General features: G+C 60.9%; 45 protein-coding genes and 1 pseudogene. 34 read left to right on the top strand and 12 right to left on the bottom strand.

The genetic code is table 11. The features are described 5' to 3' along the window. Positions 1-472 precede the first annotated feature (472 nt). The 4 genes from VGI36_19750 (at position 473) to gmd (ending at position 4,438) form a co-directional block, all read left to right on the top strand. Complete coding sequence (locus tag VGI36_19750) at positions 473-2,326, top strand: hypothetical protein (protein HEY2487384.1); 1,854 nt, start codon at positions 473-475, stop codon at positions 2,324-2,326. Positions 2,327-2,430: 104 nt separating this feature from the next. Next, complete coding sequence (locus VGI36_19745) at positions 2,431-2,946, top strand: transcription termination/antitermination NusG family protein (GenBank protein HEY2487383.1); 516 nt, start codon at positions 2,431-2,433, stop codon at positions 2,944-2,946. 73 nt (positions 2,947-3,019) lie between these two features. After that, complete coding sequence (locus VGI36_19740; protein HEY2487382.1) at positions 3,020-3,382, top strand: cupin domain-containing protein; 363 nt, start codon at positions 3,020-3,022, stop codon at positions 3,380-3,382. 39 nt (positions 3,383-3,421) lie between these two features. Next, on the top strand, positions 3,422-4,438 hold the full coding sequence (gmd, locus tag VGI36_19735; GenBank protein HEY2487381.1) for a GDP-mannose 4,6-dehydratase: 1,017 nt from the start codon (positions 3,422-3,424) through the stop codon (positions 4,436-4,438). A 99-nt stretch (positions 4,439-4,537) separates the two neighbouring features. Here gmd and metH read toward each other — a convergent pair whose 3' ends face one another. After that, positions 4,538-8,050 carry a methionine synthase gene (metH, locus tag VGI36_19730; GenBank protein HEY2487380.1) on the bottom strand — a complete coding sequence of 1,171 codons (3,513 nt, stop codon included), beginning with the start codon at positions 8,048-8,050 and terminating at the stop codon, positions 4,538-4,540. 145 nt (positions 8,051-8,195) lie between these two features. Between metH and VGI36_19725 the strand changes: the two genes are divergently transcribed. Continuing rightward, positions 8,196-8,993, top strand: coding sequence for a methyltransferase domain-containing protein (locus tag VGI36_19725; GenBank protein HEY2487379.1), 798 nt, complete (start codon positions 8,196-8,198; stop codon positions 8,991-8,993). A gap of 21 nt (positions 8,994-9,014) precedes the next feature. After that, positions 9,015-9,743, top strand: a complete 729-nt coding sequence (locus VGI36_19720; GenBank protein ID HEY2487378.1) for a DUF1499 domain-containing protein — start codon at positions 9,015-9,017, stop codon at positions 9,741-9,743. Here VGI36_19720 and VGI36_19715 read toward each other — a convergent pair whose 3' ends face one another. The 3 genes from VGI36_19715 to VGI36_19705 form a co-directional block, all read right to left on the bottom strand. Beyond that, the gene (locus tag VGI36_19715; protein HEY2487377.1) at positions 9,744-10,283 is read right to left on the bottom strand and encodes a GNAT family N-acetyltransferase; all 540 of its coding nucleotides are present in this window, start codon (positions 10,281-10,283) and stop codon (positions 9,744-9,746) included. Between the two features lie 23 nt (positions 10,284-10,306). Next, positions 10,307-10,537, bottom strand: a complete 231-nt coding sequence (locus VGI36_19710; GenBank protein ID HEY2487376.1) for a cupin domain-containing protein — start codon at positions 10,535-10,537, stop codon at positions 10,307-10,309. A 663-nt stretch (positions 10,538-11,200) separates the two neighbouring features. Next, entirely contained in the window at positions 11,201-12,142 is a 942-nt protein-coding gene (locus VGI36_19705) for an LLM class flavin-dependent oxidoreductase (GenBank protein HEY2487375.1), read from the bottom strand. A gap of 189 nt (positions 12,143-12,331) precedes the next feature. Here VGI36_19705 and VGI36_19700 point away from each other — a divergent pair, with 189 nt between their 5' ends. Continuing rightward, positions 12,332-12,748 carry a hypothetical protein gene (locus VGI36_19700; protein HEY2487374.1) on the top strand — a complete coding sequence of 139 codons (417 nt, stop codon included), beginning with the start codon at positions 12,332-12,334 and terminating at the stop codon, positions 12,746-12,748. Between the two features lie 40 nt (positions 12,749-12,788). Here VGI36_19700 and VGI36_19695 read toward each other — a convergent pair whose 3' ends face one another. Together VGI36_19695 and VGI36_19690 are read right to left on the bottom strand one after the other, a co-directional pair. After that, positions 12,789-14,117 carry a sigma-54 dependent transcriptional regulator gene (locus tag VGI36_19695; protein ID HEY2487373.1) on the bottom strand — a complete coding sequence of 443 codons (1,329 nt, stop codon included), beginning with the start codon at positions 14,115-14,117 and terminating at the stop codon, positions 12,789-12,791. Further along, a complete protein-coding gene (locus VGI36_19690) occupies positions 14,110-15,450 on the bottom strand; it encodes an ATP-binding protein (protein ID HEY2487372.1) in 1,341 nt (446 codons plus the stop codon). Before VGI36_19690 ends, VGI36_19695 begins: the two co-directional genes overlap by 8 nt. Positions 15,451-15,632: 182 nt before the next feature. Between VGI36_19690 and VGI36_19685 the strand changes: the two genes are divergently transcribed. From VGI36_19685 to VGI36_19645, 9 genes are all read left to right on the top strand, one after another. Next, positions 15,633-17,681 (top strand): APC family permease, encoded by a 2,049-nt coding sequence (locus tag VGI36_19685; protein ID HEY2487371.1) that lies wholly within the window; start codon positions 15,633-15,635, stop codon positions 17,679-17,681. A gap of 278 nt (positions 17,682-17,959) precedes the next feature. Then, positions 17,960-18,583 carry an imidazole glycerol phosphate synthase subunit HisH gene (hisH, locus tag VGI36_19680; protein ID HEY2487370.1) on the top strand — a complete coding sequence of 208 codons (624 nt, stop codon included), beginning with the start codon at positions 17,960-17,962 and terminating at the stop codon, positions 18,581-18,583. A 13-nt stretch (positions 18,584-18,596) separates the two neighbouring features. Continuing rightward, positions 18,597-19,397 (top strand): imidazole glycerol phosphate synthase subunit HisF, encoded by an 801-nt coding sequence (hisF, locus tag VGI36_19675; protein HEY2487369.1) that lies wholly within the window; start codon positions 18,597-18,599, stop codon positions 19,395-19,397. Next, positions 19,394-19,807: a 6,7-dimethyl-8-ribityllumazine synthase gene (gene ribH / locus VGI36_19670; protein HEY2487368.1), complete on the top strand. Its 414-nt coding sequence runs from the start codon at positions 19,394-19,396 to the stop codon at positions 19,805-19,807. The genes hisF and ribH overlap by 4 nt, the downstream gene beginning before the upstream one ends. A 497-nt stretch (positions 19,808-20,304) precedes the next feature. Continuing rightward, positions 20,305-23,106, top strand: a complete 2,802-nt coding sequence (locus VGI36_19665; protein HEY2487367.1) for a glycosyl hydrolase — start codon at positions 20,305-20,307, stop codon at positions 23,104-23,106. A gap of 66 nt (positions 23,107-23,172) precedes the next feature. Then, a complete protein-coding gene (locus VGI36_19660; protein HEY2487366.1) occupies positions 23,173-23,667 on the top strand; it encodes a hypothetical protein in 495 nt (164 codons plus the stop codon). A gap of 96 nt (positions 23,668-23,763) precedes the next feature. Continuing rightward, positions 23,764-24,036, top strand: a complete 273-nt coding sequence (locus VGI36_19655) for a hypothetical protein (protein ID HEY2487365.1) — start codon at positions 23,764-23,766, stop codon at positions 24,034-24,036. Positions 24,037-24,045: 9 nt separating this feature from the next. Beyond that, on the top strand, positions 24,046-24,363 hold the full coding sequence (locus VGI36_19650; GenBank protein HEY2487364.1) for a hypothetical protein: 318 nt from the start codon (positions 24,046-24,048) through the stop codon (positions 24,361-24,363). Positions 24,364-24,594: 231 nt separating this feature from the next. Then, positions 24,595-25,416 carry a tetratricopeptide repeat protein gene (locus VGI36_19645; protein HEY2487363.1) on the top strand — a complete coding sequence of 274 codons (822 nt, stop codon included), beginning with the start codon at positions 24,595-24,597 and terminating at the stop codon, positions 25,414-25,416. Between the two features lie 75 nt (positions 25,417-25,491). On the opposite strand, the gene VGI36_19640 is transcribed toward VGI36_19645, so the two are convergent. Further along, a complete protein-coding gene (locus tag VGI36_19640) occupies positions 25,492-26,727 on the bottom strand; it encodes an MFS transporter (GenBank protein HEY2487362.1) in 1,236 nt (411 codons plus the stop codon). Between the two features lie 112 nt (positions 26,728-26,839). Between VGI36_19640 and VGI36_19635 the strand changes: the two genes are divergently transcribed. The 3 genes from VGI36_19635 to ilvA are packed head-to-tail and all read left to right on the top strand — an operon-like array spanning position 26,840 to position 28,756. Beyond that, on the top strand, positions 26,840-27,178 hold the full coding sequence (locus tag VGI36_19635) for a hypothetical protein (protein HEY2487361.1): 339 nt from the start codon (positions 26,840-26,842) through the stop codon (positions 27,176-27,178). A 3-nt stretch (positions 27,179-27,181) separates the two neighbouring features. Continuing rightward, positions 27,182-27,535, top strand: coding sequence for a hypothetical protein (locus tag VGI36_19630; protein HEY2487360.1), 354 nt, complete (start codon positions 27,182-27,184; stop codon positions 27,533-27,535). A gap of 9 nt (positions 27,536-27,544) precedes the next feature. Continuing rightward, positions 27,545-28,756 (top strand): threonine ammonia-lyase, encoded by a 1,212-nt coding sequence (gene ilvA / locus VGI36_19625; protein ID HEY2487359.1) that lies wholly within the window; start codon positions 27,545-27,547, stop codon positions 28,754-28,756. 88 nt (positions 28,757-28,844) lie between these two features. On the opposite strand, the gene VGI36_19620 is transcribed toward ilvA, so the two are convergent. After that, complete coding sequence (locus VGI36_19620) at positions 28,845-29,672, bottom strand: 4Fe-4S dicluster domain-containing protein (GenBank protein ID HEY2487358.1); 828 nt, start codon at positions 29,670-29,672, stop codon at positions 28,845-28,847. 165 nt (positions 29,673-29,837) lie between these two features. Here VGI36_19620 and VGI36_19615 point away from each other — a divergent pair, with 165 nt between their 5' ends. The 5 genes from VGI36_19615 (at position 29,838) to VGI36_19595 (ending at position 34,441) form a co-directional block, all read left to right on the top strand. Further along, positions 29,838-31,025 carry an acyl-CoA dehydrogenase family protein gene (locus VGI36_19615; GenBank protein HEY2487357.1) on the top strand — a complete coding sequence of 396 codons (1,188 nt, stop codon included), beginning with the start codon at positions 29,838-29,840 and terminating at the stop codon, positions 31,023-31,025. Between the two features lie 4 nt (positions 31,026-31,029). Next, the gene (locus VGI36_19610; protein ID HEY2487356.1) at positions 31,030-32,106 is read left to right on the top strand and encodes an acyl-CoA dehydrogenase family protein; all 1,077 of its coding nucleotides are present in this window, start codon (positions 31,030-31,032) and stop codon (positions 32,104-32,106) included. An 8-nt stretch (positions 32,107-32,114) separates the two neighbouring features. Further along, on the top strand, positions 32,115-33,161 hold the full coding sequence (locus VGI36_19605) for an LLM class flavin-dependent oxidoreductase (protein HEY2487355.1): 1,047 nt from the start codon (positions 32,115-32,117) through the stop codon (positions 33,159-33,161). A 1-nt stretch (position 33,162) separates the two neighbouring features. Further along, complete coding sequence (locus VGI36_19600; GenBank protein ID HEY2487354.1) at positions 33,163-33,549, top strand: PPOX class F420-dependent oxidoreductase; 387 nt, start codon at positions 33,163-33,165, stop codon at positions 33,547-33,549. 115 nt (positions 33,550-33,664) lie between these two features. Beyond that, positions 33,665-34,441 (top strand): acetoacetate decarboxylase family protein, encoded by a 777-nt coding sequence (locus tag VGI36_19595; GenBank protein ID HEY2487353.1) that lies wholly within the window; start codon positions 33,665-33,667, stop codon positions 34,439-34,441. A 43-nt stretch (positions 34,442-34,484) separates the two neighbouring features. On the opposite strand, the gene VGI36_19590 is transcribed toward VGI36_19595, so the two are convergent. Further along, positions 34,485-36,251 (bottom strand): chloride channel protein, encoded by a 1,767-nt coding sequence (locus VGI36_19590; GenBank protein ID HEY2487352.1) that lies wholly within the window; start codon positions 36,249-36,251, stop codon positions 34,485-34,487. A 379-nt stretch (positions 36,252-36,630) separates the two neighbouring features. On the opposite strand from VGI36_19590, the gene VGI36_19585 reads away from it, so the two are divergent. Further along, positions 36,631-37,089 carry a response regulator gene (locus VGI36_19585; protein HEY2487351.1) on the top strand — a complete coding sequence of 153 codons (459 nt, stop codon included), beginning with the start codon at positions 36,631-36,633 and terminating at the stop codon, positions 37,087-37,089. Between the two features lie 113 nt (positions 37,090-37,202). Further along, complete coding sequence (locus VGI36_19580; GenBank protein ID HEY2487350.1) at positions 37,203-38,441, top strand: aminotransferase class III-fold pyridoxal phosphate-dependent enzyme; 1,239 nt, start codon at positions 37,203-37,205, stop codon at positions 38,439-38,441. Positions 38,442-38,490: 49 nt separating this feature from the next. On the opposite strand, the gene VGI36_19575 is transcribed toward VGI36_19580, so the two are convergent. Next, positions 38,491-39,900: an amidase gene (locus VGI36_19575; protein ID HEY2487349.1), complete on the bottom strand. Its 1,410-nt coding sequence runs from the start codon at positions 39,898-39,900 to the stop codon at positions 38,491-38,493. Between the two features lie 137 nt (positions 39,901-40,037). Here VGI36_19575 and VGI36_19570 point away from each other — a divergent pair, with 137 nt between their 5' ends. The 5 genes and pseudogenes from VGI36_19570 to VGI36_19550 all read left to right on the top strand — a co-directional run bounded on the left by VGI36_19570 (position 40,038) and on the right by VGI36_19550 (position 43,197). Continuing rightward, on the top strand, positions 40,038-40,709 hold the full coding sequence (locus VGI36_19570; protein HEY2487348.1) for a TetR family transcriptional regulator: 672 nt from the start codon (positions 40,038-40,040) through the stop codon (positions 40,707-40,709). 32 nt (positions 40,710-40,741) lie between these two features. Beyond that, entirely contained in the window at positions 40,742-41,935 is a 1,194-nt protein-coding gene (locus tag VGI36_19565; GenBank protein HEY2487347.1) for an LLM class flavin-dependent oxidoreductase, read from the top strand. A gap of 107 nt (positions 41,936-42,042) precedes the next feature. Next, positions 42,043-42,396 carry a hypothetical protein gene (locus VGI36_19560; GenBank protein HEY2487346.1) on the top strand — a complete coding sequence of 118 codons (354 nt, stop codon included), beginning with the start codon at positions 42,043-42,045 and terminating at the stop codon, positions 42,394-42,396. 12 nt (positions 42,397-42,408) lie between these two features. Beyond that, positions 42,409-42,681: pseudogene (locus tag VGI36_19555) on the top strand (redoxin domain-containing protein). Beyond that, positions 42,664-43,197 (top strand): protein-disulfide reductase DsbD domain-containing protein, encoded by a 534-nt coding sequence (locus VGI36_19550; protein ID HEY2487345.1) that lies wholly within the window; start codon positions 42,664-42,666, stop codon positions 43,195-43,197. The pseudogene VGI36_19555 and the gene VGI36_19550 overlap by 18 nt, the downstream one beginning before the upstream one ends. A 232-nt stretch (positions 43,198-43,429) precedes the next feature. Here VGI36_19550 and VGI36_19545 read toward each other — a convergent pair whose 3' ends face one another. After that, complete coding sequence (locus VGI36_19545; GenBank protein HEY2487344.1) at positions 43,430-44,629, bottom strand: amidohydrolase family protein; 1,200 nt, start codon at positions 44,627-44,629, stop codon at positions 43,430-43,432. A gap of 53 nt (positions 44,630-44,682) precedes the next feature. Further along, positions 44,683-45,609: a cyclase family protein gene (locus tag VGI36_19540; protein ID HEY2487343.1), complete on the bottom strand. Its 927-nt coding sequence runs from the start codon at positions 45,607-45,609 to the stop codon at positions 44,683-44,685. Between the two features lie 574 nt (positions 45,610-46,183). Here VGI36_19540 and VGI36_19535 point away from each other — a divergent pair. The 3 genes from VGI36_19535 to VGI36_19525 form a co-directional block, all read left to right on the top strand. Continuing rightward, on the top strand, positions 46,184-46,522 hold the full coding sequence (locus tag VGI36_19535; protein ID HEY2487342.1) for a P-II family nitrogen regulator: 339 nt from the start codon (positions 46,184-46,186) through the stop codon (positions 46,520-46,522). Positions 46,523-46,807: 285 nt separating this feature from the next. After that, positions 46,808-48,466: an APC family permease gene (locus VGI36_19530; protein HEY2487341.1), complete on the top strand. Its 1,659-nt coding sequence runs from the start codon at positions 46,808-46,810 to the stop codon at positions 48,464-48,466. Between the two features lie 158 nt (positions 48,467-48,624). Further along, positions 48,625-48,821: protein phosphatase 2C domain-containing protein (locus tag VGI36_19525; protein ID HEY2487340.1), on the top strand; the 197-nt coding region annotated here is incomplete at its 3' end.

Here is a 48,821-nt window from a genome sequence, read left to right as displayed (position 1 = left end):
ATTCAAGCAGGCCGTAACGCCTGCGTAATTTGCCGATGGACCCTAGCAGATAGCAATTACTTATCTCCGCGATTAGTCGAGAGCAGACCAGTTCTCACCAGGTTGAGGCGACCCGCAAATTAATGCGGACGGCTGGCCACCCCGGCGCCAGACGGAGATCGCCGACAGCCTCGGGATCGAGGCCTGGCGGAAAAAATGCCTCCTGGTTAATTTCGCGGAACACTTGGTCGCTGAAGTTACGGTCATGTTTGGGAAGTCTTACTTTAGCGTGGCGCCCTGCTTGACATTGGTGAACGGCGGGTGTTAGTTAACCCGCGTTCGTAGTTTGCTAGCGAGCGGACCGGAAAAGTGTCGTTCGGGCCTCGCTAGTGGGGATAGGGTTTGACCAACCACGAGGGCTCCAACTGGCTTGGGGGTGTCTATGCTGAACGGGAAATCGGCAAGTGGTCGAAGCATGCGGTGGAGCATGCTAGTGGCCGTGGTGGCATCGGTCGCCACACTGTGGTCGACGGCGGCGCGAGCGACCATCACGCAGGGTGACTTCTCGGTATTTGGGTTCTTCGAATCCCGCACGGAGGGACGCTGGGGTCAGGGCAGCAGCGCGAACAACGGAACCCCTACCACCTTCACCCATCCGACCCCGACCACGACGGTCGCGAATGTGGGACTCGCCTCCTCTAAGACAGGCGGGACCTGGGACTTCAATCACTGGGACCTCGACGAGATGCGGTTTTTGGGCGACATCCGGCCCGACTACCACGTGGTCAAGAACTACAAGTTCATGGGACGTTTCGACACACTGATCCTGAAAGACGCCGACTTCTTCGCGTTCTACCGTCCCTGGTACGACACGGTCGGAACCTTGAAGGATCGCGGCCGAGCCATTACCAACAACAATTGGTTTACCTACACGCAATCCCAGTTGCAGCAGCAGTATTTGCGCAACGACCTGCACGAGTACTACGGGCAGCTGAACTTCACCGACAACTTCTCGATGCGCGTCGGCAAGCAGCAGGTCATCTGGTCGGAAGCGGATGCGCTCTCCGGTACCGAAGTGACCAACCCGGTCGACGCGACCTTCCACGGGTTCATCCCGTTCGAGGCCGCGGAAGACTTGCGCAAGAACGTGCGGATGGTGAAGTTCAACTACATCCTGCCTGACTTCGAAAAGACGGCCAACAACGAACTCGAGGCGTTCTGGATACCGGGCGACTTCCAGGGCAACACCGTCGACCTTGGGTGGACGGTCCACGACGCACGCAACCCGTGGGCTGTCCCGGCGGCGAGGGGGCCGGGTAATGGATCAGGCGCAGTTGGGGACGTGCCGGCGCGCTTCAACAACAATGGTATTAATTTTCAAGGCCAACCGATCCAGATCCGCAGCTTCCTTCAGACAGCTGCGAAACCGTTAATCAACGTCAGTCAGGGCTTCGGCGTATTCAATGTTACGGGCCCCCATAACGACCCTTCCAACTCGCTTGAGAATAGTGAGTTTGGCGCGCGCGCATCGAGCCTGCTGCCGATCGGTAATGGACTTCAGGCCAGCTTCATCTATCTCTATGAGTGGCGGAATTGCCCTGTCACCCAGAACTTCGCGCAGTTTGGTGGGCCCTTCGGCTTCGTAGGGGGTGCAGCTACACTACCCGGGCAATTCTTCTATGGTATTCCAGGAGGGAGGTCGTTCCACAGAGTCAACCCGGCTCCGGGTGTTCCTGTATTTGGCACAATCTGGGCGCCGCTCGTTACCCGCTACCGCCGTAATTCATTCTTCGGGTTGACCGGTACCTATTACGACAAGGAGTGGACCGATATCGTTTACCGGTATGACAGCCTGTACACGCCCAACTTTGGCGTGAACTCGGTAACTAATCAGGTAACGGGTGGGACCCATGCCGAGTGGGCGGAGAATGCGCGGTTCATCCTTGCCGGCGACCGTCCGACCTACATTCCGTGGCTGTCCAAGCAGCACACCTTTTTCACGGCGCAGTACGTCAATACCTGGTTTCCTGACCGTCCCACCGATGCTGTCCCCAGTATCGCCAACACCATCGGCAAGGTGCGCGAGGACAGCAACTTCTTCTTCGTGTCGGCAGTCGACTGGATACTCAACGGCCAGTTGGTTACCACTAACGTGTGGACGTGGGATATCGACGACGCGGTGGGCGCCCTGTCGTCAACCAACACCTACCGCTATTCGCGCAGCGTTCTGTTCGGAGTGAACGCGTTCATGGCGATCGGGAAGAGCGGGCGTTACACCGATCCGTTCCTGTACAGCGCGCAGCAGCGCACCAACGAGCTTGAGTTCACCATGACCTACGAAATCTAACCTCGTCTGGACTGCTAAGGCGGCTGTGGCGTATGCTACAGCCGCCTTTTTATTTCGGGTCCCGGAAGCAAAGCGTATCTGCCAAGTCAGTCTCAGAGCAGGTTATGGAATTAAATGACGGCACCGCCTGGTATCTGATTCGTACCAAAACCGGCAAGGAGCGATGGGTAAAAGACCAGCTCCAGACTACGGTGCCGGAAGTGTTCCTGCCGCTGCTGCGGGGGAAGGCCCCGCGCTGGGGCCGGATGGCGATGTCGGTGGGGCCGTTGTTCCCTTGCTACGTGTTTGCGCGCTTCGATCTTCAGCGCAGTTACTTCGAAGTCAAGTATATGCCCGGGGTGCGGGGTATCGTCTCCGCAGGCAGCGACCCTCTGGCGGTGCCTACCACGATCGTGACTGAAATCCGTCGGCGCGGCGTCGACGATGTGGTCGAAATCCCGGAAAAGCCGCTCGGCAACGGGGACCGGGTGTTAGTGGTGGAAGGACCGTTCCGCGGGTTTGAAGCGATCTTCGAGCGCTATCTCTCGGGGGCGGAGCGGGTGGCGATTCTGCTCAGCGCTATCGAGGCCGGCGGACTCAGGGTGCTTCTGCCCGCATCGGCGGTCGCGAAATATCCCTGACAGTCGCTTCGCGCCGCGTCGCTGATTTCGTGCCCCGCCCAATCGGTGTAATCTTCTGATTCCCGGACCTGTGATGAGCCGCATACGTAAACCGGTACACATTGAGCCTAAAGGCTGGGGTCGCGAAGTATGGATCGCGAATAACGATCGCTACTGCGGCAAGATTCTCGAAATCAGGCAGGGCAAACGCTGCTCGCTGCACTACCACAAGCTCAAGACCGAAACCTTCTATCTGCGCACGGGTAAGCTCAAAGTGCGGGTGAAGGAATCAGCCACGGCGGAGACCCTGGAGGAATTTATTCTGGGTCCAGGGGACTGCATGGATGTGCCGGTGGGAATGGTGCATCAGATGGAAGCGCTGGAAGACTCGGAGCTGCTCGAGTTTTCCACTCAGCACTTCGAGACTGACTCTCATCGCCTGGTCAAAGGAGATTAAAGCGGAAGCAGAATCCACGGCGCTCCGCGCTTAACCGGCATGGCAAAAATCGCACTTATCACCGGAGTCACCGGCCAGGACGGATCGTATCTCGCCGAGTTATTGCTGAAGAAAGGCTACGAAGTGCACGGCATGGTCCGGCGCACTTCCAGCTTCGCGACCGGTCGCATCGATCATCTGCGCTCCGGGTATGGGACCGGCGCGCAGGGGCTTCAACTTCACTACGGCGACCTCGGCGATGGTACTGGCATCCGCCGGATCATCGAGCAGGTTCGCCCGGACGAGGTTTACAACCTGGCCGCGCAGTCGCACGTCCGCATCTCGTTCGACCAACCGGAATACACGGCGGATGTAGTCGGGCTCGGCACCTTGCGCCTGCTGGAGGCGCTTCGCGACCACGATACCCGCCGCAATCGCGTCACCCGCTTCTACCAGGCGGGGTCCTCCGAGATGTTCGGCAAGGTCACGGAAACACCACAGCGCGAAAGCACCCCGTTTCATCCCCGCAGCCCCTATGCATGCGCGAAGGTTTACGGGCACATGCAGACCCGAAACCATCGCGAGGCCTACGGGTTGTTCGCCTGCAACGGCATTCTTTTTAACCACGAGTCACCGCGGCGGGGCGAGAATTTCGTTACCCGTAAGATCACGCGAAGTGTCACCCGCATCAAGCTCGGCCTCCAGGACAAACTGGCGCTCGGTAATCTTGATGCGCGCCGCGACTGGGGCTACGCCGGCGACTACGTCGAGGCGATGTGGATGATGCTGCAGCAGGATCAGCCGGACGACTACGTTATCGCCACGGGCGAAGAGCATTCGGTGCAGGAATTTCTCGAACGAGCGTTTGACCAACTGAAACTGGAATGGAGTAAATACGTCGAGATTGACAAGCGCTTCTTCCGTCCTGCCGAGGTCGAGCGTTTGATCGGCGATGCGAGCAAGGCGCGCAAGGTGCTCGGGTGGCGTCCGCAGGTGAACTTCGACGCGCTGGTCACGATGATGGTCGAGTCCGACCTTGAACTGGCGCAAAGCGAGCTGCGCAGCAAGGGCCAGTAGCGCGGGGACTCCCTTTGATCCGAGGCGCAACGTGGGCTGGCACGTCGGCCAACTGCAATAATTTTTTAGGTCCGCCCGCGTACCGGCGTTAAACTTTGGTTACGGCTGGGGGAATTGGGCTTCTAGGCGCTCGACGTCGCTCTGTGACAGGCTGAAGTATTTGCATTCCGGATGGTGCAGGACAAATGCGCTGACTGAGCTTTCGGGATCCATCATGTAACCTTCCGTCAGTTGGACCCCGATAGCGTGGCGCTCGACCTCCAGTAAGGAGAACAGCGCGGTCTGGTCCTCCAGGCGCGGACAGGCCGGATACCCGAACGAGTAACGCTTGCCGCGGTAGCGTGCCTGAATCAGGTCTTTCAAGGTCAGGTCCGGGGGGTCGCCGATTCCCCACATCGCGCGCACCCGTTGGTGCAACAACTCTGCGAAGCCTTCCGCACCCTCGACTGCCAGCGCCTGCAGAATATGCGAGCGCAGATAGTCACCCTTGCGCTTCCATTCCTCGGCCAGCGTCCTAACCGACCCGGTGATGGTTACGACGAACATGCACAGGTAATCGACGCGGCCCGAGTCCTGCGCAGCGACGTAGTCGGCCAGGCACAAGTTCGGTGGTTCGCTTTGACGGCCGAAGCGGAAACTCGCGATGACGTTCTTGCCCTCCGGCCCGTAAACCTGCAGCGTGCGATCCCCGTCGGATTGGGCGCGAAAGAAGCGGAACACGGCGTTGGCAGCGATGTCGCCGCGAGCGAAGACAATGTCCTGGACCTGTTCGATCACGGTTTTCAGTTCCAGGGCTTTGGCTTCGCCCGCGCGCAGCGCCTGATCGGCATTGCGCAGGCCGAGATGCTTGGAATACAGCATCGCGGGATTGATGAAGCCGAAAATCTCCCCGAGGTCATAACCCCTCAGCACGTGGGTCTTCAGATCAGGCGGCGTCGGAATCGCCACGTCCCGGCGTACCGCGGAACCTGGCGGGGTGGCGACGGAAGCTATATCGGCCGCTTTTGGAACATTCGCCAGGAGGCGGCGCGTTTCCTCGCCGAGGGCGCGTTGGAGGGTTGCGCGCCGCTCCGGGTCCATGACGCGATTGGCGAGGTCCAAACCGGCCATCGCGTCGTTGGCGTAAGCGACCATGCCCCCGTACTCTGGTGCGATCTTCATGCGCGTGAAGCGATTGGACAATGCGGCGCCGCCGACCAGGATCGGGCAATCGACGCCGGCGGTTTTCAGATCCTGTGCGGTTACGACCATCATCTGCGCCGACTTGACCAGCAGCCCCGAGAGACCGATGACATCGGGCTCATGCTGCCGAAACGCCTTGATCAGTTCCTCGGGCGGAACCTTGATGCCGAGATTCACAACCCGGTAGCCATTGTTGGATAGGATGATCTCGACCAGGTTCTTGCCGATGTCGTGAACGTCGCCCTTGACCGTGGCCAGAATGATCTTCCCCTTGTCGGCCGAGTCGGTCTTTTCCATGTGCGGCTCGAGATGCGCGACCGCGGCCTTCATCGCCTCGGCCGATTGCAGCACCTCCGCCACGATCATCTGGTTGGCGTTGAAGAGCCGGCCCACCTCATCCATGCCCTTCATGAGCGGGCCGTTGATGATCTCGAGCGCTCCCAGGGATTGGAGCGCTTCCTCGAGGTCCTCGATCAGACCATCCTTGGATCCCTCGAGTATGTAGCGCGGCAGCCGCTCCAGGAGCGGAAGATCTTTGCGGGTGTCTTCTACGACCCGGCCTTTCTTGGCCCGGAAATGCGCCGCAAAAGCGGCGATCGGATCGGCGCCGCGCCACCAGATCAGATCCTCGGCCAGACGTCGTTCTTCTTCAGGGATGGACGGATAACGCTCGAGCTTTTCCGCGTTCACGATCGCGAGGTCGAGTCCGGCCTGCACGCAGTGATAGAGCATCACCGAGTTCAGCACCTCGCGGCCGGAGTCCGGCAATCCGAATGATACGTTGGAGATGCCCAGGCTTGCCTTGGCCCGGGGCAGCTTGCGCTTGATGAGCCGGATGCCTTCGATGGTCTCGACTCCGGCCCCGATGTAGTTCCGGTCGCCGGTTCCGACCGGGAAGACCAGCGGGTCGAAGATGATGTCCTCCGGCTCGATGCGGTATTTCTCGGTCAGCAGCTGATAGGAGCGCTCGGCGATGGCAAGTTTGCGCTGGCGGGTGATGGCCTGGGCTTGCTGCTTGTCTTCATCGATGCACATGACGATGAGCGCGGCGCCGTAGCGCTTGGCCTGGCTGACCACCGACTGGAAGCGCTCCGAATCTTCGCCATCTTCCAGGTTGATCGAGTTGATGATCGACTTACCTTGGATGCGTTTGAGTGCCTCTTCGACTACCCGATGATCGGTCGAATCGATCATCAGTGGGGACTTGATCTTCTTTACTTCGATTTCCAGGAAGCGGGTGACGTCCGCCAGCTCGTCGCGGTCGGGATCCTGCAGATTGACGTCGATCACCTGCGCGCCGCGGCGCACTTGGGCCCGTCCGATCTCGGACGCTTCCTCGAATTTGCCCTCGGCGATGAGGCGCTTGAACTTGCGGCTGCCGAGCACGTTGGTGCGCTCGCCCACGATGACCGGGCGGGTTTCGTCGTTGATGAGCACCGTCTCGATGCCCGAGATCGCGGAGCGCTTCACGCTGGACGGGGTGCGGGGTTTGACGCCCGCGACCGCCCGGACGAGTAGCCGGATATGGTCCGCGGTGGTCCCACAGCATCCGCCGGTCAGGTTGAGCCACCCGTTGCGCGCGAACCGTCCAATCTTTTCCGCCAGCATCTCGGCGGTTTCGTTGTAGCGTCCTTCTTCGTCGGGCAGGCCGGCGTTCGGCACGCAGGCGACATTAAACCGCGCAAGTCCCGCCAAGGTGCGCAGATGGTCGGTCATGAAGTCGGGGCCGGTTGCGCAGTTGAGCCCCATCCAGAGCAGGTCACGATGCGCCAGCGAGGTGTAGAACGCCTCAACATCCTGACCGGCCAGCAGTGTACCCATCGTCTCGATGGTTCCAGACACGGCCAGCGCAGGCGCGCGGCCCGATTCCTCTATCGCGCGGTCGATGCCGATGAGCGCAGCCTTGCAATTGAGCGTGTCCTGCACGGTCTCGATGAGCAGAACGTCCACCCCACCTTCGATGAGCCCCAGTGCCTGCTCGCGGTAGGCTTCGGCCAGCGCGTCGAAGCTTATCCCGCCGGTGACCGAGATGCTTTTGGTGGTGGGGCCCATCGAGCCCACCACAAAGCGGGGCTTGGCTCGCGTGCTATAGCGCTCCGCTTCCTCGCGCGCGATGGTCGCGGCCATCCGGTTCAGCTCCAGCGTGTGTGCCTCCAGGCCATACTCGGCGAGTACGACCCGCGTCGAGCCGAAGCTGGCGGTCTCGATCAGATCGGCTCCCGCCTCCAGAAACCCGGCGTGCATTTCCCTGATCAAATCGGGGCGGGTGCGAACGACGTTCTCGTTGCATCCCTCCAGGCTCGCGCCGCCGTAGTCGGCGGCCGAGAGAGAATGGCCCAAGATGAAGGTGCCGAACGCACCGTCGAGCACCAGGATGCGTTCGGCGAGCAACTCCTTGAGCAGTTTTATGCGGTTTGCATCGGCAGGCATTGGAGAGCCAGGATCGCGACCGGGTGAACTTTCACCTTATAGTAGCGATGATCTTCATTCAATTTTCTTGTTGCCGACGCCACCCTCAGAGACACGGTCCTTTTAATATCGGTCCATCTGCGCTAACCGTCTGCGGGGTATTTTCATGACCGAGGCCTACTACAAGCAGCACTGGATAGAGATCGAACCCGAGCGACACGCGGCCTACGACCAGATTCTCGCCTTCCATCCCGCGATGGACCCGTTGATCCGCCCCCTCGAATTGCGGCCCGGCCAGCGAGTGCTGGACGTCGGTTCCGGACCGGGCCACACCACTTTCGAGCTCGCCCGCCGGGTCAGCCCCGGCGGAAAAGTAACTGGAGTTGACATCAACGCGGAATTCATCGCGCGATCGAAGGCACGCGCGCGCGAGCACGCCGTGACCATCGAATTTGTTCACGCGGGCTTTCCCCCGTTGCCATTTCCCGACGCATCCTTTGACCGGGTCTTCTGCAAAAACGTGCTTGAGTATGTGGATTCCGCGGTCGATACTGTCGCGGAAATGGCCCGCGTCGCCGCGTCCGGCGCAACGGTAGTTGCGACCGACAGCGATTGGGACATGATGGCGCTCGACATCGGCGAGGAAGGGCGCGAACTGAGCGATCGGGTGCTGACCGCCGCCAAATCGATAGCGATCAAGGAGCCCAGGATCGGACGACGCTTGCGCGGAATCTTCGGCGCGGTGGGTCTGGCCGAGGTGAAGACCGAGGTCCTGGCGGGCGCCGACGTGGTGGGGCGATCGCTGCCCATGCTAACGGCGAGCCTGGCGCGCTATGCACGCGATTCGGGACTGGTTGGCGCCGACGAGACGGCGCGCTGGCTTAAGATGGTCGAGGCCGCGATTGGCGCCAGAACCTTTCTGTTCGTACTACCGCAGTTTGTCGTGCGCGGAATGAAGAAATGAGTCCCTGAGAGGGGGTTGGAAATGATCGCGGCATGGCTGGCTTTCTTTGACGGCATGCTCGCCGTCACACTGGTGGCGGTGGGAGTAATCGCAGCGCACTTTTATCTGACCCCGGCGTTTTTTGGCTTTCAGCTGTTCATCTTCGGCTTTCTGCTGAGCCTGCTCGGTTTTGTTCTGGGCATCATCGGGCTGCTGATGACCAGGACCGGGCCGCGCCGCGTAGCGCGGCCACGAGCGCTAATCGGCACTTTGCTTAGCCTGGCGGTGGCGCTCCCGGTCTTCGCGGTGCTTACTGCTCACTCCAAGTATCCGGCCATCAATGACATTACGACCGACTTCGCCAATCCGCCGGAATACGTCCACGCGGCGGAACTCGCGGCCAATCAGGGTCGCGACATGAAATATAACCGCGACAAATACATGGCCGCCCAACAGAAGGGATATCCTCCGCTTGCCCCGGGCAGTGTCACGGGCGACCCCGCGGCTGTGTTCGATCGCGTGAAAACCCTGGTCGCGAGCATGCCGGATTGGCAGATCACCTATGTAGACCCGAAGACCAAAACGCTGGAGGGGGTCTCTACCAGCCAGCTGTTCCATTTCCAGGACGACTTCGTAATCCAGGTGCGGCCCGGGCCGAACGGCGGGAGTCTGGTAGAGATGCGATCCAAATCGCGCGACGGAGTCGGCGACCTCGGAGTGAATTACAATCGCATAGTGATGTTTCTCGGCAAGCTGCAGTCCGTGGGCTGATTACCTCACGGTGCCAAGCTCCTTATACATCAGCGTGGTGCCGTCCAGTTCCGGCGAATTCGCGCGGCGCGAATAGCGCGGAATTACACCAGCCCGCACATAACCGATTGACAGGTACAGCGGCTCAGCAAAACCGCCGGTGGTCGTATCGAGCGTCATCAGGCTGCGCCCTGCCGCGCGTGCGTAACCCTCGAGCTCGTTCATGAGCCTTCTCGCTATCCCGCGGCGGCGCACTTGCGGATGCACGAGCAGCTTGCGGACTTCGGCCCGATGGCTCTGATTGTGCGGTGTGTCGAGATCGAGTTGTACGGTGCCCACTATGCGCTGCGCGCTGCGAGCGACCAGGACGCAGCAGAGTCCGGTGCGCACCGCGGAGAGAACCTGGTTCTGCCAGAATGCACTCGCATCATCAATTGAGAAAGGAAGCACAAAGCTGACGCTGGCACCGGCGTGAACGCACTCGTGCAGAACCTCGGCAAGCATCTTGATGTCCTTAGCCAGGGTTCGACGAGTTCGGACGCCAGCGCTCGCGAATCTCATCGATCCTGTTCATCGGGTTGCCGTCACGGATGCACCAGGGCTACCAGGTACCGGGCCGACCGCTTGCTCCGGCATTCGAAGCGGGAAGAGCCGCAGAGCACATAACGTACGCAGTCGCCTTTCTCGACCCGAAAGGAGGTTCCCTCTATTTCGATAGCGACACTCCCTTCGAGCATCCAAAGGTGATGCTCCAGGCCGGGCACCGGTGAAGCATCGTAAGAGACCGACGCGCCGGCCGGCAGCGATACTTCCACCAGCTCTCCCCTGAGATTTGGGTGAGGCGGCGAGATGATGCCGCTCAAGGACCTTAACACCGAACTCGCGACCGCAATCCTGCAGCAGTATCCGACCGCGCGAGCTTTTGGCGGAGTCTCGCGCAAGCGCCTGGCGAGACTCAGCTACGACGGCCGTCCGCAGATAGCCGCTTGCAGGGTCCTTCCAGGTGACCTGTCCTGGCCTCCGGACCACGGACGGTGGACCGCTCTCGGCGTCGGCCATCAATCGCGCGAGTGTCCATCCATACTGGGTGCACAGAGCGCCCAGCATCGAAGCGGTAGGGCTCAGTTCGCCAGGTTCCAGTCGCGACAAGCTGGCGCGACTGATTCCGGTCCGCGCGGCCAACGCGTCCAGCGACCATCCGCGCTGGGCGCGCAGCAGCGCAAGCCGCCGGGCGATGCGCACGTTGAGCGAGAAGTAACTCGGTTCTCCTGTCCGCCTCCTCGGCGATTCTCTACCCCAAGGTTTGCTCGCACAGAAATCTGTTTTAGGGCCGTCTCTCTATCTAGAGAGGGCCAAAAAGTAACAAGCGCCGCGTACGAGATTCGGCAGCCGCAAAGCCCGCCGACCGCGTGCAGGACGCCGCCCATCTCCTCGCGCCACCCGCACGCCTGCGGAGAATGGGCGCTCAAGCGGAAAGACTAGAAATTCGTCAGTGCCGTGATGGTTCGTCGGACCGCCCTGTTGCGGTCTTCATTTACCGGATTGGTGAACACGATCACGGTGCCAACTCCGGGCGCGACCAGCTCCTTAAGCCGCTCGCGGACGCGCGACTCGGGTCCTACCAGCAGGGTGGAATCGATCATGTTCTCGCTGACGGCCCGCATCGCCGCCTCGGCATCACGTCCGGCGGCGCGAATCCCGGCGATTTCACTTTCAAAGCCCGCGCGCGCAATCATATTGCCGTAGAAGCGCAGCGCACCGTAGCGCGAAAGCAACTTGCGCGCGGGACGGCGCGCGGCCTCCAAATCATCCGAAATGAATGCGGTCGCAAAGAGCGTCGGCTCGACCTGTTGCGGGTCGCGGCCGGCCGCGCGCGCACCCTCCGCCAATTCGCCGATGGCTTCTTTCACACGCCGCGGCGGATAGAAGTTGAAAATCACGCCGTCGCCGATTTCGCCAGCCAGTTTCACCATTGGTTTGGAAACCCCGGCCAGGTAGATTGGCAGCTTTTTCGTGACCCGTGGCCCGGTGCTTCCACCCTCCAATGGCTTTCGGATCGCGGCCACGACCTCGCGCATTTTGGCCATGGGATCACCCATGTCGATCTTCAGGGTCGTGTTCATTTCACGATGGCCCGTGCCCAGTCCAAGGATGAAGCGGCCGCCGGTGAACTCCTGCACCGCTGCCGCTTCGTTAGCGAGTAGCAGCGGATGGCGGAAGTAGATGTTGGTGATCGCGGTGCCCAGAGTGACGCGCTTGGTTTGCAGGCCGAGCGCCAGAGCGCAGGCCAACGAATCATTGCCTGCCTCGGTCATGAATACCCCGGCAAACCCGGCATCCTCAGCGGTTTTTGCCCAATCGACCAGCGTTGCCGGGGGAGAATCGGGAAGGGTAGAGAAGGCGAGCGCGACTTTAGCCATGGCGATGGATCCTTTCGCTTAAGAGATGGCACAGTTCCATCACCGCGGCCGCCCGTCAAGGCGTCGGGCAGGCGTGTTGGGAACCGGCGGTGGACCAAGGAGGGCCCAATCAGATATTGCTTCTCCTTCTGCGCCGGGGGGCTGCTGCTCCCGGTTGGTAGAAAGGCCGAAAAAGGGGGGCAGAACACGATGAAGCGCCTGGCATTGGGGATTCTTTCGGGGATACTGCTTATCAGCCTGGCCCGGCTCGCCTCGGCCAAAGACCTGACGAGTGCCGGCCTCGAGGAAGCATTTATCGATGGAGTTGCGGATTGTGGCCCTTCCAGCTCGATGGCGGGGGCTCTGGGCAAGAGCAAAGACCCGGGCGTGCAAGCCGCGCTTCGCAACGCCTTGATCGTTGAGGGCGCAGGCGATGCCGCCGGGGTCGGCGGAGGCTCGAAGGAGCATTCCGATTGCATCCAGAAGGAACTCAGCGGGCGCGGCTACACATCGCAACTCAGCGCTCTGCCCTATTGCGTGAAGAACGACTGGCCGACGCCCTTTACCAGTCTGGGCGTCTGCGTGGCGAGCCACGCTAAGTTGGAAGCTGGGCTCAACAAGAAGTAAGCGCCCGCGGTTTAGACCGGTGCAGGCGTGTGCCAGGACTTTATTCCAGCCCGTATTTGCGCCGCTTGCGCCATAGCGTCGCGACGTTGATGCCCAGCATATCGGCGGCTTCCTCGAGCGTCACCGCCTGCTCCAGCACCAGTTCGATATGGCGCCGCTCGATTTCCTCCAGGGTCTGACTCTGATCCAGACTTCGTGTACCTGCCAGCAGGCGATCGGGAAGATCGCTCAACGCTATGCTGTCGCCGCGGCTTAGGACCACCGCCCGCTCAACCACGTTCTTCAGTTCGCGGACGTTGCCAGGCCAGGAATATGCAGTCAGCGCCTTTTGCGCCTCGGGCGAGAGCGGGAGCGGGTTCTTCTTGTGGCGCAGCGCCGCCCGCTCGATGAAATGGACGGCCAGCCGCGGAATTTCCGCGGGTCGTTCGCGCAGCGCCGGCACTTGTATCTCGATGACGTTAAGGCGGTAGTAAAGATCTTCGCGAAAGCGCTTCTGCTGGACCAGCTGTTCCAGATTCTGATTGGTCGCGGCGACGATGCGAACATCCACCTTGATGGTCGCGGTGCCGCCGACTCGCTCGAAGGTTTTCTCCTGCAGGAAGTACAACAGTTTCGATTGAACCACGGGCGAGAGGTCGCCGATTTCATCGAGCAGCACCGTGCCGCCCGCGGCTGCTTCGAGGCGGCCGGGCTTGTCCTTGATAGCGCCCGTGAACGCGCCACGCACATGTCCGAACAACTCACTCTCGAGCAGATGCTCGCTCAACGTTGTGCACGTAACCTGGACGAAGGGTCCGTCCTTGCGCGGGCTTTTGCTGTGAATGTAGGAGGACAGCATGCTCTTGCCGGTGCCGCTCTCTCCGGTCAGCAAGATCGTGGCGTCGCTCACCGCCACCTGCGCGGCCGTCTCGGCCAGCTTGCGGCTGGCGCCGCTGGCGGTAAGAAAAACCTCCCGTTCGGAGAGGAGCTCGACTTCGGCCTTCAGCCGACGATTCTCGGCGCGCAGTTCCTTGACCTCGAGCGCACGGGCCACCACCCGTCGAATGTGTTCCGCGCTGAACGGCTTGGGCAAATAATCGTAGGCACCAAACCGCATCGCCTCGACCGCGTCCGGGATAGAACCGTACGCGGTCATCATGATGACCTGCACCGCGGGGCCTTTGTGCTTCAGCGCCTTCAGCAGTCCAAAGCCGTCCATTCCCGCCATCCGGATATCGCTAAGTACGACATCGGTGTCGCCCGGCGCGACTAGTTCCAGGGCGCGTTCGGCGCTGTCGGCTTCGGTAACGCGGTGTCCCGCCCCCTCCAGGGTGGCTGCGAGCATCCGGCGTATGTTGCGGTCGTCGTCAACGACCAAAATCTTAGCCAAGCAATTCCTCCCGAATGGGAATGTCGATAGTAAATGTAGTGCCCTCGCCAGGCGAGCTCTCTGCAAAGATACGCCCGTTGTGGGCCTCGACAATCTCCTTGGCGATATACAGGCCGAGTCCGGCGGAGCCCATTTCAGCCGAGCTGTCGGGAGCTTGCGCGTATGGCTCGAAGATGCGTGGCATCATCTCCGGGGCGATGCCGGTGCCGCTGTCCTGTACGACGGTACGCGCGATTTTTCCTTCGCGGCGAAGCTCAATGGTAATTCGCCCGCCTGACGGCGTGTAGCGCAGCGAATTGCCGACCAGGTTGCTGATCACCCACGGCAATTTGATTGGATCGCCCCAGATTGCCAGCGGTCGCCCGCCGTCGGCGATCACCTCGAGATGGATTTTCTTTTCCGCTGCCTGGAGCGCCAGCGGACGGCACGCATCACGCACGATGCGATCGAGTTGGATGGCGCGCCGCTCTACTCCTATTCGTGCCACCGTGGTCCGGGAAGCATCGAGCAGGTTGCCGGCGATGGCGGTCATGCGCCCGATATCGTCATGAATCGTTTCGAGAAGCTCGCACTGTTTATCTGTCATCGCACCTCGCATCGACTCTTCCATCAGTTCCGCACCCATCGCCAGCGAGGTGAGTGGAGTTTTGAGCTCGTGCGAAAGCGTCGCGATGAGATTGGTCCGCTGGCGCTCCTGGTCACGAATGAAGGTTACATCCTGGAGCAACAGAATCGTTCCGAGCGGCTGGCCGCCGGGCCCCGTCCACGGCAACTCGCGGCTGACGTAAGTGTGGTCGCGTCCGCGCAGAAAGATCTTGAACTCGGCGGGGGCGCTTTCATTGCTGGCCCGGCGCGCGGCTATCAGGCGCGCGACGTGCGGATTCTGCTTCGCCAACGATTCAAGCACGGTTTCGGTGGCGGGCCGCGCTTCGAGGGCGAGAATCGCGCAAGCCACCTCGTTGATGTGCACGATGGCGCGCGACTGGTCGAGCACGATGAGCCCGTCTTCGACGCTTTCCACGATCGCATCGATCTTCGACCGCTCGTGGTCGAGCTCCACCAGCCGGGCCGCGTAGTGCTGCTCAAGCCGCTCGGCGGCACCCGAGGGCGCCCCATTGCCCGCCCTCGGGGGACCCTCGGCGGGGTCCTCGTCTCTGCGGTGGCCAAGGATCCGGAAACGGGAGCGGCTGCGGAATCCAAAACCCGCCAGGGCTCCAAGGACGAGCGCGCCAAGAATTAGTAGTGCGACTTCCAAACGGTGATGGCCGTTCGATCCCTTCGGACTCGAGATTCCATCAGTGAAGCATTCTATTGCCTGCGGGTAACGAATCATCAAGGCGTGCCCGAGCGTTCATTGCAAATTGCAATACAAATGATTTAGCCGCTCTTTGCTGAATGCAATTGCGTCACTCAGATGGAGCCGTTTTGCTTGACGATCTTTCGGGAGTGCAACTTGCACTTCAATGAAGAAGGCAGGGCAGCAGTGCGCCCAAGCCGTGGGGAGGTTCACTTACCTTGGCTGCGATCGGAAAACTCGCGACCGCGGATCGGGTCGCGGGAACGGGCGAAGCTCTTATCGGTCGAAAACACACCCGCGCCATCGTCGTTACCACCGGGATGCTGGCGTTCATTTCTTTCTGGCGGGCATCGGCAATCGTGCTGTGCGACATGGCATCGACCGTCTACTACATCGGCGGGATCGTCGAGGCAGCGGTAGGCAAATCGGCTCCCTATTTCATCCTGGCGGTGATGCTCTTCTCGTATGCGGTGCGCGCCGTGTACGTGGAGTCCTGCTCGATGTTCACGCGCGGCGGTGTGTACCGCGTGGTGAAGGAAGCGATGGGCTCGACGCTGGCCAAGCTCTCGGTTTCGGCACTGATGTTCGACTACATCCTGACCGGACCCATCAGCGGCGTGTCAGCTGGACAGTATCTGGTCGGGTTGATCAACGAACTGTTCAAGATGGCGCATCTGGGCGTGGTGCTGCCGGCCGACCTTGCAGCGGCGACATTTGCGATTCTGGTCACCGGGTACTTCTGGTGGCAGAACATCCTGGGCATCGAGGAATCGAGTGGCAAGGCGATGCGCATCATGCAGATCACCACCGTGATGGGAGTGTTGATGATCGCGTGGTGCGCAATCACGCTGTACGCGCGTGGGTTCCACATGCCGCCGCTGCACATTGAATTGCCCGACAGCTCGCTGGGCTGGCTGGTTCATCTGCCTTCGGCGCGTGCCATCGGTGCGTTTGGAGTCCTCATCGCGTTCGGGCACTCCATCCTCGCGATGTCGGGCGAGGAATCGCTGGCGCAGGTCAATCGCGAGATCGAAGCGCCCAAGCTGAAGAATTTGCTCCGCACCGGACTCGTGATTTTCATTTACTCGCTGCTGCTGACCTCGCTGATTTCGTTCTTCGCCGTGATGATCATTCCGGACAACGTGCGGATGGCGCAGTACAGCGACAATCTGATCGGCGGTCTGGCGATGTACGTGGTGGGGCCCCTGTGGCTTAGAACCGCGCTGCGCGCTTTCGTCGTGTTTGTGGGGTTTCTGATTCTCGCCGGCGCGGTCAATACCGCGATCGTCGGCTCGACCGGAGTTCTTACCCGCGTCGCGGAGGACGGCGTCTTGCTCGATTGGTTCCGCAATCCGCATCGCCGCTACGGCACGAACTATCGCATCGTCAACCTCGTCGCGATTCTGCAGATTGCAACCATCGTGCTTTCGCGCGGCGACATGTACGCGCTCGGGGAAGCTTACGCCTTCGGCGTGGTCTGGAGCTTCGTCTTCAAAACCCTGTCAGTGTTGGTGTTGCGCTACAAGAAGAGTTATGCGCGCTTGTGGCGGATGCCGCTCAACCTTAAATGGTTCCGCCCGGGCGGAGAGGACTTTCCGCTCGGATTGGCGCTCACGTTCGTGATTCTGTTCTGTACCGCAATGGTCAATCTTTTCACCAAGCAGGTCGCAACCATCTGGGGAATCGGGTTTACCATCGCTCTGTTCCTCATCTTCGAGGTTTCTCAGAAGATCAACGGGCAGGCAGAGCACGCTTACGGCGAGGAGCCGGAAAAGTTCAACCTGGAAATGGTGGAGGAAGAAGGACTGCATCCGGCGCGGCTCAACCTAAACGATGATGCGAAGCGGATTATCGCGATCCGTGATCCGCACAACCTCGCTCACCTTCATCGCTATCTCTCGGAGCGGGACTCCTCGGAACTGATCGCACTGACCGTGCGAACCGAAAAGGGTCTCGCCTCAAGTGAAGGAGCGCAAGTGTTCACCGACTCTGAGCAGAGGTTATTCAGCAAGGTCGTCAAGGTATGCGAAGACCACGGCCGGGCGGTTACGCCGCTAGTCGCGATGTCGAATGATCAGGTTTACGCCATCGCTCGCATCGCCTACGTACTTGGCGCCGAGGAAGTCGTGATGGGGGTGTCGGAGCGATTCAACTCCGATGTCCAACTGGAGAACTTCGCGATGCACTGGGGGTCGCTCGCCTCCAACGACCACCACGTGAAGGTGCGGGTTCTCTCGGAGACTCAGGACATTCGCGCCGAGCTCTGATTTGCGCGCCGGCTCCTGAATTCGCTCGCTTCCTTCAGCGGGAGGTAACTGGAGGACACGCGCTCGTCAATACCGCCTTAAGCTTCACTCATCAGCACGATGACCGGTGCGTGTGTGCCCACCTCCCCTCGCTCGGCGGTTGTACGCTCAACCCCGATGCCCGCGCTCAAGAAATACGCCTACCCGAAACCAATTTCGGGAGCGGGGGGGAAGATGTGTCGGCCCGGTCCAAGGAAAGCTTGGGTGGGGTTTGGAATGCCGCTAGAATCGGTCGTTCCATGATCGCGATTGTCGACTACCGGGCCGGGAATCTTACCAGCGTGAAGCGCGCGCTGGAGCATCTCGGGCATCGCGACTGCGAGATTACCGACAACCCGGATAAGATCCGTGCTGCCGAGCGAGTTATTCTTCCCGGGGTCGGCGCGGCCGGCGCGACGATGGAAAACCTGCACGCCTTGGGACTGGCCGAGGTTTTGCGGCGCGACGTCGCGGCCGCGGGCAAACCGTTTTTGGGTATCTGTATCGGAATCCAGGTGCTGTTCGATCGCAGCGAGGAAGACTCCACCGCGTGCCTTGGCATCCTATCCGGTGTAGTTCGCCGCTACCCGAATTCGATGGATGGACGGCCGCTCAAAGTCCCGCAAATCGGCTGGAATCGAGTTCGCCAGGTGCGCGGGCATCCGATCTTCGCGGGCGTTCCGGACGGAGCGCATTGTTACTTCGTTAATTCCTATTACCCGGTGCCATCAGAACCATCGATCGCGATCGCGGAGTGCGAGTATGGCGTGCCTTTCGCAGCGGCGGTCGCGCACAACAACGTGATTGCCACGCAGTTCCACCTCGAGAAGAGCGGCGCGGCCGGCCTCAAGCTGCTCGACAACTTCTGCCGGCTGAAGCTTTAAGGGCGGCGCGCCGATGCTGGCCAAGCGCATCATTCCCTGCCTCGACGTGCGGGCGGGCAAAGTCACCAAGGGTATCAAGTTTCTCGAGAACGTTGACGTCGGCGATCCGGTGGCGATGGCCCGTTACTACTACGAGCAGGGTGCCGACGAGCTGGTGTTCTACGATATCACCGCGTCCAATGAGCGGCGCGGGATCATGCTCGAAGTGGTTGACGCGGTCGCCCGCGAGATTTTCATCCCGTTCAGCGTTGGTGGCGGCTTGCGCACGCTGGAGGATATGCGGGCGGTCCTGCTTGCGGGCGCCGAAAAGGTATCCATCGATTCCGGAGCGGTACGTGACCCCGCAATTATCTCGGCGGGAGCTCGCGCGTTCGGGAGCCAATGTATCGTGCTCTCGATGCAGGTGAAGCTGACCGGCGCGCGCACGCAGGTGCCTTCCGGATATGAAGTAGTGATCGACGGGGGTCGCGTGTTCACCGGCCGCGATGCCATCGAGTGGGCGCACCAGGGCGAACGGCTTGGCGCAGGTGAGCTGGTGATTAACTCGATCGATCGCGACGGCACCAAAAGCGGCTACGATCTCGAGATAACCCGCCGCATCAGCGAATCAGTGTCGATTCCGGTGGTTGCCTCGGGCGGCGCGGGCCGCCCGGAGCACCTGCGCGACGCGTTCACGCGCGGCGCCGCCGATGCAGCTATCGTGGCCTCGATCGTCCACTACGGCGAGCATCCCATTCCCGAACTGAAGCGATACCTGCGCGGCGCGGGAGTTGAGGTGCGCGACGCAATCACGCTGGAGGGGGAGCAGCGATGAGAATCGCGATCGTGGTTTCCGAGTTTAATTTCGACGTCACCGCGCTGATGCTGGAGCGGGCCAAACATCAGCTCGAGCGCCACCAGGCCGAACTCGTCGCAGAAATCCACGTCCCGGGCGTATTCGACATGGGTCCGGCCATCAAGGGACTGCTCCGGCGCAAGGATGTCGATGGGGTGGTTATTCTCGGCGCGGCGATCAGGGGCGAGACGCTGCACGACGAGCTCATCACGCATGCGACCGCGCAGACCGCGGCGCGCTTGGCGGTCAAATATGAAAAGCCGGTCGGGTTGGGGATTACCGGTCCGGGCATGACCCACGCGCAGGCGATGGAGCGACTCGACAACGCAAAGAATGCAGTCGACGCGGTGGTGAAGATGCTCGCCGTGCTGAAAGAAATCGACCAGTAGCCTACATTTTCGATCGGAGCGCGCAAGACTCGCCCGCACCTGGCTCGCGGGCGCTTATTCTTAGCGCGCGCGTAAAGGTCATTGTTCCGACCCCTCCGGGAGCGGCTAAGTGGGCAAGTGAGCCGCGACAGTGAAACCAATCGTTCGATGCAACTGCCGCGCATTGTGTCTTGAAGTAATCCGGAGTTAACGGCAAGCTGCTACAAAATTTGCCACCAACGAACGAGTAACCAAGGTTAGATTTTCGTTCTGGGCGCCTCCGTCAAAGCCAACCTCACGATAGGAATTCCCGGAGGCGGAGAAGCTGAAGTCTCGAAGCTTCAAAATGTTGTCGGTGTCTGAAGTGCCCGAGCGGTCTTGCGCGATTTTTTGTGCCGGCGACGCTTTGGCATTGGTCACAAAAGGGTGGACTGACAAATAATGGGAAAACAAAAATCTGACTGGCGGGGTTGATTGCCTCCGCGGGTCGGGCATGGGTTCGACTAACCGCGGCCCTTATGGCCGCAGTGGTCCCGATGGCCGGCTGGCCGAATCCTGGCGCAGCCCAGACCTCGATGGTGGTGGCCAATCCCCCGGCCAACAAGGCGCAAGGTTCGGTGGCTATCCTTCCGGACGGCGGGTTCGACGTTACCAAATTCAACTTCCAGCCCTATATCGTTCCCGGTCAAGCGGACGGCCGCGCCATTTATCAATGCTTCGGGCCGAATCCTCTTTATTTTGAGGGCGACCCTTTCGTGGTCAGTTATGCCAATCCCAGCAAGCAGCCAGTCCAGAGCAGCGATTGGTGGACCTCGCTCGGTTTCCAGTTGGATATCTGGGTGAGTGCACGCGGCGGCATGCGTCTACCTCCAAATCAGTGCATTCCGCCAACGGACGCCGTCGCGTTCACGGCAACCCTCTATACCGAACCGTTTCAATTGCAGTTTGTGGATTTCGTCCAGCTCTTCCCGAAGGACTTCCCGCCACCCGCGGGTCTCCAACTCTGGAACATGAACAATTTCCAGGTCGCCGCGAATACTCAGCTGTTCGATTTCACAAAGAAACCGCCGCAATTGCTTGGCTACAATTCGAACCTGGATTCGGTGAGCTGGGGATACCCAAGCCCGCCCAATGAGGCTCGGATAACGGTCGGACTCGAGGGTGTGCACCCCCTGCGTGCCGACGAATTCCCGACCGCCGGTCCGACGTCGCCGCCATGGACCAATATTCTTGTGGAGAGCTATTCCGACTGGGGCGTAATCGCTTCGGTGCACGACAAATCCAACACCAATCAACTGACCATCACGGCTGCCAACGGAAGTCCTTTTGTATGGTTTGAGAGAACTAAGGGCACTCCTGAAACTTCACCATTTGAGGTTTGGGTCGGTGGGACGGCCCAATTGGGACAAGGGCAGGGCGACTTCACCTCGATCGACTACTCCGGTCCCGTGCTGATCGTCAAAGTCGAAAGCTACTTTGCGGGCCAATACAACCCTCCCGGAAGCACTCCGATTGCCGCGCAATCCTACTATGCAATCGAGGCAGACAAGGGCAAATGGAACAAGGTGGCGGGGTTCAATGGGCAGAGCGCCGTGTTCATGAACAGTTCTGCTTCTTCCTTCATTGTGACGGCTCTGCCCCACAATACCAAAGCCACACCGACCCAAGGCCAGATCGGGCCGATGATGGCGTGGAAGACTCTGGAGCCCTACGCGTGCCTGAAGACGGTGGACACCAAGCTGCTGCTTCCCACGCCGGCCGCGAGTGTCACGGTAGATAATCAGTCGGTAACGCTCGGATACGATCCCAATAACGCCACCGTCACAGGGGAACTTCAAATCTCGACGCAGGTAGTGCAGGGTTTTGCGGGTAAGTGTCCGCAAACCGAGCCTTTCCAGTTGGTGTTCCCACACCATCGCCAGGAGCTAATCAAGGCGCAGCAGAGCCAGATATTCACCAAGCAACCGATGCCGCTCTGGAACAGCGTGATGGGTCCGGTGATGGGCTATGTCGGCGACACGATGTTTCTGCAGAATCAGACGCGGGGGATCATGTCGATGCTGCCCAGCGTGGCGATTGACGATCCCCAAGTCACCAATCCTAATAACCCCAACCAGACCGCCGCCGAAGACATCTACGATACTTTGAAGACCTGGTATTTCATCCAGGAGCCGACTACCAACGACCAGCAGATAGGATCATTCACGCGCCAGCCCGGAAGCTATATGGGCGTCGGCGCCAATACCTACCTCAACGCTTCCAACACCCCGCGCGAACTGCTGGTGGTGGCCGATCAGCTGGCTCAGACCAGCAACCCGAAAATCAAAGGCGTGCTCGATCCGCAATTGGGGGAAACCAAGGATCAGGCGGCAGCCGAGATGCGCGATTTCATCCTGCACAGCCTGGAAGAACAGGTCGGACAGTGGTTCGACGTCTACACCGCGAATCTTCTCGAATTCAACACGCAGTTCAACGCGATCGTGGGCTATCCGAGCGGGTTTGGTGCGATCCAAAATCTCAATGACCACAACCTGCAGTACGGCTATTTCCTGAGGGCGGCCGCAACCATAGGAAGGTACGACCCGCTGTGGCTGGCGACCTACGGACCGATCATTCAAGAGATGCTGCTCGATGTCGCCGCTTTCGACAACGGCGCGAGCGGGTACCCGCAGCTGCGCAATTTCAATCCCTACTATGGCCACAGTTGGGCCGCCGGTGCCGCATACGGAGGGACCAACCAGGAATCGAGCAGCGAAGCGATCAACTTCGAAGTCGGAATGATCGAGCTTGGAGAGGAACTCGGGAACCCGCAATGGCGCGACCTCGGACTATACCTGTACGAACAGGAAATCCTCGCGACCGAACAGTACTGGTTCAACCAGGATGCTGACCTGAGCGATACCGAGACCGACCCCGCTGCGGCCTGCCCCGCCAAAGCGCCATATACGGAAATAAAATCTACACCACCAATTTGTTACAACGTAACTGGCCGCGCGACTTCGTCACCTACCGCAGCGGCGTCGACAAGCACATACAGCATCATACTTTCGTCTCGCGGCTGCAAAATCAGGACATCGATCGGACCACCTTCTTCGACGACAGTCCCATCGCGGCCTATACCATTCAGTGGATACCAGCGGCCCCGTCGCTGGCTTATCTCGAACGCAACTTGTCCTGGCTGCAGGCAACCTGGAATCAGTTCATCACGGATGATGCATTGTATCAGAGCCAGAGCGCGCTCAAGCCCAGCGGCCTCAACGTCTACCAGGACGTGGCTGCGAGCGTGCAGGGAACGTTACCCGCATCGGGCAGCGACATGACTGGAACCGGGCTCGCCGCAGCACTCGCACGGATCAACAATCCCCATCCGTTCTTCCTTTGCGGCCATGAATACCGAGGCCAAATACATTGCCTACACCTACTCGGTTCTCGGTCAGCTCGACGCCAGCGTTTCAGTTACGTCTCCAGATGCAGCGGCTTTCAAGTCCGGCGGAACCAAATCCTTCGTGGCCTACAATCCAACCGCTTCGCCCATCAGCGTCAGCTTTATAGGCGGGTCGGGCGGTGGCCCGTTCACCCTTGCACCATTCACCCTGGACAGCTTTGTCGGCGGAAGCACTTCCTCGACCTTCAAGCCGGGAGGCCTCTTAGCGCCGTCCAATCGCCTCTATTTCCGTAACGATGCCACTTGTACTCCGGCGGCTCCCTGCTCGCTCAGTCAAACCCCGGGCGCCGGCCTAGTTCCCGCTAGCGGCACCTACCCGTTCCCCACCGGACCCGATCTCATTTCCACCACGCTGGCGGTGATTCCGCCACGGAGCGGCAAAAAGAATGAGCAGTTTCCAGCTCCGCCGGATGGAATACTCTCCTGGGTAGGCTAGTTCAGCGGTTCCTTGGTCGGCGCACCCGCGAGCTCTTGCACAAAACTGGATCCGAACGGACCGACGGTCTGCGATCCCACGCAAGGGCTTCAGTCGGTGGACCGCTTCGAACTCTACGCCAACGATTGCTTGACGCCGGGCTTTCAGAGTTGCACTCCCAGTCAATCTGCGGGCAACACCTACAACATGCAGGTCTTGTATTTCTTCGACACCAAGAACCTGTGCGATCCGATCAAGGGCGATCCCAACGGAAAACCGTGCAACGCGGATCGAGTCGAGCTGTACACCTTAACTACTGGCGCAGTTAACACCTGGACCCTGCAGAACAAGGGCAACGAATACTATTTTTCGGGGGTCAACCTGGGTTAGCCGGAGGAGTTGAAGACCAGCGGCTTTAACGGCAGCTTCGGCCTCAACCTTGGCCTTAGCGCGGCATCCTGCACCGGGCAACCGGAGAACGGTATTCGCGTCCCCGTGATTGATACCTTCACGGCCTCTCTGCCCGGAACCTGCACCAACACCGCGGGACCGCCGCCCGCGGGGATGTTTTGGCAGAACGTTACGAATGGCGCGGTTCAGGTAAACCTGTGGGGAGGAGCGTTTGCTCCTAACACCAAAGAGCCGCCAACTCCCGTATCGGTCGAGGTAGCGCCGGCCAGCAACCGCGCCTCCTGGTTCCAGCCCCCTTATCAATGAGGTGATGAAATCGCGGGGGAGGGTGGGCGCGAGGTGCACCGATTGACGTCGGGGACCTACTAGGGGAGAGTGTCGACCGGATGAACCGAAGGGTGGCGGTGGAGCGAGGTCGACGATCGCGATGCAGAACTCAAGCGGCTGTCGAATCCAACCGGGCGTTGTTAAGAAAGTACCCGAATGGCGTTGAGGTGACTCCTCCTAGTTTCTATACTCGGTGCGGTGGCCGGGAAGATGGGCGAGGTGGTAGAAGGGGGTAGTACATTCTCGACGCGCGCGGCCGCGAGAATTCTCGCGGTTTCCCCCGACAGAATTCGCTATTGGGTCAAGCGGCGGCTGATAAATCCCGCTGCTTCGCCCGGGCGCAAGTATCGCTTTGCATTCAACGATCTGCTCGTCATGCGGCTGGCGAAGGATCTGCTGCGCGAGCGCCGACATCTGGAACCACTGCAGCGCTGCCTTAGGCGGATGATTGACCTGGTCGACCCCGGCCGCTCGGTTACCTCGCTCAAATTGGTCAACGACGAAGGCCGCATAGTAGTCAGCGACAACGGCGTACTGATCGAAGCCGAAACCGGCCAGCTCCTGTTCGATTTTCGCTCCGAGCGCCCAAGCGGAAAGGTCGAAGAGAGCTTTGGCCCCGCCCGCGTCCGCGAACGGTTCGAAGAGGCGCGGCGCATTGCCGAACGGGACCCGCTGAAGGCGCTCACGATCTACAGCGATTTGGTCGGGCGCGAGCCGGGTAATTTCGAGGCGCACATGCGCCTCTCCACTTTGCTCGAGCGCGAGGGCGATCTGCAGGGCTCGCTACGCCATCTGCTCGGTGCAGCTGCGATCGTTCCCGCCAGCGCCGAGGTCCACCTGCGGCTCGGACTGCTGTACCGCAAGCGCGAGGAGCACCAGCCGTCGCTTCGTAGTTTTCTGCGCGCGCTCGATTGCGACCCCACCTCCGTTGAGGCGCATCGCAATGCCGCCGAGCTCTATGAAGCGTTGGGCCGCAAGCGCGAGGCGCAAAAGCATCTCAACGCGATCCATCGGTTGATCAAAGGCGAGTAGCCCAAGCCGCGTGCTCGATCCCGCGGTTTTTACAGAGCCGAGGATCCCATGCGGACGAGAGCGCCACATAAAAACTCATTCCATCTCATCCGTGGGTCGTATCGCCCGAAATTGCGAGAGCAGCAGCACGTCGTAGGTGATCTTTAGTAGTCCGGCGCACACCAGCGGCCATCCGAAGGTCGAATAGTCGAGAAGCGCACCCGAGGGTAGCGGCGCAAGCGCAGTAGCAAGACTGCGGGGCACGTTGGTGACACTCGCAGCCGCCGCACGCTCCTCCGGCGGCACCACCGCCATCACGAACGACTGCCGCGCGGGCACGTCCATCGACGAGAGCGCGAACCGCAAAAGAAGAAACAGCAGCGTGAGGTGAAGATTTGGCATGAGCGCCGCGATAACCAGGAACACGTTGGCGGGAATGTGGGTAAAGACCATCGTGTTAATCCTTCCGATGCGCGCGGCAAGCCACGAGGAAGCCAGTTGCGAGGCGGCGCCGAGCAGCCCCGCAACAAAGAAGAAAGACCCCGCGGCAGCGATCGACATGTTGAATCGACGGAACAGCCACAGCGCCAGGAGCGACTGCACGACAAAGCCGCCACCGAATGAATCGAGACTGAACAGCGCGGAGAGGTGGAGAACTATCCTGCGTGCTTTCGCGAGCGGAGCGGCGGCTTGAGCGGGCGGCGAAGTTTCCACCGCAATAGTCAGCGTGCGATACACCAGTGCTGCGGCAATCGCGATTAACGAATATGCGACGAAGCCCAGGCGTAAGGTGGCCGCGCGATCAAGATTGAAGCGCCCAGCGAGCAGTGCCGGGAGGCCGCTCGCCAGGGCGCCCAGCGCCCCCGCAGACGCTCCCGCCACGTTATAGCGGGAGAAAATCGCGGTCAGATCGCGAGTCTTCACGGTCTCCGCCAGTGCGGACTGCTCTACCGGCAGGAACAGGCTCACGTCGCCTGCCGACGGGTTAAGGGTGCCTACGAACGCGACCACAAAGAGCGGCCAGAAGGAGGTTACCAGAGTAAATCCCGCCCCGGTCGCGAACATCAGCGCACACGCAGCCAGCAGCACGTGCCGCCGACCGATGCGATTTGCCGCGAATCCGATCCACAGCGTCAGTGCCGCGGACCCAGTCAAGGTTGCGAAGATGATGGCGGCAATCTGGAAGGAGCTGAACCCGAGCGCGCTCAGATAGCCGGGCAGCAGCACGCTGACCGCGCCGTCCGCAAATCCGCGCAGCCCGCGCGTGAGGAGCAGGCGCTTGCTGTCGGCGCTGGCACTGGGTGGTAACCAAAATTCCGAAACGGCGTTCATCGAATGGAAATGTCATAAGCGGACCAAGAACCTGGCGCAATCAATCCGGTGCCGCAGTCGGAGGCACCCGAGGGTTGGATCGCTGCGAGAGGCGGCGATAAGCTCCTTGTCGATGCCACGTGAAACCCTCAAACGTATCGACATTCTGCGCCACGAACTCAAGGCCCTGCGCTATATCCTCGACCACTATCACGGCGGCAAGCTCCCTGCCGAACTGGTTCCGCCCCGCGAGGATTTTCAATCGGAGCAAGGGCGCGTCATCTATGATCTCATCCGCGGCGCCGCCTCGCGCGACGACGCCGACAAGGCGATTTCCCAACTGGAGCTCGAAGACGTCGACGTCGAATCGTTCCTGCGCCTTGGCGGTGAGCACTACCACACGTATCCGGCGCTGGTCCGCGAGCGCGCGGCTGCCATCCGCACGGGTGCGCTGAAAGTGGAAAGCGCTTGAATCGTGACCGACCCCAAGGAACTTCATTTCCTGCTTGATTCCACCGGCGCGCTGATCGTCTTTCAGGAAACCGGCTCCCCGTGGGCAAATGTGCTGGCCTTTTCCACCGAAAACCGGGCCCGCGAGTTCATCCGTCAAAGCAAGCTCGAGGTCGCCGAGATCGCGGCCATTGCGGCCAGTGACGGCGGCGAGATCGCGAAGCTGATTCGCAGCGTCAAGCCCCGCGCGGTGCGAAACCTGCTTCTCGATCTCGACTACGCCAGCGGCGACTGCCGCGCGGTCGAGTTCGAAGGCGATGCGCTCGGGATCGCGCGTGACTTTCGACTGAGCCCCGGTGCGCATGCGCGCAAAGCTTGAGCACCCTCCATGACCGTCACCCTCGATGACCTGGAACTTGCGCGCCGGCGTCTCTCCGGAATCGCCGAACCAACACCGCTAATCCGAAGCGAAACTCTCAGCCACTTGATCGGCGGGGAGGTATTCATCAAGCCGGAGAACTTGCAGAAGACCGGCTCGTTCAAGATTCGTGGTGCTTACAATCGCATCGCGGCGCTTTCGCCGGAGGATAAGCGCCGCGGTGTGATCGCCGCATCAGCCGGCAATCACGGGCAGGCACTCGCTTACGCGGCCTCGCGTGCGGGCGTCAAAGCCACCGTCGTGATGCCGACCACGGCCGCGATCGCGAAAATCCTCGCGACCCGCAGCTACGGCCCGACGCTGGTGCTGGAAGGCAGCGACTATCAGGAAGCGCGCCGCGTGGCGCAAAGAATCTGTACTGAATCAGGAGCAATCTTTGTCGATGCATTCGACGACCCGCACGTCATCGCGGGGCAGGGAACGATCGGGCTCGAAATTGCCGAGAGGCTGAAACCCGATGTGGTGTTTGTGCCGACCGGAGGCGGCGGGCTGCTGGCAGGTATCGCGGTTGCGGCCACGGCGGAGATGCCTGAAACGCGCGTAATCGGGGTCGAGGCCGCGGGATCGGCACAACTGAGCGCCAGCCTCTCCACCGATGCGCCCGCATCAGTCGGCCAGCCAGTCGATACGATTGCCGACGGGCTCGCCACCGGGAAAATTGGTGCCATTCCTTTTCAATTGATTCGCGGGCGCGTGAAACGGGTGGTAACCGTCGATGATTTCGAAATCGGTGAGGCGCTGCTCCTGATGCTAGAACGGATGAAGCTGCTGGCGGAGGGCGCGGGCGCGGCGGCGCTGGCGGGCGCGATCAAGATCGCTGAGGAGCTTCGCGGCCAACGAATCGTAGTGGTCATAAGCGGAGGCAATATCGATATCACTTTGCTCGACCGGGTCATCGGGCACGGTCTGACGAAAGTTGGGCGCCTCTATCGGATCGCAATCAATCTGCGCGACCGGCCAGGAGAGCTGGGCAGGCTTGCGGACGCGATCGGCAATACCGGGGCGAACGTGCGCTCGATCGATCACAATCGCACTCGTCGCGACGTCCCGATCGGCAAGGCGCACGTGGTGCTGGAGCTGGAAACGCGCGGTCCCGGCCACATCGCGGAGATCCACGCGCATCTTCGCCGCAGCGGCTACGAAATCACCGAAGAGAACTGAGCACCACCCCACCTTTGTCCGGTTGTTTCGGCGGAGGGTGCGGTGCGTCGACCACACCAAAACGAAAGTGTCGGGCCCGCGTCCGCTCTTAGCTGAACATGGAGGCGATGCCCTTGGGGCGAACCATCTTGCCCGCGGGCTTTAGCTCGTTACCCAGCTCCTGAAGACGTTTCTTGAATGCTTCCATCTCCGCGGCTTGCTTGGTCTCGAGCGCATTCTGGTCGCGCCGTTGACGCTTTTCCAGCGACTCGCGCTCCGCGCGTCGCCGTCCGTAGAAGTTCTCGAACGTCTCGCGAACCACCCGCACCATCGTGCTCTTTGGCACGTAGGAACCGGAGCATGATGGACAATAGAAAACCACTCCCGCCTGGAAATGGCGGTATGGAATCGTAAATGGCTCGTTGCAGTCTTTACACACCACCGGAACTTCCCACGCGATCGGATCGTATTCCCCATCCGCGGCGGCGGCCGTGGGCGCGGGCGGTGCGGCTTTGACTGCCGGGGCGGGAGCCAGTGATGGTGCGGGCGCGACCGCAGCGCCGTTGGCTTCCGCAGTGGGAGCAGCCGCTGGCGCAGCGCCGCCCTCTTTGAGAAATCGCGAAGGCGCGTCGTCGGGAATGCTCAATTCGGGGTGCAGGGTGCGTGCGCGCGCCAGGAGTACTCCTTGGGTCTCGGGGTTGGCCGGGTCTGGAACACAACAGTCGACCGGGCACACCGCCGCGCACGCTTCGTGGTCGTGAAAGCCAACGCATTCGGTGCACTTGGAAGGAACGATGTAGTAGATGTCCTGAGCGATGGCAGGGCTTTTCTGACCATTGAGTTCCCATTCAACCCCGCCCGCATAAATCGCGGTGTTCGGGCACTCGGGCTCGCACGCACCGCAGTTGATGCACTCGCTCGTGATGGTTGTCGACATTAGAAATCGCGGCCTCGGTAAGCCAAGAAATGAGTCACCCAGTTTTCCAACTCTAGCAGCCCGATCCAGGCCATCAAAGGGTTCTCGGCGGCGGGTTTTCCGACGCGAGCGCTTTTCGACTATGCTGACGCGGATGCCACGGAACTCGTGCCGTAGGAGTTTCACATGGATTTGAATTTCACGCCTGAAGAAGATGAATTCCGGATCAAGGTCAGGCGCTTCCTCGAGGAAAACATACCCAAGAGCGGACTCGGCGACGGTCGCGAGGGGCGCGAGGACAAGGCCTGGTTGGCCCGCGCCAAGGAGTGGCAACGCAAACTCTACGAGGCCGGATACGTCGCGATGGCCTGGCCGAAGGAATTTGGCGGGCAGGCGCTGGAACCGGTCCGCCAGTCGATCGTTAACGACGAGGTGGTGCGCGCGAAGGCGCCCTACTTGATAGGCGGTTCCGGCCTCGGCATGCTGGGACCCACGCTGATCTCATGGGGAACTGAGGAGCAGAAAAAACGCTACCTGCCGAAGATCCTGACCGCCGAAGAGATCTGGTGCCAGGGCTATTCCGAGCCGGGGTCCGGTTCGGATCTCGCATCGCTGCGAACCCGGGCCGAGATTGTCGGCGACGAATTCGTCGTCAACGGTCAGAAAGTCTGGACCTCCGGTGCGCAATACTCCGACATGATGTTCTGCTTGGTGCGCACCGACCCCGAAGCCCCCAAACACCGGGGCATCTCCTACATTCTTATAGACATGCACTCGCCTGGTCTGACGGTGCGCCCGCTCGTACAGATGACGGGTGATCGCGGCTTTAACGAGGTCTTCTTCGACAACGTTCGCGTGCCGCGCAAGAACCTGGTCGGCAAGCTTAACGAGGGCTGGATCGTCGCCAACGCGACGCTGTTTCACGAGCGCAACATGCTCGGTTCGGCCAGCGGCAGCGAGCAGCGCTTCAATCGCCTGCGGGCGCTGGCTAAATCGATCCAGCGCAACGGGCACCCGCTCAGCGAAGATCCGGTCTTTCGCCAGCGTCTGGCCGACCTCCAGATCCGGGTCGAGGCGATGCGGTTGCATGCGATGCGTCAGCTCACCGACCAGATTCGTGGTCGCCAGCCGGGAATCGAAGCCATGATCAACAAGCTGGTCGGCACCGAACTGAACCACGATCTGGCGACCGCAGCCATGGAAGCGATGGGCGACGATTCGATGCTCGCTCGAGACGAACCGAGCGTGGTCGACAAAGGCTACTGGCCGTACGAGTGGATGTTTTCTTTGGGTCTCGTGATCGGCGGTGGAACCTCACACATTCAGAAGAACATCATCGCCGAACGCGGCCTCAAGATGCCCAAGTCGCGGTAGCAAAATGGATTTCGGACTCAGCGAAGAACAGCAGCAGCTGAAAACCAGCGCGCGCGAACTGCTCGCGGCCGAATGCCCGACCCCGGCGGTGCGCAGGGCGATGGCGAGTGACGACGGTACCTTGCCAGAACTGTGGCGGGAGATTGCGAAGCTCGGATGGACCGGCCTGATCGTGCCCGAGAAGTTTGGCGGAGCCGGATTGGGTATGCTCGACATGGCAGTGCTGCTCGAAGAACAGGGCTACGCCGCCATGCCCGGACCGTTTCTGTTCTCCGCGGCGATCGCTACCGAAGCGGTCGTGCGTGGAGGCTCGGAAGAAATGAAGGCAAAGTGGCTGGGCGTGCTCGCGGAGGGCAAAGCGATCGGCACAGTCGCAATTGCCGAAACCAGCGACCGCATCCCAACCCTCGCGAAGGATGGCCGGCTTAGCGGCAGCAAAGTCTTCGCGCCTTACGCGAACCTCGCTGACTTCGTAGTGGTGTCGGTGCGGGGCGAAGCGGGCCGGTCGCTCGCGCTGGTCGACACACACTCAAGCGGCGTCATCCTAAACCGGCTTAGGCATCTGGATCTCACCCGCCGGTTCGGGTTGGTGGACTTCGGCGCCGCCGCCGCCGAGCAGCTCTCGGGAGGCGAATCGCTGCACCGTCGGATCCTCGACGTCGGTGCGGTGGCAATCGCCGCGGACTCGCTCGGGGGCACGCAGCGTGCGCTGGACATGGCGGTCGACTACTCCAAGGTCCGTGAGCAATTCGGCAAGCCGATCGGATCGTTTCAGGCCCTCAAGCATGCCGCCGCCGAGATAGTCGCAGACCTCGAGCCCGCGCGCTCTCTGGTCTGGTACGCGGCCCACGCGCTGGATGCGATGCCTAAGGAAGCACCCCGCGCTGCGGCGATGGCAAAGGCGCGGCTGTGCGAGGTATACAGCCGCGGGACGGACCGCGCGGTGCTGATGCACGGTGGCATAGGGTTTACCTGGGAGCATGATATTCATTTGTGGTTCAAGCGCGCGCGCTTCAATGAGTCCTATCTTGGTTCCCCGGCCTACTACCGCGAACGCGTCGCCCAGCTGAGCGCGTACTGAGCACACGAGTGAAGTTCGACCTCTTCTATCAGCTGCCTCAGGCCGATACCCAGCGCACCCCCGCGCGCTACACCGAATTGATCGAAGAGGTGGTCGCGGCCGACCAGCTAGGGTTCGACACGATCTGGCTGGCCGAGGTTCATTTCGCTCGGCATTTTTCGATGATGCCCGCGCCGATGCTGCTGCACGCGGCCATTGCCCAGCGCACCGCGCGGATTCGCCTCGGCGTGGCAGTGAACCTGATGCCGCTGCACCATCCGCTGCGCCTGGCGGAAGAGACCGCGATGCTCGACGTGATCTCCGGGGGCCGTGTCGAGTTCGGTGCAGGCCGGGGCGCGTTTGCGATGAACTATCGCGGCTATGGCGTACCCATGCCCGACAGCCGCGGGTTGTTCGAGGAAGGCCTGGAGTTGGTGCGCGCCGCATGGACGCAGGAGCGGCTCAGCTTTCGCGGCCGTCACTACCAGGTGGAAGGCATAGAGGTGGTGCCCAGACCGATTCAGCGTCCCCATCCTCCGATTCGACTTGCCGCGAACAGCCCCGACACCTTCGCGTATGCCGGCACCAACGCTTATCGGATTTTCGCCGGTGGCCCGGTCAACCCGTTTCCGGTGCTTGGCGAGCGGCTCGCGATCTACGAGCGCGCACTCGCCGAGTCGGGCCGCGCCCGTCCTGACGACTGGTTCGCCGGTCTGCTTCTCACCTTTCCCGGGCGGGATCGCGCGTCGGTGCGCGCTCAATTCGAACCAAGTCTGCGCAACTACTTCAAATCCGCCGGCGAGATCATAGAGCCAGAGGCGCAGGTTCCCGGAGTGCAGGCGGATTTCGCCAAGGTACGCGAACGGCTGCGCACGATTGAATACGAGCAGGTCGATGAAATCATGGGAGCGATGGGCGAACCAGAGTATATCGCCGACAAGATCGCCGCGCTGAAAGAGCGTTTCGGCTTTACCCGACTGGTGTGCTGGTTTGAGACCGGGGGCATAGCCGGTCACGCAAACGTGCTTGCCGCAATGCGTCTGTTCGCCGAACGCGTGATGCCGAAGTTTCAGTAGGATGACTGGTCCATCACTCCAGGAACTCGCCACCGAGCGTTACGTCAGCCTGGTTACCTTTCGTCGCAACGGAAACGGAGTGCCCACGCCCATCTGGGTGGCCGCGTACGACGGCAAGCTCTACGCCGTCACCAATGGCACCTCAGTCAAGATGAAACGGCTTAAGGCAAACGATCGAATCCGGCTGGCCGCCTGTGACGCGCGCGGCGAGGTGCGCGGTGAATGGGCGGAGGGACACGGGAGACGCATCGATGATGGTGCGCTCATCCAGCGAGTGCAGCAGGCGCTGGAAAGCAAGTACGGCTGGCAGGTGACGGTGTTGAAATTCTTCTCGACGCTGTTCGGGCGCGCGAAACATCGCGCCTTCATAGAAATGACAATCCCCTGAGCCCGGCCTACGGCCCGCCCGCAACGAGCGAGACCTCTCGGGCATCCCGCCTTGCACCATTGGCGCTCGATCCCGCGCGATGCTAGTAGCGTTGGAGTTCGCCGCGGAGGTGCCCATGACTAACACCAAGTGGGTCAAAACGCCCGAGGAGATTGAAACCATAGAAGAGCGGCTTGCTCACCCGGCTTTCCTGGACGGCAGGACCCTCACAGTAACCTACCTTACCCGCCCCGAACTAATTCGCGCAGTTCTGCCTCCGCCCCTTGAGCCGGCGGGAGATCCACTGGTTTCAGTTGGGGTGGGCGCGTTCGGACGATCCAACTGCGTCGGCGCATTTGCGGGCGGGTGGGTCGACATTCGTGCACGCTACCAGGGAATCGAGGCGGACTATTGCCTGGCCATGCCGATGTCCACAGACGTCGCGATCATCTTCGGGCGGGAGTTGTTTGGTGAGCCGAAGAAGCAGGGGAGAGTGCGGCTCGAAAGTGACGGCGACGTTACTCGCGGGGTGGTGGAACGTTACGGAATTCCGTACCTCTCGGTCGAGGCGCGCCTCACCGAAAACCTCTCGATCGACGGTCCCGCGACCAGCGATCGGTTTCATTTCAAATTCATGCATTCAGCCGACGGCCGCGGCCTGGAGTTCGATCCGATCATTGTGCAAGCGCACTTCGAGACCCAATTGCGAGTCGTAAAACGCGGACCGGGCAAAGCCACCTTCAAACCGTCGCATCACGATCCCCTGACCGATCTGGAGATCCTGGAATTTCGCGGTGCGGTCTATTCGGAGGGTGACGTGTATGCGCAGGCCAAGCGCATCGGCACGGTGGATGCGAAAAGCTTTCTGCCGTACGCGTTTCAGAATATCGACGACTACAGCGGAGAGATCTGACGGTGTCCCGCGTTCGGCTTCGTCACGCGCCAGCCGCTCCCGCTCAGTGATCCGAATCGGCGGTTTGGCTCCCGTGACTGCTCTCGACCGCGCGCAGAATGTCGGTCTTGGTCACGATCCCGGTCAGCGCCCCGTCGGTGGCGGTTACCAGTAGCATCGGATCCGGCTTCTCCCGCGCGAGCAGCCGCAATGCCTCCATCAGGTCGCAGTCTTCATAGACGAACGTCGGCGTCAAATCGGCGATCGCCCGGACGGTGGTGGAATCCCATTTTTCCGACGGGGTCGATCCCAAGACCGCGAGCGACACCAGTCCCACTACCCGCGAGCCATCCTGTACCGGATAGACCGTATGCTCGTGGTGAATGGCGATACTTTGCACGAACTCTCGCACCGTCGCACCCGCTTGCACGGTTACCACGCGGTTCTGCATGACTTTCCGCACCGGAACGTTGCTGAGTCCCTCGAGTTTTGCGAGTTCCTGAAAATGCTGATCGCCGGAGACCGAGGCTTCTCCCGACACCGCGTAGGCGATCGCCGCGCCGATTAGACTCGGGATGATGAACGAATGACCGCCAGTGGTCTCTGCCACGAAGACCACCGCCGTGAGCGGAGTCTTGTAGCCTGCGGCTATAAATGCCGCCATCCCGACCGCAGCGTACAGGTCCACCGTACCGGTGTGCACGACGGTTTGCGCAAACGCGCTCCCGATGCATCCTCCGACCAACAGCAGCGGCACGAAGATGGCGCTGACGCCGCCCGACCCGATGGAGAAGATCGACGCAGCCATTTTCAGGATCGCGAAATAGATCAACACATGAGACGGGTACGATGAATTCAGCACGGCGCGTACCGCCTCGTAGTTGGGCCCGATGGGGATGAGACCGTTGTTGAACACGGACACGAACGCGAGACCGCACAACCCGGTTCCCAAGCCGCCGAGCAGCAGTTTCACGGTGTGCGGCATGCGGCTGGCGACGAAGAACTCGCGAACCCGGCGAAAGGTAATGTCGAAGACGAGCGCGATAAGCCCAATCCCAATGCCGAGGAGAGCGGACCATAGCAGGTCGATCGCCTCGAAGGTGGTCGTGCCCGAGAAACCGAACAGCGGCTCGCTTCCTACCAGAGTGACCAAGGTGGCATAGGAGACCACGGATGCGATCAGCGAGGGCAGCAATGCCTCGTGTGCGAGGTCGTCCTTGTAAGGCATTTCCATCGCGAAGACCAGGCCGGTGAGCGGGGCACGGAACACCGCCGCCATTCCCGCTCCGGCGCCGCTGATCAACATGATCCGCCGGTCGCGCGATTCGAGTCCAAACCGCCGCAGCTTGGTCCACAGCCAAGATCCGATCGCCCCTCCTCCGTAAATGCTCGGACCTTCCATCGCGGCGCTTCCGCCCGAGCTGACCGTCGTCACCGCGGCCAGCAGTTTCCACCAGAAAGGGCGAATATCGATATCGCCCTGGTGGTCATGGTACGAGCGGATGATCTCCTCGGTGGAATGTTGGTCCGGATCGGGGGTGCAAAACTGCATGATGAGCCCGGTCACCAGAAACCCTACCAGCAACCCGGGTACGATCATCCAGTGATGTTGCAGATACGCGGGCAATGCCCGCGCCCAGATCAGTTCCAGGATGAGCAGGTTGATGACTGTAATGACTAGGCCGGTTGCGACCCCGATTAGGGGTGCCACCAGGAGCCACTTCTGGATGTCGCGCGAATAGGTTGCCGCCAGATCCTCGTGGACCAGCCGGGTATATCTCTGGAGCAGCGGATGGTTGAACAGTTTCGAGCCAAAGATACGTTCGAGCAATGCGATCGTGGACCTTTCTCTCCCAACGCCGCCTAGCTACGGTGGTGGGCGGCGCGAGAGGAATTTCTGTCTCCAGAGAGGGAGGCAACCATGGCGAATTCTAGTCATCCCGGCGACCGCGCGCGACCGTGCCGGTGCGGTGGGGTCAGCCCCGCTGGATCGCTGCTCGGGTGTGGCCAAATGGGACTCTGGGGAAAAATTTTTAGCCTTCCAGCCGTTAGACAAGAGCTAAATTTGCGCAGCTAAATACTACTACCGCATACTAGTCGCGGTCCGACCACTTAAGGCAGGCCGGCTGCGATCCAAATTCCTCTTTTCAAGTCCGGCGTTTTCAGGGAGAGTGGAGTGCTTCCATCAGGCATCTTCACAAGCAGGGACTATGGACAACGACGATAACGACCCAGCGGCTTCAGGTGTACGGATTTTTCTGGTCGAGGACAATCCCGACCACGTGTTCATTGCGCTTACGGTTATGCGCCAGGTGCTGGGCGACGCGATCGAGATGCTCCACGCGCAGAGCGCGGAAGAAGCACTCGAGATGATCCCGCGCTTCACCGAGTCCGACCGTCCCGATTTATTTTTCGTCGATCTCAGGCTACCCGAGAATGGCGGCTTCTCGGTGCTCACAGCCATACGGGGAAGTGAAGTCTGCGCGAGCATCCCGCTGTTTGTGGTCACCAGTTCGATGTACGATCGCGATATCGCCCAGAGCTACGAACTGGGGGCATCTGCGGTTCTCTCCAAACCCCTCTCACGCGCCAAGCTGCGCGAAGAACTAACCCGCGTAGGCGCAATTCCGACGCTCGGTACGGTTACCCAGACCACTTACCGTCACTGATTCTGAGAGCCTGGTCTGACTTTCCCCTAGAACCGGGTCTGTGCTTGCCTTGCGCGCAGCGAGGTAGAACGCTCGGACCATAGTCGGCGTTGAAACGCAGCGGAGGATTTGCGGTGAAGACCTACACATTCGAAAAGAGCAACGCCCTCATGGAGCGTGCGCGCAAAGTGGTGCCCGGCGGAATCTACGGTCATCAGAATCCGATCATGCTGACCAGGGGGACCTTCCCCTCGTTCTTCGCGCGCGGCGAGGGCTCCCACATCTGGGATGTCGATGGTAACGAGTACATCGACTACATGTGCTCGTACGGGCCGATCGTGCTCGGCCATCGCCATCCCCGGGTTGAGGAAGCGGCGCGCCACCAGGCAGAGCTCGGCAACTGTTTCAACGCCCCGAGCCCGCTGTGGGTCGACCTGGCCGAATACCTGGTTTCGATCACGCCGTGCGCGGATTGGACGGTGTTCGCCAAGAACGGGTCGGACGTGTGCACCTGGACGACCGAGGTCGCTCGTCATGCGACGGGACGAAAGAAGATTGCCATGTGCTCGGGCGCCTATCACGGGACCCACGCATGGTGCACGCCGGCGCCGGGCGGAGTGACGCCGGAAGACCGGGCGAACATCGTGTACTTTGATTTCAACCAGCTGGAAAGCCTTCGCCACACGGTGGCTGAAAACCAGGGCGAAATCGCCGGAGTCGTCCTGTCGCCGTTCCGCCACGATGCTGGTCACGACAGCGAGCTTCCGGTCGAAGGATTTCTTGCCGGCGTGCGGGAGCTCTGCGATCGGAACGGAATTGTTTTGATCCTGGATGATGTCCGCGCGGGGTTTCGGCTGCATCTCGGAGGGTCGGGCGAATTCTTCGGTATCCGTCCGGACTTGACGACCTATTGCAAGGCGATCGCTAACGGCTATCCGCTCTCCGCTTGCCTTGGCCGCGAGAGTCTCAAGCAGGCCGCCCAGGAGGTGTTCTTTACCGGTTCCTATTTCACCAGCGCGGTGCCGATGGCTGCTGCCCTGGCGTGCCTTAAGGAGCTTAAGGCGGCCAACGGAATCGAGCGGATGCGGATGCTCGGGGAAAAGCTGCGCGACGGCATGCTCGCGCAGGCGCGCAGCGCGGCGTTGGAAGTGACCTACTCGGGACCGCCCGCGATTCCATACATGACCTTCAAAGACGATGGCGGCCGTCACGACCGTATGAAAGTGTTTGCCGGCGAGTGTTCACTTAACGGCGTCTATCTGGCGCCGCGCCACAACTGGTTCATTTCCGCAGCGCACAACGAGGAGGACATCAAGCAAACGCTCGAGGTCACCGAGCGCGCGTTCGCAGCGGTGCATAGGCAATTTGCGTAGCTAAACAGGCTGCGCTGATTGGTCGTCCCCCCACCGCGGATTCGGCGTCCTAGATCTCAGGCCATTCATCCTGCCACGGCCGCGCTTGTTCGTACGCGAAAGAGGCCTGCAGCACCAGGTCCTCGTGATGGCGCTCCGCGACGATTTGCAGGCCGGCGGGCAGACCGGCGTCCGTCAGTCCTGCCCGCACCGACGAGGCGGGATGCCCGCTCATGTTGAATGGGAACGTGAACGCCACAACTGCCATAACATCGCGGACCGGCTTTCCATCGATTTCGCTGGGGGGTGGACCCTTGGCGGCAAACGCCTCAGTGGGCAACGTAGGGGTCATCAGCAAATCGAAACGCGCGAAGATGCGCTTGCACCATTCGTTCAGCTCATTGCGATGGCGATACGCGGCGCCGTAGTGGCGCCAGCTGATATGGTTGGCGGCTTCCAGTCCTGACAGATAGGCCCGCCCGAAGTCACGGCGATTTTCCTCGATCATCTCGTGCAGCATCGCGTAGCCTTGAGTCGCACCGAGACGTTGCCAGTCCCGGCCGACCTCGGGGAGGCGATCGTCGATGACCGAGACTTCGTGACCCAGTGCCTTGAACACATCGACCGCTCGGGCAACTTCGCGCGCAACGTCGCGCTGCACCAGTTCGCCAAAGTCAGGATGAAACGCGATTCGCAGTTTGCGGGGAAGTCGATCGAGCATCGCCGCATAGGAAACCCCCGGATGCGGCAACGAGTCCGGATCGGCCGGATGGTACCCGACGGTCGCATCGAGGTATAGAGCCGCATCGCGGACCGTTCGCGTCAGCGGCCCGAGGACCGAGGTGTCGTTCCACGGGATCATCCCGAGCGTCGGGTCGCTGGGTATTCGGCCGTTGCTGCACTTGATCCCGAAGCATCCGGTGTAGCAGGCGGGAATCCGCACCGAGCCTCCGCCATCAGACCCGGTTGCCAGCGGAACGATACCGCCGGCAATGGCGGCAGAACTGCCGCCCGAAGAGCCCCCCGGGGTGCGCTCCAGATTCCACGGATTTCGCGTCACGCCGAACAGCAGGTTCTTGGTGAAGCCGGTGTAGCCAAACTCGGGAGCGTTGGTCTTGCCCAGCACGATCGCGCCGGCAGCCTTGAGCCGCGCGACCTGAACCGAATCGGCCGCCGGCCGATTGTTCCTAAACGGCTTGGAGCCGAAGGTGGTGGGCAGTCCGGCCGCGTCCTCGAGGTCTTTCACGCCCAGCGGCAGTCCGGCTAGGGGACCGACCTCTTCGCGACGCGCGATTTTCTCGTCCAGCGCGCGCGCTTCATCCATCGCCTGCTCGGCGCGCAGCGCCACGAAGGCGTTGAGCTTGGGATTGACCTTTTCCAGCCGTGCGATAGTCACGGCCATCAGTTCGGCCGCCTTGAGCTCGCGGCGGCGAATCATGGCGGCCAGCTCGTAGGCCGGCTTCCAATGCAGATCGGGCATCGCAGGACCCTCCGGATGGTGTTTCTCACCACGACTTCTACTACGGTTGAAAGTGAAAGAGGAGAATGTGCCCAGTGGCCACACAGGTTTGACTACCTAACGAGCGTTAGATACGATGGGGACCGGCCAGAGCCCCTATGAAGAGTTCCCGGAGCCATCGTCTTGCCACCCGGGTCGTTCCCCTCAGCCGCGGTCTGGACACCCGCGATCGGGTGTTGCAGGTCGCCCTCTCGTTGTTCTCGGATCGCGGCTATCGGGGTACCAGCCTGCGCGATATCGCCAAGCGCATCGGCATCAAGGCGCCCTCCCTGCTGCATCATTTTCCCTCCAAGCAGCAGCTTTATCTGTCGGTGCTGGACCAGATTTTCAACGCGATGGAGGATTCGGCGCGCCTGGTCATGGCGAGCCCGGGAGGGCCACAGGAGCAGATGCGCAAGGCAATCGCCGATTCGATCGACTTCATTGCGCGCAAGCCCGATGCGATGAAACTGCTGTGGAAGGAATTCGCCGACGAAAGCGGCGTGGGGCGGACCGTGATGAAGCGCCGCTTGCCGCCGCTCAACGCGCTCGGGGTGAACTTTATCTTTCGCGGGCAGCGCGAAGGTGCCTTCCGGTCGGAGCTGGATTCGTTCAATTTTCTGCAGACCCTGAATTCAATCATCACCGGCTACTTCACGACCGCAGCAGTGGTGAAGCGGCTGTGGAACGTCAACCTGTTCGATCCGAAATCCATCGAACATCGCAAGCATGAAGTCATCGATATGGTCGAGCGGACGCTGTTTGTCGACGGCGCGAAAGCTCGACCGTAGCAGCACATCCCAAGGAGCAACGTCCCCGCATCATGAAATTCGGCACCTTCTATGAGCATCAACTGCCGCGTCCCTGGACGCCGGGCCAGGAACTGAAACTGTTTCAGGACGCGCTCGACCAGGTCGAGCTCGCCGACCGACTCGGCATCGACCACATGTGGGAAGTCGAGCATCACTTTCTTGAGGAATATGCACATTCATCCGCCCCGGAAATCTTTCTCGCCGCGTGCAGTCAGCGCACCAAGCGCATCCGGCTCGGGCACGGAATCGTATTGCTGCCCCCCAGCTATAACCATCCAGCGCGAGTCGCGGAGCGGATCGCCACGCTGGACCTGGTCAGCAACGGGCGCGTCGAGTTCGGGACCGGGGAATCTTCGGCCGAAGCGGAACTTGGCGGCTTCCTGATTCCGCGCGCGGACAAGCGCGACATGTGGCAGGAGTCGCTGGGCGCGATTGCACGGATGTTCGTCGAAGATCCGTTCCTCGGACACGAGGGCAAGTACTTCAAGATGCCGGTGCGCAACGTGGTGCCCAAGCCGGTGCAGAAGCCCCATCCTCCGCTGTGGGTCGCATGTTCACGCCGCGAAACCATCCACCTCGCCGCCAAGCTCGGGATCGGCGCGCTGACCTTTGCGTTCGTAACGCCGGACGAGGCGCGCCAGTGGGTCAACGACTACTACACCACGCTCGAAAATGAATGCGAGCCGATCGGCCACGCGATCAATGCAAACATCGCCATCGTGACCGGCTTCATGTGTGATCCTGACCAGGAGCGGGCGCGGGCGATGGGCGAAGACGGGCTCAAGTTTTTCTCCTACGCGCTCGGCCATCACTACGTGTTCGGCCGGCACGAGCCCGGCAAGACCAACATCTGGCAGAACTACCGGCGCCACCCGATCAATATTCCGGGAGCGGGCGGCGACCACGCCTGCGTCGGTACGCCGGATTTCATCCGCAAACGCCTGCACGAATATGAAGAAGTTGGCGTCGATCAGGTGGTGTTTATTTCCCAGGCCGGCAACAATAAACACGAGGACATCTGTTCGTCGCTCAACCTTTTTGCGGAAAAGGTTCTGCCTGACTTCAAGAGTCGCGAGGAAAAGCTCGCCAGGGAGAAGTCCGAGCGGCTCGCCCCAATCCTGGAAAAGGCGATGAAGCGCAAGCAGCCGCCGCGCCTTCCGCCGCAGACCGAGTCAACCGTCATTCAGGCCGGCATGCTGCCGTAGTTAGGCCAGGCTCCAGCCGGCTGCTTTAAGCATGGCGGCCGCCCTTTGTGATTTTCCGACCGGCTCGCAGTTGCGATCCGGATGCCGATCTTGCGTTTGGATGAACCATGCGTCGATCTTTCTGGTGTGCAAAGATAGTCTTCGCCACGGTAGTCGGCCTGTGGTTGCTGATGCCCGGTGGCGCGGCGCGTGGGTCGGCCGCTCAGGAGGACACGCCTATGGACAACACAGAATTGATCAATGGCATTCTCAAAAAAATGGGATCGGGAGAAAAGATCGATCCCGCCGAATTCAAAAAATTCGTCGATTTGCAAAACGCCGATCTTAAGACCGGCCCTGCCGTCGGCAGCAAGGTCCCGGACTTCGCGCTCGAGGATCAAAGCGGGCGGCGGCTGACTCTGCACGACCTGATGGGACCCAAAGGAATGCTGCTGGTTTTCACCCGCAGCGCCGATTGGTGACCGTTCTGCCGCACCCAGCTCGTCGAGCTGCAACAGTCACCTCCAGCCTTGCAGAAGGCAGGTCTGGGAGTAGCCGCGGTCAGTTATGATTCAAAGGCCACCCTCAAGCGATTTGCCGATGCGCATCAGATAAGCTATCCGCTGCTCTCCGATCCGGGCAGCGCGGTGATCCGAAAGTTCGGGATTCTCAATACCAACATTCCCGAGGGCAACATGTTCTATGGCATCCCGTTCCCGGGTGACTATGTGCTCGCCGCGGACGGAACGGTGAAAGACAAGTACTTCCTGCCCAACTATCAGACACGTCCGACCGCATCGGGAATTCTGCTCGCCGACTTCAACGTGGTCGGAGACCAGGCGTCGGTGAGTATAGGCGCTGAAGACGTACAGGCGAAAATCTCGCTGTCGAGCGCTCAGGCTGCACCCGGCCAGGAACTGGGGGTCGCGGTGGACATCGCGATCGCACCCGGATGGCACATCTACGGCCAACCCTTACCAGAAAACTATGTGGCGACGAGTTTGATCTTCGCGGGCGACGTGGTTGCGCAGCAATCCATCGCTTTGCCACCTGCAGTGCCGCTCGAATTCAAAGCGCTGGGCGAAACTCTGCCGGTTTATGAAGGCTCGTTTCAGGGCAGAGGCAGCATTGTAGTCAGTGGAAGGGTGAAACCCGGCACCAGCAAGATCGCAGGCACTTTCAGGTTTCAGGAGTGCAACGACAGCATATGCAAGCTGCCGCAGGAAGTCTCGTTTGAGATTCCCATCAAGATTGAAGCGATGGTGCCCGGGCTCAAGAACTAGCGCGCCACCCGCCGCTAGTGGTCGACCGGGTTGCAGCGAGGCGGTCCGGTCGTAAACTCTCTCCGCCCGGAAGAGGGCGTGCCCGGCGATGCGAGAAAACCGAGCTTCGGTGAATTTCCGTGAAACGCAGGATTCTTCCGACCCCTCAGCGAGCGGCGCGCCTCGGCCTTCGAAACCAGCGCGTGCGAGGCGCCGCAGCTAATGCCGAAGGAGAGGAATCGAGGTCTGCGGCTTAGACGCGGTAAACCTTAGCCACGTTTTCGCCGAGGACCGCACGTTTGCCCGAGTCCGCCATCGAAGCGATCATTCCCTGCAGTTCTTCGAGGTAGTTGCCAGGATGATCAGGATGCGGGTAGTCGCTTGCCCAGAAGAACTTGTCCTCACCGACGAGCGGCATCAGCGACGCGATGGTTCGTTCGTCTGGGTCGGCCGAGATCCAGCATTGCCGCTTGAAGTAGTACGACGGCTTTTCCTTAAGCCGCACCGTCGCCCCTAAGGTCGTGCCGTTGAAGATCGCGTCGCCGCGATCGAGAAAATATCCAATCCATCCTGCCTGCGATTCGAGCACTATGACGCGCAGCTTCGGAAAGCGATCGAACACGCCAAACTGAAAGAAGGTCCCGAACGCATGCTGGACGCCCTGCCCGGCAAACAGATCGAAATACCACGCGGCCCATTGGAAATTGTCGTAACGATGATGAATTCCGAACGCTACCGGTTCGAAGGTCGGATGAATCGCAAGCGGCACGTCGAGGTCTTGCGCGGCCGCGAACACCGCATCGTGAGCCGGGTCGCCATGCGGTATCCGGGTGATGGTGAATGGACATACGAAAGCCCCTTTGCATCCGTCCTCAACCGCTCGCCTAAGTTCACCGGCTGCTTCCGCAGGATCGCCCAGCGACAGATGGGCGATCGGAACGAGCCGTCCGCCGGAGTCGCGGCAGAAGTCTGCGATCCATCGATTGTATGCGCGGCAATAGGCGCTTGAGAGTTCGGCATCGAACAATTCCGCTTCCCAGAGAAGCCCGATGGTGGGGTAGAGCAGCGCTTTCTGCATGCCTTCCTCGTCGAGGAGCTGGAGGCGTTCCTTCATAACCATGGTGCCGAAGGCTGCACCTTTCAGATAGGTATCTTCGGGCTTGGGCTGTACCGCGCGCACGTCCTCCGGACGTGTGGCGCCGCCACGCATCGCCGTTTCGCGCAAACGCTTCGCTTCCTCGACTCGCTTACCCATGCCGCCCAACGAGCCTAGGAGGCCGGGCGCAGTCATCTTGGCGCGCTTCCCGTCTATTTCCAGATACTCAAACCGGTCGTCTCCGACCCGTATGCGCATCGCGCGCTCGCGATACTTGGGGTCGATGTATTTCTCCCACAGATCCGGCGGCTCCAGGATGTGACCATCGCAGTCGATAACCAGAGAGTCAGCTTTCATGTGAATTCTCCACGTCAAAGTGCGCGTTCTCGACCGCGCCGTGAACCCACGGCCTACAAGATTGCGATCGGGTTCACGGGCGAGGCGGTACCCCGCTCGAGAATGAGCGGGCACAGTGAGAACATGAACTCGTAGCGGCCCGCTTTGGCACAGGCGGCCGAGAGCGCATCGAAGTCGGCATTATCAATCAGATGAATTCCCATGATGACCAAGGTGCCGACGTGAATCGGCAGGGGATGCTCCTGGTCGCCGCTCGGGGTCACGTCGCTGACGCTGTCGGAGCCCAGCACCGCAATCTTGCGCTCGTGGAGCCACGGCAGGCAGGTTGCATCGAGTCCGGGCAGACCCACTCGCATCGGGTCCCACCCGCCTTTGGCCTTGCGTCGTGCGGAACGGCCGGTACGGATGAGAAGCACGTCGCCTTCCTCGACGCGGACGCCGTGGGCACGCTCTGCCGCGTCGAGTTCTTCGGGGAAAATCCTGTCGCCTGGCTCAATCCAATCGACTTTGCGCACCTTCGGAATATCGAGCAGCACGCCGCGGCCGATAATGCCTGCGCGCGCCACATCGATAGCGCATCGATTCGCGCCATGCGAGCCGACTTCCCCCGCGTCGAACCCGTTGTACATCTTGCCTTTGTAAAAAACGTGGCAAAGTGCGTCGAGGTGAGTGTTGGCCATCCCGTGTGGAGCGATCGCGAAGTAGTCGCCCGCATAGGGGAGCGGCATCTCGTGCGAATCGAAACCCGCCTGCACCATCAGGTGAGTCACCGGGGTGGGGTTGTCGGCCGCCGCGATGGTCGCAAGCGGCAAGGCCAGGGAAACCGCCTCGCCACTCTTGACTAGTTTCGCTGCCGCGGCGCGCTTGGCGTCGGTGATAAAGTTGAGTGCGCCACGCTGATCCTCCTTGCCCCATCTGCCCCAATTGCTGAGTTTCTCGTACAGAGCGGTCACTTGCGCCGACGACAAACGATTAGCCATGTCCGCATTTATCTCCTAAGGTTGATCGACCCGGTGTATACCACAGGTGCGTAGCAGCCGTGTAGCTGAACGACAGGTATGGTCGGCGGGCGCACCGGCTAAGGAAAAAATCGCCATCGCAGGGACTGACCCGGGGTCGGGCCAGTCGGGCTAAGTTCCGGGGGGTGGGAAGGGTCGACGCAAAAAAGACTGGTCGCCGATGGGTTCGTAGTCCGTGCAGACGGCCAGGATGCTTTTCCTTCGCTCTCCTTGTGGAGCTATTGACAGACTGTGGAGCGCGTTCGATTGGCCACGGAGCTTGCCCCAAGGCCGGTCGGCAGGCCCTAGGCGCCAGGCCACCGCCGTTGGTCGCTGCCCGTGTTAAAGACCTCAACGGGACTCGATGGGGCGAGCTTCGCCGTAGCGCCACCTCCTCGTCCCGTCGCGCCCCCGCCGAAACCACGGCGGGTGGTTCGATGAATTGATGACTATCAGATTGGCCGATGCTCAGTGCGCGTGCATGCGGTGAGCGACGGGTATACTCATTGCTAGCCTAATGCGCGGCACCCAATTTGCGAGGTTGAGCGAGGCCCGCATGAAAAAGGTCGAAGCGATCATTAAGCCGTTCACCTTGGACGCGGTCCGCGCCGAGCTCGAGCGGGTCGGTATCAGCGGTCTGACCACCTACGAAGTTAAGGGATTCGGTCGACAGAAGGGTCGGACCGAGTTGTATCGCGGCTCCGAGTACATCATCGACTTCAAACCCAAGGTCAAGCTGGAAGTGATCGTCCGCGACGAGCAGGCGGACGCGGTGGTTGAGGCGATCTTGCGGCGCGCACGAACCGGCAGAATCGGCGACGGCAAAATCTACGTTTCCGACATCCTTGATGTAATTCGCATCCGCACAGACGAGCACGGTGAGGCCGCAGTCTGAGCACAACCGCGTCTGCGGACGTGTTCAACTAGACACGATTGTGGCGTGCCGTCTTGCTCTCTGACCGACGACTAGCTTTCAAAACGATGACCATCCGGCGGGCGTCTGCCTGACGCATAGGCAACGGCGGGCGCGGCGCTCTCTCACCATTACCATTTCATTTTGCATTTTTAAGACCTTGCAATGGCATCCTTCTTGCGGAGGAGGCCCGAACGACCACCAGTATGGTCATGGCTAGAACTTGCGATGGATAGAGCAAGACACTAGCTGGAGCAAGGAGGAAAGATGGCAGAGAAATCCGAAGCCAAGATGATACCGACGCTGGGACTTACCGGCGTAACGGTTAACGCCATGGCGCTGATTGCGCCGGGTGCGTTTTTGTGGATCACCTTCGTCGTCCAGGCGGGCTACGCATTCCCCTCGGGGACTACGATGTGGGCGGGAATTTTCGCGGCGCTGATGCTCGCTTACGCTACCGCCGTATCGTACTCGGAGCTGGCCAAGCTCTACCCAGGCGCGGGCAGTTCCTACTTTTTCGCCGAACAGGCCTTTCTGAGCAAGACTCACGCATATCGGTTCGCGCGCATTGCCAAGTTCGTGATCGGCTGGGCGTCGCACCTTTACTACTGGGTCTATCCGGGCGCGATGGTCGCGACCATGGGCATCATGATCGGCTACATCGTGGGCACCGTGGCGCCGGGCACGATGAACTCCGCGATTCCGGGTCCGGTCTTCATGGCCCTCATCGCGGTGATTTTTTCGTTCGTGGTCGCCTTTATCGCCTATCGCGGCGTGAATGGATCCACGATGGTCAACATTGCCATCAATGGAATCCAGATCATCGCCCTGCTGTTCTTCTCGGCGCTCGCGATCGCCTACCGGCTGGGCCACCCGGCTGGGTCCACGGGCATGCTACTGGACGGGACCACCAAGGTGCTGCACTACGGCCTTGCCGGCGACGCTCCTTCGCACCCCAGCGCCTTCTCAGTCATCGCGCCGCATAACTTCAGCTTTGTCATGTTGCAGGCGACTATCGCGATCTTCCTCTTGGTCGGCTTCGAGTCGGTTACCTCCCTGGGTGAAGAAGCGAAAAACCCGACCCGCGACATTCCGCGCGGCGTGCTTCTTTCGCTGACCATTCAAGGACTGTTCTGCTACATGATCGAGTACTTTGCTGCCAATTACTTCATGAGCAGCGCGTACAGCCTTGCAGACGCCAAGGGATCGGCGGCACCGATCGGCGACATGTGTACCATCATCGGCAATGTGCTGCTGGGTGGACACGGCGAAGCCTTCATGCTGGTCACAGCGCTGACCGTCTTTCTCGCCCTGATTGGCACGACCCTGAGCTGCATTAACACCGGAGCGCGCGTCACCTATGCGATGGGTCGTGACGCGGAAGTTCCTGAGCACTTCGGCTTCCTGCACGGCGATAACCTGACCCCGCATCGCGCGATTTGGACCCTCGCAGTTATCTCGGCGATCCTCGGTGGCTACGCGGCCATCTACTTCTTCGCCGGCGCCTCAGCTCCCGACGATAAGACCATCGCCACTCTGCCGCACAACATCTGGTACGCTTTCGGCATGAGTTCCAACGCGTCACTCACCGCGATGCCGAACGGGCTGGCCCTGGTGACTCTGATCTCCAACTTCGGGACTTTTGCGGTCTACGGACTCACCAACATCATCTGTATAGTGGCATATCGAGAGCATGACATGTTCCACGGGCTCAAACACATGGCCATTCCCGTGTTCGGCGCGGTCGCCAATGTTGCCTGCATGGCCTTTTACATCATTGGTCCGCTCATGGGCCTGGGCAGCGTGAAGGAGCCGTTAATGGCAGTGGGAATCTCGATCGTGTGGGGTATCTATGGGGCTATCTACTTCTCCCGCAATTCCCGCAAGCGTGGCAAGGAGACGATTCTGGCCGCCAGACCGGCCTGAGCTCGCTTGATTGACTAACCCAAGGGGCGAGCGGCGTGGGAGATGCGTCGTTCGCCCCTGATCTTTTCTGCTATCCTGTGCGGCCCCAACCACCGGTGAGTGCTAACCAACCGCCTCTGAGCCCGTCCAGTTCCGCTCCCGAAGCGCTGGCCTTTGATTTGGCAGCGCTCTCGGATGTCGGTACCAAGCGCTCGCACAACGAGGATTCCTGCGGTCATCTGATCGAAAGCGCCCACAATGCAGTGTTCGCCGTTGCCGATGGCGTAGGCGGCTACGAAGGGGGGGAAGTCGCCAGCTCGATGGCGGTGGAGATAACCCTCCGGGCCTGGCGGGACAGTCCTCCGGCATGGGGGGC

The sequence above is a fragment of the Candidatus Binataceae bacterium genome (assembly GCA_036495685.1).
Lineage (GTDB): Bacteria > Desulfobacterota > Binatia > Binatales > Binataceae > JAFAHS01.
This window is presented reverse-complemented; position numbering and strand designations above follow the sequence as displayed.

Coding starts and splice junctions, on each gene's coding strand:
- VGI36_19745 (HEY2487383.1), top strand. CDS start 2,431: ATGGAATTAAATGACGGCACCGCCTGGTATCTGATTCGTACCAAAACC.
- VGI36_19740 (HEY2487382.1), top strand. CDS start 3,020: ATGAGCCGCATACGTAAACCGGTACACATTGAGCCTAAAGGCTGGGGT.
- gmd (HEY2487381.1), top strand. CDS start 3,422: ATGGCAAAAATCGCACTTATCACCGGAGTCACCGGCCAGGACGGATCG.
- metH (HEY2487380.1), bottom strand. CDS start 8,050: ATGCCTGCCGATGCAAACCGCATAAAACTGCTCAAGGAGTTGCTCGCC.
- VGI36_19725 (HEY2487379.1), top strand. CDS start 8,196: ATGACCGAGGCCTACTACAAGCAGCACTGGATAGAGATCGAACCCGAG.
- VGI36_19720 (HEY2487378.1), top strand. CDS start 9,015: ATGATCGCGGCATGGCTGGCTTTCTTTGACGGCATGCTCGCCGTCACA.
- VGI36_19715 (HEY2487377.1), bottom strand. CDS start 10,283: ATGAGATTCGCGAGCGCTGGCGTCCGAACTCGTCGAACCCTGGCTAAG.
- VGI36_19705 (HEY2487375.1), bottom strand. CDS start 12,142: ATGGCTAAAGTCGCGCTCGCCTTCTCTACCCTTCCCGATTCTCCCCCG.
- VGI36_19700 (HEY2487374.1), top strand. CDS start 12,332: ATGAAGCGCCTGGCATTGGGGATTCTTTCGGGGATACTGCTTATCAGC.
- VGI36_19690 (HEY2487372.1), bottom strand. CDS start 15,450: ATGATTCGTTACCCGCAGGCAATAGAATGCTTCACTGATGGAATCTCG.
- hisH (HEY2487370.1), top strand. CDS start 17,960: ATGATCGCGATTGTCGACTACCGGGCCGGGAATCTTACCAGCGTGAAG.
- hisF (HEY2487369.1), top strand. CDS start 18,597: ATGCTGGCCAAGCGCATCATTCCCTGCCTCGACGTGCGGGCGGGCAAA.
- ribH (HEY2487368.1), top strand. CDS start 19,394: ATGAGAATCGCGATCGTGGTTTCCGAGTTTAATTTCGACGTCACCGCG.
- VGI36_19665 (HEY2487367.1), top strand. CDS start 20,305: ATGGCCGCAGTGGTCCCGATGGCCGGCTGGCCGAATCCTGGCGCAGCC.
- VGI36_19660 (HEY2487366.1), top strand. CDS start 23,173: ATGAATACCGAGGCCAAATACATTGCCTACACCTACTCGGTTCTCGGT.
- VGI36_19645 (HEY2487363.1), top strand. CDS start 24,595: ATGGGCGAGGTGGTAGAAGGGGGTAGTACATTCTCGACGCGCGCGGCC.
- VGI36_19640 (HEY2487362.1), bottom strand. CDS start 26,727: ATGAACGCCGTTTCGGAATTTTGGTTACCACCCAGTGCCAGCGCCGAC.
- VGI36_19635 (HEY2487361.1), top strand. CDS start 26,840: ATGCCACGTGAAACCCTCAAACGTATCGACATTCTGCGCCACGAACTC.
- ilvA (HEY2487359.1), top strand. CDS start 27,545: ATGACCGTCACCCTCGATGACCTGGAACTTGCGCGCCGGCGTCTCTCC.
- VGI36_19620 (HEY2487358.1), bottom strand. CDS start 29,672: ATGTCGACAACCATCACGAGCGAGTGCATCAACTGCGGTGCGTGCGAG.
- VGI36_19615 (HEY2487357.1), top strand. CDS start 29,838: ATGGATTTGAATTTCACGCCTGAAGAAGATGAATTCCGGATCAAGGTC.
- VGI36_19610 (HEY2487356.1), top strand. CDS start 31,030: ATGGATTTCGGACTCAGCGAAGAACAGCAGCAGCTGAAAACCAGCGCG.
- VGI36_19600 (HEY2487354.1), top strand. CDS start 33,163: ATGACTGGTCCATCACTCCAGGAACTCGCCACCGAGCGTTACGTCAGC.
- VGI36_19595 (HEY2487353.1), top strand. CDS start 33,665: ATGACTAACACCAAGTGGGTCAAAACGCCCGAGGAGATTGAAACCATA.
- VGI36_19585 (HEY2487351.1), top strand. CDS start 36,631: ATGGACAACGACGATAACGACCCAGCGGCTTCAGGTGTACGGATTTTT.
- VGI36_19575 (HEY2487349.1), bottom strand. CDS start 39,900: ATGCCCGATCTGCATTGGAAGCCGGCCTACGAGCTGGCCGCCATGATT.
- VGI36_19570 (HEY2487348.1), top strand. CDS start 40,038: ATGAAGAGTTCCCGGAGCCATCGTCTTGCCACCCGGGTCGTTCCCCTC.
- VGI36_19565 (HEY2487347.1), top strand. CDS start 40,742: ATGAAATTCGGCACCTTCTATGAGCATCAACTGCCGCGTCCCTGGACG.
- VGI36_19560 (HEY2487346.1), top strand. CDS start 42,043: ATGCGTCGATCTTTCTGGTGTGCAAAGATAGTCTTCGCCACGGTAGTC.
- VGI36_19545 (HEY2487344.1), bottom strand. CDS start 44,629: ATGAAAGCTGACTCTCTGGTTATCGACTGCGATGGTCACATCCTGGAG.
- VGI36_19540 (HEY2487343.1), bottom strand. CDS start 45,609: ATGGCTAATCGTTTGTCGTCGGCGCAAGTGACCGCTCTGTACGAGAAA.
- VGI36_19535 (HEY2487342.1), top strand. CDS start 46,184: ATGAAAAAGGTCGAAGCGATCATTAAGCCGTTCACCTTGGACGCGGTC.
- VGI36_19530 (HEY2487341.1), top strand. CDS start 46,808: ATGGCAGAGAAATCCGAAGCCAAGATGATACCGACGCTGGGACTTACC.